Here is a 51,780-nt window from a genome sequence, read left to right as displayed (position 1 = left end):
GAGATCACGCCTTACCCTGAACAAACGAGTGGCTTACGCCTTCAACGCGGAGGTGAGGCCTTAACCGAACACGGATGATCGACCCACATACCCACGTCGCGGACATCCTCGCCCGCGGCGGCGTGAGCAACGAGCGGGCGCTGTACGACTGGCTGTTCAACGTCAAGAAGCCGACGATCTACGCCATGACGCCCGATGATCACGCCGTCGCGTCAGCACTGTTCGCCGCCGAAGCCCTCCGTGCGGGAATCACGACCTTCGTCGAATTCCCGGAGGTGTTTCTCATGTGGGATGACGAGTCCGAGGCCATTCTCGAAGCGAAATTGAACGAATACGACTCCGCTGGCCTCCGAAACATCTACGCACAGGCGTTTCGCGACAACGACGACGTTCCATCGAACCTGAGCGATTTCGTCGGTCACGTCACACGAAAGGAGCCGGCCGTCGAGCACGTTCCGATGGATGCCTCGTTAAGCGGGACCGACGCCGCCCTCGAACGGATCGGTGACGTCTACGACCGATACCACGACCCGTCGCCGGACAGTCGACAGCAGGTCTGGATCGCCCCGGAAAACGTGGTGACGGCGACGGACGACGGGCTGTCGGCGGCCTCCGAGTTCGCCGAACGACGGGAGACGATGACGACCACCCACGCCTCGGAGACGGTCCACGAGGAACACGGCGAACTGAGCCACGTGGAGTATCTCGACGCCGTCGATTATCTCGGCAAGCGCGCGGTGCTGGCCCACTGCGTTCACGTCGACGAACGGGATATTCGTCTGTGCGCAGCGACCGACACGAAGGTCGTCCACAATCCGCTCACGAACCTGATGCTCGGCTCCGGCGTCGCACCGGTTCCGACGATGACCAACTACGAGGTCACGGTCGGTCTCGGCACCGACAACCCGAGCGGGAACGATACCATCAACCCGCTGTCGGATATGCAGTACGCCGCCCTCATCCATCGAGCGGACCGTCGGGATGCAGGGGCCGTCACCGCCGAGAAAGCCCTGGAGATGGCCACCATCGACGGCGCTCGTACCATCGGACGGGCGGACGAACTCGGCTCAATCGAAGCGGGCAAGCGCGCCGACCTGACGCTCGTCGGTCTCGACTATCCGCATCTGACGCCGTCTCAGAACATCGCATCGACGCTGGCGTTCCAGACGCACGGCCACGAGATAGATACCGTCATCTGCGAGGGAGAGGTCGTCATGGACAACGGTGTGGTGCCAGACATCGACGAGCGCTACCCAGACCTGCTTGCGGAGTCGCAAAAACGTGCCGACGAGGTGCTCTCCCGTGCCGGACTGGATTCGATGACCGAGCGCGAGTGGACCAGTCGTTCCGACAAATAGCCCCGCAACGGGCCTCTCCCGATTCGGTAGTCCTTTCGATACGACGTCCCGCGATGAATCCACATGAATGATTGCAATATATAAATATACAGTACTGAAGACTGTAGTGCCCAGACGAAAATATATGTAGGCACACACTCACCTGTGCATTGTGATATCATGTCACAACAATCTGCAGACCACATCGAGTACGAACTAGACGACAAGCCACCGCTGCGCGAGGCGATACCGCTCGGTCTCCAGCACGTCTTCGCGATGTTCCTCGGCAACGTCGCGCCGCCGCTGATCATCGCGGGTGCGGTCGGACTCGCGACCGGCGAGACCACGTTCCTCGTCCAGATGGCGCTGCTCGTGGCTGGCGCGGCGACGCTCGTGCAGGTGTTCACCGTCGGTCCCGTCGGCTCGAACCTCCCGATTATGATGGGGACGAGCTTCGCGTTCGTCGGTCCGCTCGTCGCCATCAGCAGCCAGTTCGGTTTGGCGGCGGCCTTCGGGGCCTGTCTCGTCGGCGCGTTCGTCGAGGTCGGCATCGGCTTCTCGTACGACCACATCGACCGGTTCTTCCCGCCGTTGGTGAGCGGTATCGTGGTGATGCTCATCGGGCTGACGCTCATCCCGGTCGGGATGGACTACGCCGCCGGCGGGGCCGGCGCGGCCGATTACGGCTCGCTGATGAACATCGGTCTCGCCTCGCTCGTCTTCTTCGTCACGCTCGGGCTGAACCAGTTCTTCACGGGAGTGCTGCGCATCACGAGCGTGTTCATCGGCATTCTGGTCGGTTACATCGCCGCCATCGCCCTCGGCGTCGCCGACTTCTCGGCGGTCGCACAGGCCGGCTGGATAGCGGTTCCCACTCCCCTGAGGTTCGGCATCGCCTTCGAGCCGAGTGCCATCATCACCATCGCCTTCCTCTATGCCGTCACCGCGGTCGAGACCATCGGCGACATGACCGGTGTCGTGGCCGCGGCGAACCGGGAACCGACGCGTGACGAACTCCGCGGCGGGCTGCTCGCCGACGGCATCATGAGTGCCATTGCAGCCGTCTTCAGCGCCTTCCCGAACACCTCCTTTTCCCAGAACGTCGGCGTCGTCAACTTCACCGGCGTTCTCAGTCGGTACGTCGTCGCCATCGGCGGCGGGCTGTTGATAGTCGCGGGATTCGTCCCGAAGGTCGCCGCGCTCGTCACTGCGATGCCCGACGCCGTCCTCGGCGGCGGCGCGCTCATCCTGTTCGCGATGATCTTTTCGAGTGGCGTCGGCATCATCGACCGCGAGGTCGACCTCAACCACCGCAACACGACCATCCTCGCGGTCTCGGTCGCGCTCGGGCTGGCGGTCGAGGTTCGTCCCGATGCCATCGCGAACTTCCCCCAGATCGTGCAGACGGTCATCGGCTCCGGTCTCATCATGGGCGGCATCAGCGCACTCGTGCTCAACATCGTGATTCCCGAGGGCTCCAGTCGGACACCCGAAACCGAGATGAATGCCGAGACCGATACCCAGCTATCCGGGGACGGTCCCGTTGTGGACGAGGATTAGCGACGCCCAACAACCTTTTTGTTCGTCGACCGAGACGACTACTCCGTTATGTTGTTACGTGGCACTGTCGTTGCCGATGCACATACCGTCATCCGTGAGGGGGCAGTCGTCGTCGAGGACGACCGAATCGAAGCCGTCGGCGACGCGTCGTCGCTCGAAGAACGGTATCCCGGCCACGCGAGCGCCGACTACGACGTGCTCGCGCCGGGACTGGTCGGCGGTCACATCCATTCGGTCCAGAGTCTCGGACGGGGAATCGCCGACGACACGGCGCTGCTGGACTGGCTGTTCGAGTACATCCTCCCGATGGAGGCGAACCTCGACGCCGACGGGATGGAGGCGGCCGCGAAACTCGGCTATCTCGAATGCATCGAGAGCGGTACGACCACCTGTATCGACCACCTCTCGGTGGCTCACGCCGACCGTGCCTTCGAGGCCGCCGGCGAGATGGGTATTCGGGGGCGACTCGGGAAGGTCCTCATGGACCAGGAGTCACCCGACGGTCTCCTCGAAGAAACCGACGCGGGCCTCGCCGAGAGCGAGCGGCTCATTCGGGAGTACCACGGCGCATTCGATGACCGGATTCGCTACGCGGTGACGCCGCGGTTCGCGGTAAGCTGCACCGAAGAGTGTCTCCGCGGCGCGCGCGAGCTCGCCGACCGATACGACGGGGTGACCATCCACACGCACGCGAGCGAGAACCGCGACGAGGTGGCGACCGTCGAGCGCGAGACCGGCCACCGCAACATCCACTGGCTCGACGAGGTCGGGCTGACAGGCGAAGACGTCGTGCTCGCCCACTGCGTCCACACCGACGAGACCGAGCGCGAGGTGCTCGAAGAAACCGGCACGCACGTCACGTACTGTCCGTCATCGAACATGAAACTCGCCTCTGGCATCGCGCCGATTCCGGACTACCTCGACCGCGGCATCAACGTCGCGCTCGGCAACGACGGCCCGCCGTGCAACAACACGCTCGACCCGTTCACCGAGATGCGCCAGGCGAGTCTGCTCCAGAAGGTCGATGCGCTCGACCCGACGAGTACGCCCGCCGAGACGGTCTTCGAGATGGCGACGGTCAATGGAGCTGACGCCGCCGGCTTCGAGCGGGTGGGGGAGTTGAAAGAAGGCTGGAAGGCCGACATCATCGGACTCTCGACGGACCTGACGCGCGCGACGCCGCTGCACGACGTGCTCTCCCATCTCGTCTTTGCGGCTCACGGCGACGACGTGGCGTTCACGATGGTCGACGGCACCGTGCTCTACGAGGACGGCGAGTTCACCCACGTCGACGCGGCGGCCATCCGCCGGGAGGCGCGGAACGTGGACCTCGATATCGACGCGCTCGCCGCCGAAGCACCGTGACCACCGCAGTCGACACCGTGGTTCGCGGCACGCTGGTGAACGTTCATACAGGGAGGCTCGAAGCCGGTGCGGTCGCAATCGACGACGGCGAGATCGTCGCGCTCGCAGAGCGCCCGGCCGACCGGGAGATCGAGACCGGGTACGTCGCGCCCGGACTGATCGACGCCCACATGCACGTCGAGTCGTCGATGGTCACGCTCCCCCACTACGGCGCGGCGGTCGTGCCACGCGGCGTGACGGGCATCGTCTGGGACCCACACGAGATCGCGAACGTCTGCGGCGCGGCGGGTGTTCGCGCCGCAATCGATGACGCCGAGCAGACGCCGCTCAAAGCCCGCATCACCGTACCGTCGAGCGTTCCCGCGTCACATCTGCAAGACACCGGCGCGAGCCTCGACGCCGACGCCGTGGCGGACTTACTCGACGCACCCCGAACCGTGGCGCTCGGTGAGGTCATGAACGTCCCCGGCGTCGTCGCCGGCGATGGGACTGTGCACGCCAAGATCGACGCCGCCCGCGAGCGCGGACTGCCGGTCGACGGCCACATGCCACAGGTTCGGGGCGAGGACCTCCACGAGGCGGCGCGCCATCTCGACAGCGACCACGAGAGCATCACGCTCGACGAAGCGCGCGCGAAGGCCGACGTCGGTCTGCGGGTCTACCTCCGCGAGGGGTCGGCGAGCAAGAACCTGCTCGACCTGCTCGACCTCGTCGAAGCGGTCGACGGCCGGTGGCTCGGTCTCTGCACCGACGACCGTGACGTGACCGACCTCGTCGACCATGGAGGGGTCGATTTCGCCGTCGCCACGGCAATCGACGAAGGCATCGATCCCGTTACCGCGATCCAGCTGGCGACGATCAACGTCGCCGAGAGCTACGACCTTCCGTTCGGCCGGCTCAGCCCCGGCTCGCCCGCCGACCTCGTCCTCCTCGACGAACTCGACCCGTGGACCCCCACAGACGTGATGATCGACGGCGTGCTCGACCCGACCACCGACCGCCCGGAGCCGCCGTCTTCGACTGTGCCGACCGATACCGTCTCGTTCGAGTCGGTCGATGGGGACGACCTCGCCATCGAAGCGCCGGACGGTGATGGGCCGGTGGCAGTGTGGGCCATCGACGCCGTTGGCGGGCTCCAGACCGCACGGCTGGAGACCAGCGTTCCCCGGTCAGCGGGCATGCTCCAATCCGACACCGACGACGACGTCCTCTCGCTCGCGGTCATCGAGCGCCACGGCGGAAACGGCGGTATCGGTCGCGGGTTCGTTCACGGGCTCGGTCTCGACCGCGGTGCGGTCGGGAGTACCGTCGCCCACGATGCGCACAACGTCGTCGTCGCAGGCGTGTCCCACGGGGCGATGGCGAGAGTTGCGAACCATCTCCGCGATATCGGTGGCGGCGTCGCCGTCTACGACCCGGCAGCCACGGAAACCGAGGGCCTGACGGCGCTCGCGCTCCCGGTGGCGGGGCTGATGTCCGACGAGCCCCTTGAGACCGTCGCCGAGGGGTTCGCTGCGGTCGAGGACGCGGCCCGGGCGGTCGGTCTCGACCACGACGGCGGGCTCATGGAGCTGTCCTTTCTCTCGCTCGAAGTGATTCCCGAGCTTCGACTCACCAACAACGGGCTCGTCGACGTCACGGCGATGGAATACGTCGACACCGTCCGCGGCTGACTCGGCTCGGCCGGCTACATCGCGCCCTGGAGCATGCCGCTGGTGCGGACGAAGAAGTAGACGACGAACGCGGCGGCGATCAGCCACTGGCCCACGCCGATGTCCTCGAACTCGCCGACGGCGGTCTTCGCAATCGGGTAGGAAATCAGGCCGGCGGCGATGCCGTAGGCAATCGAGTAGGTCAGTGGCATGATGAGGATCGTCAACCCGGCCGGAATCGCGTGGGCGATGTTGCCCCACTCGATGTCGACGACGTTTCTGAGCATCAACAGCGCGACGACGACCAGCGCGATGTGCGAGGCGTACTGTGGGATGACGGCCGCAAAGGGGACGATGACCAGAGCGACGAGGAACAGCGCGGCGATGACCAGCGCCGTCATCCCTGTCCGCCCGCCCTCCTCGACGCCGGTGGCCGACTCGACGAAGGTAGTGATCGTCGAGGTGCCGAGTATTCCGCCGGCCGTGGTGCCGACCGCGTCGGCCATCAGCGGCTTGTCGATGTCCGGGAAGTTGCCGTCCTCGTCGAGGAACCCCCCGGCCTGCCCGACGCCGACGAGCGTGCCCGCGGTATCGAAGAAATCGACGAAGAAAAAGGTGAACACGATAAGCGCGAAGGCGAAACTGTCGACGTTGGTGAACCCGGCCAGGAAGGCCCCGATCAGCGGCGTGATGTCGTACTGGGCGCTCGGCAGCGTCGCCGGGAACAGGACACCGGGGTCGACGAGACCGGCGACGGTGGCGAGGTAGCCGAGCACCGTCGTGAGGACGATGCCGATGACGATAGAGCCACGAACGCCACGCGCGTACAGCGCGAGCGTCACGAACAGCCCCAACACCGCCAGCAGCGCAACGGGGTCCGACGCGACCGGCCCGAGCGCCACGAGCGTCGCCGGGTCATCGACGACGACCTGCATCGCCTGTAGCCCGATGATGGCGAGAAAGAGACCGATGCCGGTCCCGATGGCGTACTTCACCGGCGGCGGGAACAGCCTGATGATGTACGTGCGCGCGCCGACGGCCGTCAGCAGAATGAAAATCACGCCCTCGGTGAACACCGCCGCCAGCGCGGTCTGCCACGGGACGCCGAGCGCCCCGATGACCGTCAGCGCGAAGAAGGCGTTCAGCCCGAGTCCGGGTGCCAGACCGAACGGCCGGTTGGCATAAAACGCCATCACCAGCAACGCTATCACCGACGAGACGATGGTGACGACCGTCAACATCTGCTGGACCTCCGTCGGGGTGTAGCCCTGTAGCACGATGCCGGGCTTGTTCTCGCTCGGCACGCCCGTCAATATCGCTGGATTGACCACGATGATGTACGACATCGCGAGGAAGGTCGTGACCCCCGCGACGACCTCGGTCTGGAGGTCGGTGCCGCGCTCGGCGAAGCCGAAGTAGCTCGCGAGCGCCGACGTACCTGTCCCGCTCCCCCCGCCGTCGCTCGCCGACCGCCTGTCATCGTCTGCCATACTGTTTTCCCATACCACCGCCCCGCTTAATTGTTTGGGTCGTCCATGAGCAATATTATCACATGTCTGACTGGTTCTGCACACCACCGCAGTCCATCGAGTATGCCACCCATACCCAACATACAATCATTATAATGAACGATATTCGAGGTTGCGATTGGTTCATAAACGTTTGGGCACAACGATTATGTGTATCGAAACCACACCACAGTCAGACGTCCTCACGATGGGGACGCCGCCGAAACGGCGGCACAAACGACATAAACGACCATGACAGTAGAAATCGACCTCACGCTCAACGGCGAGGAACGGACCTTCGAGACCGAGCGCTCGGATTCGCTGCTCGACGTCCTCAGAAAGAACGGCTATACCGGCGCGAAGCGCGGCTGTGATACGGGCAACTGTGGGTTCTGTACCGTCACGGTCGACGGCGAGTCGGCGATGTCCTGTATCAAACCTGTGGGAACCATCGACGGCGCGACCGTCGAGACCATCGAGAGCCTCGGTACCCAAGGGGACCTCCACCCGGTGCAGTCGGCGTTCGTCGACAACGCCGCCCTCCAGTGTGGCTTCTGCATCCCCGGTATGATCATGCGCTCGCGGGATTTCCTCGCGGACAACCCCGACCCCGACAGGGAGGAGATTCGCACGGCACTCGGCGACAACCTCTGTCGCTGTACCGGTTACGAGAAGATACTCGACGCCGTCGAGGACGCGGCCGAGCGGATGGACGGCGGTGCGGTCGCCGCCGACGGCGGCCGGCCAGTCGATGGCTCGTGTTCGGACTGTGGTTGCGGGGGTGAGCGATGAGCAAACCCGACGAACCCGACAGCGGCGAGCGCGGCGTCGCCGCGGCCGAGCACGAACACCCGATGGAGGTCGAGGAAGCGCCGAACAACCGCAAGCCGGCGAGCGAACGCCAGACGATTTCCGAGCGCGCAGAGAAGGACGACGCGCGCAAGATCGTCACCGGGGAATCGAAATACACCGCCGACTACGCGCGCCAGTTCCCGGACCTCGCCGAGGCATCGGTCCTGCGCTCGGACATCGCCCACGGCCGCGTGACCGACATCGACACGAGCGACGCCGAGGAGATCGAGGGTGTGTATGCCGTCATCACGCCCGACTCCGAGGAGGTCCCCGAGGGACCGTACACCTCCGCTGGCCAGTCCTATCCCGAGCCGAGTCCGTGGGACCTGCACGTGCTCCGGGAGAAGGTACACTACGTCGGCGACCCGATAGCCGCCGTCGCCGCCGTCGACGCCGACACCGCCGACCGCGCGACGCGGGCCATCGACGTCAGCTACGAAGAAGAGGAGGCGGTCTTCGACACCGCGACGGCGACCGACCCCGACGCACCGCAGATTCACGACCCCGACGACATCGAGAACCATCAGCCCGGTGCGGACTACGAGCGCAACATCGAATCGCACATCGAGGGCGAGATCGGCGACGTCGACGTGGCGTTCGAGGCGGCGGCCGACAGCGACGACCGGGTCGTGACCGAGACCGAGTGGGAACTGCCCTACCAGTCTCACTGCGTGCCCGAACCGCACGCGACCATCGCCCACCGCGACGAGGACGACCGCTATCACCTCATCACGAGCACACAGGTGCCCTACCACACGCGCCGGCAGCTCGCACATCTGTTCGACGTGCCGGTTCGGGACATCCGGGTGAGCAAGCCCCGCATCGGTGCCGGCTTCGGTGCCAAGCAGTCGATGCTCATCGAGCCGATCACGGTCGCGTTGATGGAGACCACCGGCCGTCCGGTCAAACTCGAAACGACCCGCCGCGAGCAGTTCTACGCGCTGCGCTCGCGCCGGCCCGCTCGCGTCCGTATGCGCAGCGTCGTCACCGACGAGGGCGACATCGAGGCGCTCGACATGTCGGCGGTGACGAACTCCGGGGCGTACGGACCACACGGGATGACGGTCGGCAGTTCGGTCGGGTCGAAGCCGCTGCCGCTGTACACGCACGCGCCGAACATCCGCTTTTCGGCGACGGCGGTCCACACGAACCTCCCCGTTGCGGGTGCGATTCGCGGCTACGGCGCGCCACAGGGCCACTTCGCGCTCGAAGGCCACATGGACGAGGTCGCCCACGAACTCGGGATGCGTCCGCTCGAACTCCGCTCGCGCAACCGCATCGAGGAGGGCGACATCGACACGGCCTCGGGAGTGCTCTCGGGCGGCGAGCACACCCGCCGGATTCGCTCGTGTGGGCTCGACGAGTGTATCGCCCGCGGGAAGGCGGCCATCGGCTGGGACGAAACCGAACAGCCAGACGAGGAGCATCTCCACCGGGCCTGTGGCGTCGCGCTCACCGCCCAGAAAAGCGGCGTCGCCGGCGACGAGCTCGGCGGGGCACACATCAAGATGAACGAGGACGGTTCCTTTATCCTTCAGACCGGTGCCGTCGACATCGGTCCGGGTGCTGACACCGCGATGGCGCAAATAGCCGCCGAGGTGCTCGGGGCTCCGCCCGAGGACGTGCTCGTCCAGCCCTCGGACACGGACGTCTCGCCGTTCGATTACGGTGCCTACGCCTCCTCGACGACGTACGTCACCGGTCAGGCGGTGAAGAAAGCCGCCGAGAAGGCACGCACACAGTTGGTGGAGTTCGCCGCGAAGATGCTCGACGAGCCAGCAGAGACGCTCGAAACGCGCGACGGAGCGGTCCACGCCGAGCGCACCGGCGAGTCGGTCACGCTGGAGGAAGTCGGCTACGGCTCGATCTACGGCGACGACGAGCGCGCGCAGGTGATGGGCGAGGCGAGCCACAGCACCGACGAATCGCCGCCGCCCTTTGGCGCACAGTTCGTCGACGTGACCGTCGACGAGCGCACCGGCGAGTTCGAGATACACGACCTCGTCTACGCCGTCGACTGCGGCGTGGCCATCAATCCGGCCCTCGTCGAGGGACAGATCGAGGGCGCGCTGCACATGAGCTACGAACTCGCCGTCTCCTCTGGCCTCTCCTTCGACGAGGACGGCACGCCAGAGACCCTCGGCTTCCGGGACTACGGGATGCCGACGGCCGACGACCAGCCGCCCCTGGAGTCGATAATCGTCGAGACCCACGAGCCGACGGGACCGTTCGGCGCGAAGTCCGTCGCCGAAATCCCGGTCAACGGCGTGCCGCCGGCGCTGAGCAACGCCATCCGCAACGCCGTCGGCGTTCGTGTCAGCGATCTGCCGATAACCGCCGAGAAGATCGAAGCGAAACTCGACACGGCGGGCGAGACCGCCGACTGATATCGCCCGTCTCTTCACCCTCGTTCCGTTCGACGGCGACTTGACTATCGGACAGTAGCCCCGACGGCGTCCACACCGGCTGCCGCCGATGACTGTGATTTAGCGAATCCGCAGCGATTCGCTTGTGGGGTCCATCTCGACCTCGCCGCCGATGGGGAGCGGACACGTCGGATACGTGTGGCCGAACTCGCAATCGAAGACGAGGGGTGCGTCCGGGTTGTACGTCTCGAAGACGTCGGTGATGGCGTCGCGCTGGCGCTCTCGATAGTTCGTTCGCCATTCGGGCGGGTTGTCCTCGGCGTGTGAGCGTGCGGCGGCGCGCCCGACGAGAACGCCGTCGAACCGTTCGAGGAGACCGCGCTCGCCGAGCGCCCGGAGGTTCGCGCCGACGACGGCCGGGTCGGGAATCAGCTCGCTCGTCTCGACGGCGAGGACAGCGCCGTCGAGCGCGTCGAGGCCGGGCAGGTAGCGGTCGGCGAGGAACTGCTCGACAAGGACTTCATAGCAGCCGCCCCAGATTCGCCCCGAAACGGTCCCGTCGCCGCCACGCCAGAGACGACCATCGGCGGGTTCGATGTCACGTGTGGTGTCGACCGAATCGGGATTTTCCCAGTCCCCGGACTCGTCGGTGAACACCTCGGCCTCTTCCCACTCGCCGATGGAGTCATCGAAGAGCGCGCGACCGAGGTACTCCTCGGTGTAGTCGAACAGCGCGCCGTCCATCGCGTATTCGAGCAGCGTCGACCCGCCGTAGTACGAGACGATGCCCAGATTCCAGAGGAACAGGGCCAGATGTGTGTTGTCCGAGTAGCCGTAGAACCGCGTCGGGTGCTCGCGGAGGACATCGCCGTCGAGGTGCGGGAGCACCGTGATCTGGTCGTGGCCGCCGATGTTGGCGATTACGGCCGCAATGTCGGGGTCGCGGAAAGCGTCCATGACGTCCTCGGCACGCGCTTCGGGGTTGTCAGCGAGCCACTCCGGGTCGGCGGTCGCGGTCGGATACTCGACCGGTTCGAGGTCGAAGGTCTCGCGCATCCGTTCGAGACCGAGTTCGTAGACGAACCGAGCGGATGCGGGAGCGTTCGATGCCGGCGCGAGCACGGCGACCTGATCGCCGGGTTCGACGGCCGGCGGAGTGATGAACTCAGCCACGAGCGATACTCCGTCGGGGTGTTTGATAGTTCTTATCGCAGCGAACGTACGTTTCCGTCGATATCGCCGATGGCCTCCCGATGGCATTGTCAACAGGCATCGAGACGGAAGTATCCGCTCGTTCGTCGGAGTCGTCCCTATCGGTCGCCCTGCACGACCGGTTCGATGCGGTCGGCCGGCGTGGCGAGCGAGACGTCATCGAGACCGGCGACGGCATCGTGGAAACACGTCCGGTAGCTCGCGGGACCGGCGTATTCGCCGAAGTCGCCGGCGGCAGCTGCCTCGCCGGCCAGTCCGAACGCGAGCGTGCCGGCGAGCGCCGCTCGCTCGTCGTCGAATACGGCCGTGAACACCGCGAGCGTCATCCCGAGCATGCAGCCAGTCCCGACGACCTCGCCGAGTAACTCGTCGCCGCCATGCACCTCGAACGCCGTGTCGTCGGTCGCAACGATATCGACAGCGCCGGAGGCGACGACGACGCTGTCGGTTGCGCGTGCACAGGTGATGGCAGTCTCGGCGATGTCTCCGTACTCGCCGACCGATTCGACGCCGCGAACGGTCGCGTCCGCTCCCGCCAGCGCCGAGACTTCGCCGTAGTTCCCGCTGACGATGCTCACGTCGATGTCGGTGGTCAGGCGCTCGGCAACGCGATTCCGTGTCGATGTCGAGCCGACGCCCACCGGGTCGACCACGACGGGCGTTCCCGCCTCGTTTGCGGCCTCGCCGGCGGCCACCATCGCGCTCTCGCCGCGCTCGCTCACCGTCCCCATGTTGAGCAGGCAGGCGTCCGCGGCCGCGACCATCTCGCCGACCTCGCGCTCGTCGTCGGACATCACGGGCAGCCCGCCCCAGTGGAGGGCGACGTTCGCCACGTCGTTGACCGTCACGTCGTTGGTGAGCGCGTTCACGAGAGGTTGGGTGTCGGCGACCGCAGCCAAGCCGTCGGCGAGGTCGAGTCCGTCGAGCGCGCTCATTGGGCACCCTCCTCGATGCTCGCGGTAAGCCGTCGCGTCGCCGCCCCCGCGTCGTCGGCGGCGGTGATGGCGGAGATGACCGCGACGCCGTCCGCCCCGGCGGCGACGACCTCGCCGGCGTTGTCGGGTGTGATGCCGCCGATGCCGACGATGGGAATGTCGACGGCGTCGGCGACCTCGGCGACCGTTTCGACGCCGATTGCGGATTCGTCCGGCGAGACGTCCTTCGAGGTGGTGGCGAAGACCGCACCGACGCCCAGATAGTCCGCTCCGGCGCGCTCGGCGGCCCGTGCCCCCGAAACTGTGGAGACCGAGCGGCCGATACACCCCTCCGGGCCGAGCAGTTCGCGGGCAGCGGCGATAGGGAGGTCGTCGTCGCCCAGATGAACCCCGTCGGCGTCGACGGCGACCGCGAGGTCGACCCGGTCGTTGACGATGAAGGTGACGCCGGCCGCCCGCGTCCGCTCGCGGAGGTCCGTTGCGAGGTCGTAGCGCTCGCGGACGCTCGTGTGCTTTTCGCGCAGTTGGACGGTCCCCACCCCGGCGTCGATGGCACTCGCCGCAATTTCCCCCGTCGAACGGCCGCGCGAGTGACTCGCCTGCGTCACGAGGTACGTACCGGAGATATTCATGAGTGGTATGCTGGGGAGGGCGGCTCGCGTGAAATGTGTGTCGGTGAAACCATCGTATGCCTCGACTAAGGGTTCTACACCCTCGTTTCTCGATAGCACATCCGTCGAGTCGGCGATAGTCCGTAGCTACGCGCAATTGGCGATGGCCGGAGCAGCAGTCGCGGCGGTCGACACGCCTAACGGCTGACGATACCGATGCTTTCCATTGCTCCGTTCCTGTTGCGGCCCTCAGTCGTCGGCCGGTGTGTGCGCGGTCATCTCGACGGGGTCGGTCTCGACGCCGAGCTCGTCGATGGCGGCCTGTGCGGCGCGCTTGCCCGACAGCAACATTGCACCGAAGGTCGGTCCCATCCGCGGCAGACCGTACGTCGTGGCGGTCGCCATTCCCGTCACGATGAGACCGGGATGGACGAGGCCAGTGTGTTCGACGACCGCGTCCTCGCTCTGGCCGACCCACATCGAGTCGTGGCCCGGCGAATCGTGGCCGGGCGCACCATACGAGTCGTTACCGGTCCCGTCCATCCCGGTCGCACTTTCGGCGGCGTCGGCGATGCCGGGCGCGTCGAGCACGCCGCGCTCTTGGAGTTTCGAGACGGCCATCGCGTCGTGGCCGGTCGCGTCGATGACCAGTGTGCCCTCGATGGCGATGGGGTCGACGCAGGTGATCTCGCGGGGCAGCGCGTGGACGGGCGTCCAGTTCATGACGATGCCGCCCACGCGGTGGTCCTCGCGGATGACGATGTCCGTGAACTCGGTCATGTTCTGCATTTTCGCGCCCGCGTCACAGGCCGCCTTGATGAGGCCGGAACACGCCTCCGGACCGTTGGCGACGTACAATCCCTCGCTGTCCTGCGAGCGCTTGTAATCGACGTCGAGTTCGTCGAGCACCGACTGGGCGGGGTCCCTGACGGTGACCTTGTTCATCAGGAAGCCACCGAGCCAAAAGCCACCTCCCAGATAGTTGTTCTTCTCGACGACCATCGTTTTCACGCCGCGCTCGCCGAGTTCTTTGGCGGCCATCAGCCCCGATGGCCCGCCGCCGACGATGATGACATCGGAGTCCGAGAAGTCCATGAACTCCTCGGTCCACTCCTGGCCGATTGCGCGCGTTACGTCCGCTTCGCCGACGTCGCTGAACTGGTCGAAGGGTTCGTCCGTCATGCAACTCGGTGTTACTACCGTGTTATAATATATCTTTTCATCACGGTGATCCGTGAGTCAGCGTGGTGGCCACTGCTGCTTCGGTTCGTATCGTCGTCGCGACGCAGAAGTGCCGTCGGGCGATTCGGTACCGATGCGTTGGCTGCGTAGATCGGTTGTGCGGTTCGAGTGCTCAGAGCACGATGGTCTTCCGGCGGACGAACTGCTCGATGCTCACGCCGATACCCTCCCGGTTGATGCCTGATTTCCCGTTCCCGCCGAAGGGAACGTCGCCCAGACCATGGGATGGCGCGCCGTTGATGCGGACCGCACCGGCATCGAGACGTTCGGCCACGCCCATCGCGCGGTCGTGGTCGGCGGTGAAGACACAGCCATCGAGCGCGAGGTCGCTCTCGTTCGCCAGCGACACGGCGTCGTCGGCGTTTTCGACCCTCGTGACCGCGACGACGGGACCGAACTGCTCCTCGTGGACGATGCGCGCGTCGCGGGGAACGTTCGCGAGCAGCGTTGGCTCGAAGACCCGCCCCTCGCGCTCGCCGCCGCGAACGAGTTCGGCTCCCCTGTCGAGCGCGTCCGCGACGAGTTCCTCGACCCACTCGGCTTGGTCCTCGGAGATAAGTGGTCCGAGGGCAGTGTTGGGGTCGAAGAGGTCGCCGACCCGCCATTCGTCCATCGCGTCGTCGAGACGCTCAACCAGTTCGTCGTGAACTCCCTCGTGGGCGAGCACGCGCGAGACGGCCGAGCAACGCTGGCCGGCGTACTTGAGCGACCCCTTGGTGCAGGCGGCGGCCGCGGCGTCGAGGTCGGCATCGGCGAAGACGACGGCGGGGGCGTTGCCGCCGAGTTCCAGCAGGAGGTTCACCATGCCGCTCTCGCGGGCGACGTGTTCGCCCGCACTCGACGAACCGGTCATGGCGATAGCATCGATGGTATCGGAGCCGGCGAGCACGTCGCCGACTTCGCTCGCGCGGCCCGGCACGAAGTTGAATCCGCCGTCGGGAACGTCGGTGTCAGCGACGATGTCGGCGAGAATCGCGGCGCTCACGGGCGTCTTGCTCGCGGGTTTCAACACTATCGCGTTGCCGGCCGCGAGCGCGGGCGCGACCTGTAGCGCCGTCGTCGAGAGCGGGTAGTTGTACGGCGTGATGCACAGGACAGTACCGACGGGTTCGGGTTTCGTCACCGACTGCCAGCCCTCGTGGCCCGCCGTGGTTCCCGGTCGGTACTCGCCGGTGAGACCGCGCGCCTCCTCGACGGCGCGCTCGAAGCGCTCGGCGGCCGACTCGACCTCGCTGCGGGCGCTCGATATGGGTTTGCCCGCTTCACGCACGATGACGTCGGCGAGTTCGGCCTTGCGCTCGCGCAGGCCCGCAGCGATGGCTTCGAGCCACGCGACGCGTTCGGGTATCGTGCTCGCGCGCAGGTCTTTCTGTGCGCCCGCCGCCGCGTCGAGGGCGTTCTCTGCCTGCCCTGCGCTCGCGGCGCTCACCCGGGCGAACACGCCGCCGTCGGCGAGGTCGGTCACGTCAATCGTCCCCTCGCCGCCCGTCCACTCACCACCGATGTACGGGTCCCCGTCGTGTGTCGTCACTGCGGTGGTCATACAGTCACATGGTGCTCCCCGGCTAAAAGATTTACTACGTGCTGAATTAACACTGGGAGCAGCGCCGACCAGCATCCGAGGGTGCGTATCGGCACGGTATGCCCTAAAGCGCACGTTCGTCAGCCGAAGTGGGGATAGTCCTCCATCTCGACGAACTCGGTGCTTCCACAGGCGGTACATTCGTCGGGCGCGTCGTACCGGTGGTCGGTCGGACCGCCCGAGACGGTTCCGGCATACACGCTCTGGCAGTCAGTACAGACGTACAGTTCGGGTTGTTCTGGTGTGTGTGACATGGTGTTATAGTCCGAGGTAGCCCGAGGTCGGGACGAGTCCGGCGAGGTAGAGCACGCCGACGACGAACATCGCGACCGCGATGGCCATCGCCGGTGGGTCGACGTGCGTGCCCGAATGCGAGTAGAAGACGCGCTGGGTCGCCTCGCCGATGACTCCAGTGAGACCGCCGAAGAGAGCGGCTCCGAGGATGGCGACGACCGGTCCGCCGACCATCTCAGTGGCAACGATGGCACCGACCGACCCCAACAGCGTGATGTGGTGGGTGACGGGAATCTTCGCGACGCCGAGATTCAAAAACAGGAGGCTCATCGCCGAGAAGGCGTAGCCGAGGAACACGCTGCCGGTCTCGATCCAGATGTACCCACCGAGGATTCCACCGACGACGCCGATGGCCGCGACGCCGGACCACTTGTACTGGTGGCCGAGCCACGGTTCGGTCGCCAGCCGCATGCTCTCGGTGCCGCCGTCGGCCACCGCGCGCTGTTCCTCGCGCTCGAACGGCGACATGTCGAACAGCGAGGAGCCGGCCGGCGAACCGACCAGCGGGTAGCCGAAGGCGAGCCGGGCGAGCAGCGCCGTCAGGACCACCGACAGCGCGATGCCGTCGGTCGGAAACCCGATGCCGCTCGCGAGTTGGTTGATGAGCATTCCCACGAGACCGAAGACCGCCCCGACCGCGAGGATGTCGGGTTTCGTCCCGTAGGCCTCCGTGATGACCTTTCCCGGGTGGTAGTCCCACCCATCAGGCTCCATGTCGGGATACTTCTTGCCGGCGTACGCCGAGGCGGCCACGCCGGCCGCAAAGGAGATGTGCGGGCCGAAGACCATCCCGAAACCGATGGTGCCCGTCACGCCGGTGGCGATGGTGCCTTCGATACCGCCGGCTCCCGTGAGATTGCCCTCAAGGATGGCGAGTCCCTCACCGAGGAAGACGGCGAAGCCAGTGAAGACGAAGGCCGGCAGCGCGCCGAGGGCCGCCCCGAACGCGCCGCCCGCGAGGGCGGCAATCGCCAACAGGGCGAACTCCTCGATACCGAGTCCGATGACCGGAATCTGGAGCAGTGCGTGCATCTCAGGCCTCCCGCGCCCAGTCGCGCGAGCGCTCGACGGCCTCGCTCCAGCGCTCGTAGCGGCCGTCGACGTCGGTACTCCCGTCGGGCGTGAACTCGCGGTCGACCTGCCAGTTGTCGCGCAGTTCGTCGGGGTCGTCCCAGTAGCCGACGGCGAGACCGGCGGCGTAGGCAGAGCCAAGCGCCGTGGTCTCGTCGACCACCGGGCGCACGATGTCGGTGCCGACGATGTTCGCCTGCAGCTGACAGAGGAAGTTGTTCTTCACCGCACCGCCGTCGACTTTCAGACTACTGATGTCGATGTCGGCATCGGCTGCCATCGCCTCGGCGACGTCACGGGTCTGGAAGGCGATGGATTCGAGCGCCGCACGGACGATGTGTTCGCGTCTGGTGCCGCGGGTCATCCCGACGATGGTCCCGCGTGCGCGCCCGTCCCAGTGGGGAGCGCCGAGTCCCGTGAAGGCGGGTACGAGATAGACGCCATCCGTCGAATCGACGCTTCGAGCGACGGATTCCGATTCCATCGCGTCCTCCAGCAGTTCGACGTCTTCGAGCCACTCGATGGCCGCGCCCGTGACGAAGATCGACCCTTCGAGGGCGTATTGGACCGGTTCCCCCGAGCGCTGGAAGCCAATGGTGGTGAGCAGTCCGTGGTCGCTCTCGACAGCCTCCTCGCCGGTGTTGAGCAGGAAGAACGAACCCGTTCCGTAGGTGTTCTTCGCGTCGCCGGGGTCGAAACACGTCTGCCCGAAGAGCGCGGCCTGCTGGTCGCCGAGCGCACCCGCGACCGGCACCTCGGCACCGAGGAACCCATCAGCATCGGTCGTTCCGTATAGCTCCTCGTCGCTCGACGGACGCACTTCGGGGAGTGCCGCACGCGGTACCTGAAACTCCTTCAAGAGGTCGTCGTCCCAGTCCATCTCGTGGATGTTGAAGAGCATGGTCCGGGAGGCGTTCGTCACGTCCGTGATGTGATTACCCGTGAGGTTTGCGATGAGCCACGAGTCGATGGTACCGAAACGGACCTCGCCGTCGGCGGCGCGCTCGCGGACGTCCTGTGGACGCGAGCGCTGGAGTTTGATGGGGTCGGCGTTGTCGAGAATCCACTCGGCCTTCGTCGCCGAGAAGTACGCATCGGGTTCGAGACCGGTCTTCGCCTGAATCGATTCGGCCTTGCCGTTCGCTTCGAGGGCCTCGATGCGGTCGGTGGTCCGGCGGTCCTGCCAGACGACCGCACGCATCAGCGGCCGGCGGGTGTCGGCGTCCCAGAACAGCGTCGTCTCGCGCTGGTTGGTGACGCCGATGGCATCGAGCTGGGTCGCGTCGATGCCGGCGCTGTCGAGCGCATCGGCGATGACCGACTTCGTGTTCTCCCAGATTTCCGTCGGGTCGTGCTCGACCCAGCCCGGTTCGGGGTAGTACTGTTCGTGTTTCTCGTAGGCGCTGGCGACGACCCCGCCGCCGTGGTCGAACACCATAAACCGCGTGCCGGTGGTGCCCTGGTCGATGGCACCGACGTATGTTTCGATTTCTGACATAGTAGTTCTACGGTGAATACCGCGCGACTCGCGCCGGGCATCCACTCCTCCTGTATATTCTGCAACGAGAACATAATTGTTCCGGACGGGGAGAAACGAACCCGATTCGATATGTCCTCGGTGCGTGCGGCAGTTGCCGCGGCCGAACCCTCTCTCCGAGCACGCCCTCGGCGATAGAGTGATGTGCCAGCCAGTATAGCGTTCGCCATGGGCAGCGACACGGACGTGGTGGTCGTGGGTGGCGGCTCGACGGGTTGTGGCATCGTCCGTGACCTCGCGCTGCGCGGCGTCGACGCCACGCTGGTCGAGCGTGGCAACCTCACCCACGGGACGACGGGCCGGATGCACGGGCTGCTCCACAGCGGCGGGCGGTATGCCGTCTCCGACCAGGAAAGCGCCGCCGAGTGCATCGCCGAGAACCGGGTTCTCCGGGAGATCGCGAGCCACTGCGTCGAGATGACCGGCGGACTGTTCGTCCAACTCCCCGGCGACGCCGACGAGTACTTCGAGGAGAAACTCGCGGGCTGTCGGGCGTGTGGAATCCCCGCCGAGGTGCTCACCGGCGAGGAAGCACGCGAGATGGAGCCGTATCTCACGCGCGACGTCGAGCGCGCCATCCGCGTGCCCGACGGGGCCATCGACCCCTTCCGCCTCTGTGTGGCCAACGCCGCCGACGCCGAGGCACACGGCGCGCGCATCGAGACCCACGCCGAGGTCACGGACGTGCTCGTCGATGACGGCCGCGTGACCGGGGTCGAGGTGCACCACGAGAGCGGTCCCGGCAAGCGCTCACACCACGAACCGGGCGCGACCGAGCGCATCACCGCCGAGCACGTGGTGAACGCGACGGGCGCGTGGGCCGGACAGTTAGGGGCGATGGCGGGCGTCGAGGTCGAGGTTCGCCCCTCGAAGGGCGTGATGACGGTGATGAACACCCGACAGGTCGATACCGTCGTCAACCGCTGTCGGCCGAAGGGCGACGCCGACATCGTCGTCCCCCACGAGACGGCCTGCATCCTTGGCACGACCGACGAGGAGGTCGAGGACCCCGACGACTACCCCGAGGAGCAGTGGGAGGTCGACGCGATGATAGACACCCTCTCGGAACTCGTTCCCATCCTCACGGAGGCCCGCACCCTCCGCTCGTTTTGGGGCGTGCGCCCGCTCTACGAACCGCCCGACACCGGGACCACCGACCCGACGGACATCACGCGGCAGTTCTTCCTGCTCGACCACGCAGAGCGCGACAGTTTGGAGGGGATGACGTCCATCGTGGGTGGCAAGCTCACCACCTATCGGCTGATGGCCGAGGGGATAACGAACCACGTCTGTGAGAAACTCGGCATCGAGGGGAGCTGTCGTACCGCCGAGCAACCCCTTCCAGGGAGCGAGGATTTCTCGGTGCTTCGGGACTACATGGAGGAGTTCGGGCTGCGCTCGCCGGTCGGCCGCCGGAGCACCGAACGGCTGGGAAGCATGGCCGACGACGTACTGAAGACCGACGGCCCCAACCCCGTCATTTGTACGTGCGAGGCGGTCACGCGCGCGGAACTCGACCACGCAATCACGGATGCGGGCACCGATCTGAATGCGACGCGCATCCGCACCCGTGCCTCGATGGGTAACTGTCAGGGTGGCTTTTGCGCCCATCGGATGGCCGCGTTGCTCCACCCCGAGTACGACGAGGCGACGACGAGAACCGCCCTCGACGAACTGTACGAGGAGCGCTGGAAGGGCCAGCGCCACGCGCTCTGGGGCGAACAGCTCTCACAGGCGATGCTCACTCACGCGCTACATGCGACCACGATGAACCGCGACCGCGACCCGGCGGCGTCGGGAGAAGAAATCGAGTACGACCGTTTCGATGCGGGTCCGCCCACGCCGGAAGCGACGGCCGATGGCGGCCGTGCTGGTGCGCACGACGAAACCGGCAACGAGGAGGACGAGCGTGGCGATTGAGGACGACGTCTGTGTCATTGGCGGCGGTCTCGCGGGCATGACGGCCGCGCTTCGAGCGGCCCGCGAGGGCGCGCGGGTGCGGCTACTTTCCCACAAAAAGAGCACGCTCCGGCACGCGAGTGGTCTCGTCGATGTGCTGGGCTACGCCGACGGCGAACTCCTCGCCGAGCCGTTCGACGCGCTCGCGGCGCTCCCCGACAGTCACCCCTACCGGCGTGTCGGCAGCGATGCCGTGCGAGCGGGGCTTTCCCTGTTCGACGACGTGACCGGCGACGCCTATCGAGGGGCACACACCGACACGAACGCGCTCGTGCCGACCCACGGTGGCACCGTGAAGCCGACCGCGCGCTACCCGGCGAGCGTGGCTGCGGGAGTGGCGAGCGATTCGCGCGAAACGTTGTTGGTAGGTTTCGAGACGCTGACCGCCTTCGACGCGCCGCTCGCGGCCGACCACCTCGACGCCGCCGGCGTTCCCGGAGCGACGCGGGGCGTCACCGTCGAGTTCCCGGGCGATTTCCGGGCCGACTCGCGCGTGACGCGCTTCGCCCGCGCGCTCGACGATGACGAGACCGTCGAAACGCCGACCGGTCCGACACCGGTGCGGCGCGCGCTCACGCGAGCGGTCGAACCCCACCTCGGGGCTGCGGAGCGAGTCGGGTTTCCGGCGGTGCTCGGCGAGGATGGGCCACGGGAGGTCCGGAACGCGCTCGAATCGTATCTCGAAACCGACGTTTTCGAGGTGCCGATGGGACCGCCGAGCCTGCTCGGACTCCGGCTCGAAGCGCTGTTCCGAGGAGCGCTCGACGAGGCGGGTGTCCGCCGGACGACCGGCAACCCCGTCGTGGCGTTCGACGCGGACGACGGACGAATCCGAAGCGCGTCGACCGACCGCAACGGTCGACGAGTGCCCTTCCACGCCGACGAGTTCGTGCTCGCTACTGGTGGACTGGTCGGCAAAGGCATCGACTCGAATCGAGAGCGGGTCGTCGAGCCGGTCTTCGACTGTCACGTCCGCCATCCCGGCGACCGCTACGCGTGGTTCGCCGAGGAAGCCTTCGGCGAGCACTCCTTCGCCCGCTTCGGCCTCATGGTGGACGACGACTTGCGGCCGCTCGATGGTGATGGGACCGTCGAGTACGACAACCTCCGTGCTGCCGGGGGTGTCATCGGCGGTGCGGACTTCGCGGCGGAGAAATCGGGCAGCGGCATCTCGCTCGCGACCGGTCACGCGGCCGGCCGTGCGGCGGGCGAAGCGGCGAACCAGTGATACAGCATGAGTGATGCACCAACCCACGACGAGTTCGAGCCGGTGGATGTGTTCGAGACGACCGCAATGGACCTCCGTCCGGGCGCGGACGACTGCTACAAGTGTTCGACGTGTGATACGTCCTGCCCGGTCGCCGAAGTGGACGACGAGTTCCCCGGCCCGAAATTTCAGGGACCCGAACAGTGGCGGCTCAAGCGCAAGGAAGGGCACGATATCGACGATTCGATTACGTCGTGTTCGAACTGCATGCGCTGTGACGATGCCTGCCCCTCCTCGGTGCCGCTGAGTCAGATGCACAACACCGCCCGCGGCGAATATGTCGAGAGCCAGCGGTTCGGCCGGGAGGCGCTCTCGGCACTCGCCGACGGCAACCCGCGCGAGGCGCTCTCGATTGTCCGGGAGGGTCACGAGGGACTCATCGAACGATTGAGAAACCGTGTGCTCGCCAACTACCACACGTCGGCGTGGCTCGCCTCCCACGCGCCGAGGGTCGCGAATGTCGTCATGAACTTCGGGCCGGCGCGTTGGGCAATGGAGCAGACGATGGGTGTGACGGGCGAGCGCGAGTTTCCGGCATTCGCCGACCAGACCTTTCGGGAGTGGTGGGCCGCACGCGGCGGCGCACGGGTCGAAAATCCCGACAAGCGGGTGGCGTACTTCCACGGCTGTTACTCGAACTTCAACACGCCCGAGGTCGGGAAGGCGATGGTCAGAGTATACGAGAACTTCGGCTACGAGGTTCTCGTCCCGTCGCAGAAGTGTTCGGGGACGCCGATGTTCGCCAACGGGATGCTCGGCGATGCACGTCGCCATGCCGTGACCAACGTCGCAAATCTCGCCGACGCAATCGAAAGCGGGGCCGACGTCGTCGCCTCCTGTACCTCCTGTTCGATGGCGCTCGGCCAGGAGTACCCCGAACTGTTCGCCCTCGACGGCATCGAGGACGTGGCCGCCCACACCTACGAGGGCGTCGAGTACCTCCGCCTGCACGAGGACGTGGAGGGTGCGCTCGACGGGGCGTCCGTCGATGACGAATTCGCCTACCACGCGCCATGTCACGCCCGCAATCAGGGACTCGACACGCAGGCCGTCGAGCTGTTCGGCGACCTCGACGGCGTCACCATTGAGGACGTCGGCGACTCCTGTTCGGGCATCTCGGGGACCTACGGCTGGAAGGCAGAGAAATACGACTACTCGATGGCAATCGGCGCGGAGATGTTCGAACACATGGAAGCGGCCGCCGGCGAGACGGGGATGACCGAGTGTCCGACCTGCGCGATGCAGATGGAACACGGCACCGGCTACGATATTCGCCACCCGCTCGAACTCCTCGAAGCGGCGCTGGTCGAGGCTGCCGATTAGCGGCGCTCGATGCGTAGCTCGTGGGCCTCGACGTCCTCGAAGGCGGCGACCTGTCCGCCGACGACGACCTCATCCATGTCGGTCTCGACGGTGATGGTCGCCGTCCGATTGGTCGGGTCGGTGCTGACGTCGACGACCGCCCCCTGCACCGACCGGTGCTCGCCGGTTTCGACGTCCCGGCCCTCGACGATGGCCGCGAACTCGCCCTCGCTTTCGGCGAGGTCTGCCGTACACCGCCGCATCGAGGCGTAGCGCCGTGGAAACGCTCGCCCATCGCCGTCGTCGAGGAGCACGTCGGCGGTCGTCCAGAGCAGCGTCTCGAAGAAGCCCGACACGAGGAAGCCGAGTTCCGAGCGATTGAAGACGACGCCGTAGCGCTCGCTGTCGGCGGTGAGGGCGTCCTGTGTCGCGTAGACCGCGTGGGTGCCGTCGGCGACGGCGAGCACGGGAGTGGTGATGCCGCGGCGGGCGCGGACGGCGGTGGCCACAGTCGAATAGTCGTACTCGTTGGCCGGCGGGGCGTCGGCGGCGGGCGTGAGGAGGAGTTCGGTCGTGACGCCGGCCTCGCGGCGGGCGGCGAGGGAATCCTCGAACCGTTCGACGAGTGTGGGCGTCAGCGAGATGATGAGTTCGTACTCGGCCTCCTCGATGACCGTTTCGAGGTGGCGGAGGACGGTGGTGCGCGATTTGACCAGCGCGGCCGCCGTGGTGTCGCGCGCCGGCGCGGTATAGCGGGTCTTGAGACCGGCGACGAGCGCGTCGAGCGAGGCGTGGACGTCCTCGAAGGCCGTCTCGGGGTCGACCGCGAGCACCTCGATGGGGCGTGACTCGCGGAGTTCGACCAGCCCGCGCTCTTCGAGATTCCGAACGGTATCGTAGACGCGCGGTTGCGGGATATCGGTCCGGTCGGCGACCTTCGCCGCGGTCAGCCGGCCGTGTTCGAGCACGGCCAGATACGCATCGGTCTCGTACTCGCCGAGGTCGAAGCGGTGGCTCACGTGGGTGAGGGCGTCGGCGAGGTCCTCCGAAGGCATAGTTGTCCTACTCAGGGATGAGCCATTGAACGCTCCGGTTTCGATTGTCTCTCAACCCGATGCGGGCAACAACCGCCGCGCGAGGAGGGTGGCCAGCGAGCGCCGCTGGATGCAGACGAACCCGGCGACGATGGCGGCGAACCCGAGCGCCGTCAGCGGGTCGATGAGCTGGCCGAGGACGAGCCACGACAGCACCGTCGCGGCAGCGGGTTCGAGGTAGCCGATGAGGTTGACCTGCGCCGGGCCGAGCCGGTCGAGTAGCGTGAAGTAGATGAGAAAGGCACCGGCACCGGGGACGAGACCGAGATAGGCAAGCGAGAGGCTCGCCGTCGGCGTCCACCGAATCGCCGCGAGCGACTCGCCGCGTGCGCTCCCGGCGAGGAGGAGCAGCGCCGCCCCGATGAGCATCGCCCACGCCTGTACCGTGCGCATCGGCAGCATGGTCTCGATGGTACGCGTCAGCACGCCGCCGAGGGCGAACGCCGCGGCCGCGAAGAAGACCAACACGATGCCCGTCATGTCGCCGGCCAGCAACGCGCCCGGGTCGAGGGCCGCGAGCCGGTCGCCAAGGGGCAACGTGCTCCCCTCGGCGATGCCGGGTTGGGCGACCAGCATCACCCCGAGAAGGCCGAACCCGAACCCGAGACCGTCCATTGCCGAGAGATGCGTATCGAGGATGGCGACGGCGAACAGCGCCGTCAGGACGGGACCGAGGCTGACGACGATGGCCGCGACGGCACCGCTGACGTGCTGTTGGCCCAGATAGAGGAAGGCGTGATGGCCGCCGATGAGGAAGGCCCCCGCGACGCCCGCGAGCGCCCATTCCCGAGGGGCGCGTGGTCGCCAGCGCGACGTTGTCCGCCATGCGTAGCCGAGAACCACCACGCCGGCGAACAGAAATCGTAGGCCGGCGAACTGCAGCGGCGGAAAATAGGGCAGCCCGATGTCGATGGCGACGAACGAACTCCCCCAGAGCGTGCCGAGCGCGACGAACGCGGCCGCGAGCAGTCGCTGACTCATCGACACCGCCGCTCGGTCGAACGGTCGCTACAGCACGGCCGGAGAACCACACCACCTGCTATCGAATCGAATGCAATCATCTCATCGATAGCTAGGCAGTTGGGCTATTATATTGCTGTTGGTCTATTCGTTCGTGAATGATTGCGATAGTTCTTGTGACTGGTTCAAGACAACACCTCACACCCGGTCTTCGCCGGACGCTCGACCCACGTATCGGGGCGACGAGCGGCGAATGAACGCCGAGGACCGCTGTGTACGAACCGTTCGACGCTCTCTCGGCGCTGTTACCAGCTGTTTGAATCGTGTTTCGTGTGGTAGCATACGTTCTAGTTCAAAGAGGTGAGTCGGCACGGTAGACACTCGGAGAGTCCTAACCTGAGTTCGACGGGGTGCTGCGACGGTCAAATATACACCACACAGCAGAGCACGCTGTTCTCCAGCGCGATCATCAAGCAAATTTCTCTGCCGTCGCCTCAGTGAAATAAGGCATATGTCCGGCTGAATTCTCCACTGACGAACTGGAGCTAGCTCTGGCGGAGCGCCTCAATTGAGCGATCTTCCCCTACGGCGAACCCAAGCGTGAGTGCCCGCATAGAGTGGCTGCGTGGAATTTCCGCCACTGCTTACCGAGTGCGGTCGTGCGAGGTAGTTCTTGTCACCGTTTCCGGGCAAGGCCTGCACAAGCCGGCGTTCGATTACTCCAGTCGGAGGCCGGTACACCATTTTCGACCGTGCCTACACTCGCTTCAGACCGTACTCTGTAGGCTCGATCTTTTCGATGGCAGGGAGATGGCGTAACACCGGATGAATGACCCAATACAGCGTCACAAACAGAAAGCCGATACCAGTCACAGCGATGACGGCGGTACTCCCGACCCTCTCCCCTGCTACCCCGCCGAGCAGCGAGCCAAGTGGTTCCGCCATCGCAGAGCCGCTGATGATGACCGAAGTCACACGTCCCAGTAGCTTCTCGGGAACATATGTCTGAATCAACGACATGAAAACGACGTTCGTTGCCCCGATTGGGGTCCACGCGAGACAGAACAGCAGCGCCGTCGCGGGGAGCCACTGAACATAGATCGCCCCCAGCCACGTGATGCCACTCAGGAGAAACCCGATGGCCATCAGACGCTGTACTGAGACCCGTTTCAGTAGTGAGGCACTGAGCGCGCCGAGCAAGAGGCCAGCAGTTATCGCAGCGAGTAGTATTCCGTACGTTCTCGCACCACCACGAAGCGAGGCGAACGCGGGAAGCGTGGCCATCGTCGCACCGATGGCGAAATTGACAACTAGTGGCGGGACGAGCATCGATACAAAGATCGTCCCGCGTGTATATTCGATTCCCTCGCGGAGATTCCCCACATAGTTCGAGAGTGCCGACGCAACCTGATCCGTACTCTCCTCGGTCTCGCTGTCCTCGACAGCAGGGATTCTCGTCGTGGCGAAGACGAGTGCTGTCACAGCGAACGTCACTGAATCAATCAGATACAATGAAACTGCACCCACGAGCGCGACGAGGATTCCACCAAGCGATGAGAATGCCGTATCCACGCCCTGATAGGCGAACGAAAACGCCGAATTCGCATCGACCAGTTCCTCGTCGTCAACGATTCTGGGCAGAGCAGCACTCTGTGCTGGATAGACGAACTGGTTGAGCATTGCAACGACCGGCATCACGATCAGTACGAGTTCTACCGATAGCCACCCTTTCCATGCGGCGAACGGAATGATGAGTACGAACACGCCCTGAAGCACCTGCGTAGCGACGAGAAGTCGTCGAAGATCCCAACGGTCGACGAATGGTCCCGTGAGAAACTGCAACGCTTGTGGAACGAGAGTTAGAAATCCCGCGAGTCCAGTATAGATCGCCGAACCACTGAGGTCGTACGCGAGCCACATCGCGGCGATGTAGTAGAGACTGTCACCCGCGTTCGTAATTATCCGTCCAGCGAAGAGTCGCCTGAACGCCACGTTTCCGAAGAGTGCTCGCATCGAAGAGAGAAGGAGACATCGAGAGATAATAGTTAGCAGAACGCCATTTCTGTAAGCTGCCTACCCGAAGCCCATTTCTGTAAGACAGATTAGACGGGCGAGACGGAGAGGTCTTCATCGACCACTATTTCGAGGGAGTCCCCATCGAGTTCGAGGGTCGTTTCGATGCGCCACGGGTTCCGTGAGAGAACTATCAGGTTCTCCTCACGCAGCCACGGAAGCTCCCAGAGCGGCGTTTCGCCGAGATCGATACCGTGGTTGTGGTGGAAGGCGTAGACGGCCGGGTGTGAGAGAAGATAAATGCCAATCGAGGATACGGAGCTCTCGGTACACCGCTCACAACGATATTCGATACCAACCTCCTGTCCTTCGTAGAAATACTCGGAATCGTCAATTATCGAACCACACATGCGGCCAGCACAGTTTGGACAGAGTCCTCCAAATGCTGACACGGAATATGACCGAATCCGACTATGGAATGCGTGGACGAGTTCATCGCGGGAACGGTTCACGAACGCACCGGGTGGGAAACCAAACGTCGAAATCACCTGATTGCAGGCGGGGCAGCTGATAGTAACACGCTCGTGCTTGTATTCTGCCACTAGTGTCGACCCGCAAACAGAGCAGATCGAGTCAAGTTCGAACGAGAGCGATGCTCCGCGTTGGTTGAACGTTCCCGAAAAGATAGCCCCAATGACCCGTCGACCGGCGTAGGTCAATTCGTACTTGCTGTCTTCGGTATGACGTACGAAGCTACCGACGAGTTGATTGAGGTGATAGTTGAACTGGCCGCTATCATCCACGTTGGCGTAGCTCCGTAGTGTCGAAAAAGAGAGTGATTCCTCGCTGGCCTCGTTAAATGCCTGAATGATTCTGATGCGGTTTTCGTTTCCGAGCAGCGCGAAGGCGTTCTCCGGTGAACGCTTCTCCGTATCGGCCTGTTTGGTTGAATCGGGCATGCGATGAGGTTTCACCCGAGAAGGATAGTTCTATCCTCTATCTCATGAGGATCGGTTTTGAACACAACCATGCTTCCACTCGTCGTCTCGGCTTAAGCTAGAACATGTAGTGCGGCAGTGAGGCCCGCATCGGCTCCAGCGGGTTTCGAGAACGGTGGAGGGAGGGGAGGAAATGGGGATTCAGACGGTCACTCTCGGGCCTGCCGAACCGTGAGTACGGGCGCGTCGCCGGTTCTGACGACGCGTTCGGTCACGCTGCCGACGAGGTAGCGCTCGACGCCCGTGCGGCCGTGGGTACCCATCGTGACGAGGTCGATGCCCGCCTCGTCGACGTAGTCGGTGATGGCGCGGTAGGGCGTCCCCTGCACGACATCGGTAACGACCTCGACGTCGCGGGTCTCGGCCGCCTCGGCCACAGTCCCAACGGCGCGCTCGCAGTCGTCGGACCACGCATCGAGCACCGTCGAGATGCCGGGACCGGCGTCGTAGGAACCAACGAGCGAACTCAGATCGACGACCGACAGCGCGTGGACGGTGCCGCCGTAGCGCTCGGCGATGGCCAGCCCGTGTTCGACGGCGGCGTTCGCGGCGTCGCTACCATCGGTGGGAATCAGCACGTCGCCGTAGGAGGGGTCGCCGTCCGGTTCGCGCCGCGTCGTAAAGACGGGAACGTCGCTCGTCCGGCCGACACGTTCGGTCACGCTGCCGATGAGCACCCGCTGGAGACCCGTGCGGCCGTGGGTACCCATCGCGATGAGGTCGACATCGTGTGCGGCGGCGTCGTCGAGAATGGTCTCGTGGACCGTGCCGTGCTCGACTGCCGTCTCGTAGGGTACGTCAGCCTCGGCTGCGAGCGCGTCGAGCGCGTCGGTCGCCTCCTCGTCGAGTACCGTCTTCCGGTCGGTCAGCGAGTCGAGGTCGACGAGACCGCTGCTGTTCGCTTCGTCGACGACGCTCAGAAAGCGCACGCGACCCCCGAAGGCATCGGCGAGCGCCAGTCCGTGGCGTGCGGCCCCTCTTGCCCCGGCGCTGCCGTCGGTCGGAACGAGGATGGTCTCGTACATGGCTTCCCCCTCCATTCGACGGCGAGTGATAAAAAGCGGCGGTCGGCCGTCGGCGGGATGCGGTCAGCCCTCGACGAACCGCTCGGGGACGTATTCGGCCCCACCTCGGCGGGCACGAACCCGACCAAACGCTCGGTGACCTCGGGAACGCGCCGACGGACGAGCGCGTAGGCGACCGAGAGACAGAGCGCCGCCCCGACCAGCCAGCGCATCGCGGTGCCCGCGACGAGAAGCGCCGGGAGGGAAAACAGCGCCCCGAGCAGGGCGTCCTCTGGCGCGCCGTCATAGCGCACCTACCGCCGTGGGCGGTGCCAGCGGCCCGTATAGTGGTTGTACACCGCCCGCTCGGAAGTCGCCTCCCACGGTCGGAGTTCGAGACCGCCGCCGAAGGCGTCCATCGTCGAGTGTAGCGCCGCCGCGAGCAGAAAGCACGCGAGACCGACGGTCGCCGGTCCGGTCCCAATCGCCACAAGCACACCCCCGGCGAGAGCGAGCGGCCAGTAGTAAACGGGGAAATGCAGCGTCTTCCGGTGGCCGACATAGAGGTCGAGGTCGGGGAACAACCCGCCGACGAACCCCGCTGGAAGCGCCACGCCCGCCTGCTCGGAGGCGACGAGTGCGGCGAGTGCCACGCCGGCTAGCGCGTGCGTCGTCGCCATCATCGTCCGTGTGTCGGCGACCGTCGACCAAAACGATGCCGTCCGGGCCGTCAGCGATGCCGACCGGCGGAGCAGAGGTCGGCTAGGTGAATTTCTCATGCACGACCGAATCAGAAATTTAGATTGCGAACAGATACCGCGACTACAGTCCCCCCCCCCTGATTAAAACATTAGAAGAAGCATCCATGGCAGGCCAGACAACGACGATGCCATGGGTTTCTGCTCCTTGCCCTCAGCCATATGGCCTCATCAGGCTACCCATCAACCCATCGCAGGTCCAACACTGGGGAAAGACTTCTGATTAGGGAACGCTGAACACAAGAGTTTTGCAGCTTTTTTCGTTTAAGCGTTGTGAATTTGAGGTCGCTGGTAAACGATGAGTTCACGTCTCCTACAGATTATTTATATATTTGTCAATAACAGTGTTTAAATATACTCTATCCTATATATACTAGGGATTAGATTTATGGATTATTTACCGTATGACCAGATGTATTTCAATTCGATTGATTGACCACTCATTTCCTGCCAACCCCCATTTGACAGGATATTGGGAAATTTAGATGTCGAGTAGCGAAATCGATTTATCGATCCCACCCGAAAAGGCCGTGTACTCGGGCTTCGTCCGTCCTTTCTTCGTTTGCCCATCGGTTCGCCACCAGAGCGGGGGCGTCCTCCGATGGCACTGCTCTGAGATGCGCCGTGCCGGATGCCGACCCGTTTTGGTGGACGCTGGGTATCCCTGACGGGGCTGGGCACGGACCGCTACATACCCATGATGAATGAAACAGACCTCCCCTGCTCGGACTGTGGAGCAGAGCTTGATGAACACATCGTCCCCACGTGCGAGCTTCCGGTGTCGACCATCCCGCGTAGCTACATTACTGTCGCCGAATGTCCTTCCTGTAAAGCACGATATTATCCGCAAGAGGCGATTTCTCAGCTGTCCAGCCTCTCAGACGACTCGCATCCACAAGGGGTGGATGAGTGCCGATGAACGATACTGTCGGATCTGCCCGTGATCACGAGGTGTTGCAGGTTGATGCTTTTAAGAAGCAGAGCTCGTTGAAGAGAATGTCTCTATCCTCAATGCCCGAATGACCGCCGGCTTGTGAGCAGCGGCACTGTTCAGCGGGCGTTTATTTCATACCTTGACTGCCCGGTTCCGAGATGTTGATCCGAGATTGATCAGCGGCTGTTTATGACACTACGAAAATAGCCGGTACGAACGCCCTATCCGCGCATTGATCAGCTACCTAGCCGACATCAGAAGAACGAAGTCACCGGCCGGGGACTGCCATACCGACACACGAACCGGGCGAATCCGCTCGACGGCGAAGCACCACGGTCGCTCGGCGCGTGCGGTCATTCCATCGACCACACCCATGACAAACGTCACCGCAGAACTCGTTCGGACGCTCGAACGGCTCGACGTCGAATACCTCTTCGGCTATCCCGGCGGGCGAGCCATCGAACTCCTCGAAGCGCTCGCCACATCGGACATCGAGGTCGTTCGCCCGCGCGACGAGCGCGAGGCGAGCGTGATGGCCGAGATCTACGGCCGACTCCATCGCAAACCGGGTGTGCTCACCGGTCAGGGACCGTGGATCGGCTCCATCGGTGCCATCGGCCAGATGGAAGCCAGATTGGGTTCCTCGCCGATGGTGGTGCTCACCGAGGCCTCCGAACGCGGCGAATACTCGACGCTTGCGCCCTACCAGCAGGCCCGTGGTGACTACGGGGGATTCGCGCTGCCGAAGATTTTGGATGGTATCACCAAGGAGTGGTGGTTCCCGCGGACGGCAAAGGAGACCCTCAGAACCACCCAACTCGCGTTCAAACACGCCACTGCCGGCCGCCCCGGACCCACGGCGGTGATTCTCGACGGCGATGCCGTCACCGCCGAGGTTTCCGACGAGGGTCCGCCCGCGCTCTGGTCGCCCGAGACACAGGTCAAAAACTGGGAATCGCGCCCGACTGACGACGACATCGAGCGCGCAGCCGCACACCTCGCCGCGGCCGAGCGGCCGGTGATTATCGCGGGCAACGGCGTCCACGCCGCGGGAGCGTACGACGAACTCGAAGCCGTCGCCGACACATTTGAGACCGTGGTGACGACCTCCTATCTCGGCAAGTCGGCCATCGCCGAAACGCACGACCTCGCGGCGGGCGTCATCGGCTCGTTCGGCCACGAGGGGGCGAACCGGGCCGTGAGCGAGGCCGACACGCTGCTCGTCGTGGGCTGTCGTCTGAACCCGATGGATACCAACTGGGGGGCCGAATCGTTCATCCGACCCGACGAGCAGACCATCCTCCACGCCGACGTCGACACCCGCAACGCGGGCTGGGTCTATCCCGCCGATGTGGGACTCATCGGCGACGCGAAGCAGAGTTTGAGCGCGCTCGACCAAGCCGCCGAGGCGGTCACACCGGGCAACGACTGGGCACACGAGCGCGCCCGGGAGGCACGCGAGTCGTTCCACGTCCCCGAATGCGACTCGGATGCCGAACCCATTCTGCCCCAGCGTGCGGTCGCCGCAATCGACGGAATTGTGGACGAAGACACGCTCGTGACCGCCGACTCGGGTAACAACCGGTTTTGGTTGCTCAACTACCTCCAGACGCCCGCCCGGCGCACCTACTTCGGCAGCGGCGGCGTCGGCGGAATGGGCTGGGCCGGTCCCGCCGCCGTCTCGGCGGCCATCACCACCGACAGGGACGTACTCGCCGTTGCGGGCGACGGTGGCTTCGCGATGACGATGACCTGCGTCGAGACCGCAGTGGAGTACGGCGTCGCGCCGACGTTCGTCGTGCTCAACGACACGAGTCTCGGGATGGTCCGCCAGATGGACGCGTCGATTCCGGGCGTGGAGTTCCACGACACGGATTTCCTCACGGTCGCCGCGGGGTTCGGGGCGGAGGGAACCCGCATCCGTTCGCCCGCAAACCTCGATGAGGAACTCGCCGCGGCGACGGCGGCCGACGTTCCCACGGTGGTCGACGTGCGCATCGACCCCGATGAGGGGATGGCCGAACGGCTCCAGTCGTCGTTCTACGAAGAGGTCGGCGGTCTCCACGAGTAATCATCGGCGGCGCAACGTTTTTTGTGAACTCGCGTGAGTGTCGAGTCGATGGTAGCCAACGAAACCGTCCTCGTCACCGGTGGTACCGGGTTCATCGGCTCGTACGTTGCGAAGGAGTTCCTCGAAGACGGCCACGAGGTGGTCGCCTACGACCTGTCGACGGACGACCGGATTCTCAGAAAACTCGAGGTCGCCGACGATGTTACGATTCGCCGTGGCGACGTGAGCGACCCCACTGATGTGGTGAACGCGGTCGCCGAGACCGGCGCGACTCACATCGTCCACCTCGCCGCACTGTTGACGAACACGGCCGAATCGAACCCTCGGGCAGCCCTCGACGTCAACGTGCAGGGCACGAGTAACGTCTTCGAGGCGGCGCGCACCCTCGACCACGTCGAGCGCGTCGCGTGGGCCTCCTCGGCGGCCATCTACGCTCCACCACACAACTACGACGACGGCGGTGACTGGTGGGTCACCGAGGACGACCTCGTGTACCCGGACACGCTCTACGGGGCGACGAAAAGCTACAACGAACAGCAGGCCCGCGTCTATCACGAGGAGTACGGCGTCGACCACGTGGCGATTCGGCCCACGGTTGCCTATGGCCCCTACCGCGAAACCGGCGGGTCGGCGTTTCTCGCGGACATCATCGAAAAACCCGCCCTCGGCGAGTCTTTCTCGGTGGGGTACGGCGACCAGGAAATCGACTGGCAGCACGTCGAGGACATCGCCCAAGCGTTTCGGCTGGCGGCGTTCACGCCCGAATCGGACCTCTCCCAGCGCGTTTATAATGTCCGGGGCGAACTCGCAACTGTCCGGGAGGCCGCTGACACGGTTCGAGAGATCGTGCCCGATGCCGACATCGAGGTGAGCGACGAGGGCGAACTGCCGTGGACCCAGCGCCTCGACATGACTGCCTTTCAGGAAGACACGGGCTATGACGTCGAATACGGCCTCGAAACGGGATTTCACAAGTATATCGACGTACTCCGCGAGGAGAACGGTCTCGACCCGCTCTGAGGCCCCACAAGCTCAACTCGTCTGACTGTACTCGTCGACCCACTCCTTGAGGGAGATGCCCATCGCGGACTGGGTGATGGCGTTCGACGAGGCCGAGTTCGCGCTCTTGACCAGCTCGGCCTCCAGCGTGCGTTCAGGTACCTCGCCGAGGAAATGCGGAATCGCGCGCTGAACAGTGATGGGAACGCCGACCTCGTGGGCGAGCGCGTAGCCCGACAACGAGTGGGGGATTTCCTCGGTTGCGTAGCGCTCGCGGTCGGTTCCCGCGAGCAGTTCGGCGTCGACATGGTCGACGTACTCGTAGCATTTGCCGACGTCGTGGAGCAGACACGCCGCGACGACGACGTCGATGTCGGGGTCGGCGTCGTGAAAATCGCGCTGAATGTTTGCCGATTCGAGGGCGATTTTCGTCACACCGCGGACGTGCTCGACGTTCGTGATGTCGTGGATGTTCCACGCATACGGGATGTCCGCGATGTCCTGCCAGCCGCCGCGGTCGAGACCCAACGCCCACGCCTCGACCACGCGCTCGCGGAGGTCGTCGCTGTCGATGCGGTCGAGTTCGGGATAGGCCTCCCGAACCTGTGTCTCGTAATCCGCGTCGGCCATCTCAGTAACCCTCGACATCGCCGACCTCGTCCTTCCAGACCTTCTCTTCGCCGATGAACCGTGGCCGCTGGTCGACATCGAGGAAGTTGTTCACGTCCTCGCGGGCCTCCGCTGCGACCTCGCGGGTGGGGTCGTAATCCCGACTTCCTTCGCTACCGAGCGCTTCGTGCAGGTCGTCGAGCGTCTCGAAGTAGAGTTCGGCGACGCCATCGAACTCGGCGTTGTCGGGGTCGATGGGATAGACAGTCTGGTAGCGGACGACACCCTCGATATCCGTCGCCAGCGGGGAGTGATTGGTTTCCCAATATTCACGAAACTCTTCGTGGCTCATCCCGTCCTGTCGGACGAGGAATGCCGAATGTTTGTAGAGTCCGTCGGTATCGCCCCCGACCTCGTCCTTCCAGACTCTTTCCTCGCCGATGAATCGGGGGCGTCGGTCGACATCGAGGAAATTGTCGACGTCCTCGCGGGCCTCCGCTGCGACTTCGCGGGTGGGGTCGTAATCTCGGCTTCCTTCGCTGCCGAGGGCCTCGTGCAAATCGTCGAGCGTCTCGAAATAGAGTTCCGCAACCCCGTCGAACTCGGCGTTGTCGGGGTCGATGGGATAGACAGTCTGGTAGCGGACGACACCCTCGATATCCGTCGCCAGTGGGGAGTGGGTTTCCTCCCAGTATTCGCGGAACCCCTCGTGGCTCAGTTCGTCTTTGCGGACGAGCAGCGCGACGTGCTTGTACATACTTGCTCGGTTCGATAGCTTGTCGGATAAAATCACGGGGGCGTCGAAATCGCCGGAGCGATCTCCCGAAAACGGCGGGATTTATCCATCGGGTGGGAGAGTGTGCGAACCATGTACGAGCGCGATTTCATGGAGGGGACGCGGGGAACCCAAGCGGTCGATTGGGAGGAGCGCATCGACGTCACACGGCTGCGCGAGGAGCGCTACGAGAGAGCGCTGGAGCGACTCCGCGATTCGGACCTCGGGTCGATGTTGCTGGTCTCGGACCCCAACATCCGGTACGTCACTGGCCTCGCCATGACCGGCGGCAGCGGGGCGGACCACTATACTCTACTGACTGAGAACGGCGACGTTGTCCACTGGGACACCGCCGACCACGCCGCGAACCAGCGGTTCAACTGCCCGTGGCTCGACGACATCCGCTACGCCGCACCGGGGCTTGGCAACGTCCCCCGCGCATCGGGCCGCGATTCGGCGCGCGAGTTTCTCACCGGGAAGATGGCCGAACTCGTCTGCGAGGCGATGGCCGAGTACGGCGTTGCAACGGAACCGATGGGTCTCGACGTCGGCAACACGGGACTCGTCGAGGCCTTCGGGGCGAACGATGTCGAGGTCCGAACGAAGGAGTGCGTGGACCTGATGCACGACGCGCGAAAGGTGAAAACGAGGGACGAAATCGAGTGTCTTCGCCAAGTGGCGGCCATCTGCGAGGCGGGCTTTCAGAAAATCACCGAGTCCGCCCGGCCCGGCAAGCGTGAATCGGAAGTCTGGGGCGACGCCGTGGGCGAACTCTGGCGACACGGCGCGACCGCACAGGGAGGCTACGTGACCAGCGGGCCGAACACGTGGCCGAAACATCAGGCCAACACCACAGATAGAATGATTCGACCGGGCGACATCGTCTATGCCGACTTCTACAACATCGGCTATCTCGGCTATCGGTCGTGTTACTATCGGACCTTCTCGATGGGCGAACCAACACAGGCCCAGAAAGACGCCTACGAGACCGCCCGTGACAACCTCTACGACGTCCTCTCGCGCATCGAACCCGGCGTGACCACCGACGACATCTGTCAGGGGTTCCCGGACATGGCGGGCGAGCACGCCGACTGGTACGACGCCGACGAACACTGGCAGCTGACGACCAACCACTGGGCGCACGGGCTGGGTCTCCAGCTCTACGAGGTACCCCTCATCTGGCGCGGTCTCTCACCCGACCACCCCATCGAAATCGAGGAGGGGATGACGATGGCCGTCGAGACGATGGAGCCGGCCGACCGTCAGGGCGTGCGCGTCGAGGAGATGGTCGTCGTCCGCGAGAACGGCGTCGAAATCCTCTCACAGTGGCCCGTTGAGGAAATCACTCGTATCGACTACTGAATCGGGCGGCGAACTCCCACGCTATCCATCGACACCGGCGTCGTCGATGGCGCTTGTGGGATAGGGTTTTCATATCGGGTACCGCAGACGAGGTATGGAGCTCGGCACCGGACTGTTCACCGGCCAGCGGCGACCAGACGACGACCGCTCGATGGGCGATATCTACGACGAGGTGCTCACGCTCGGACGGGCCATCGACGACGCCGGGCTGGACAGCGCATGGGTCTCCGAACACCACTTCACCGAGGACGGGTATCTCTCGGGGACGATGCCCGCGCTGGGTGCGCTCGCGGCCCAGACCTCGGAAATCGAAATCGGGACGTGCATCGCGCTCGCGCCGCTATACGATGGCGTCCGGCTGGCCGAGGACGCCGCAACCGTCGACCTGCTTTCGGATGGTCGTGCCACGCTCGGACTCGCCATCGGGTCAAATCCCGACGAGTTCGCGGCCTTCGGCGTCCCGCACGAGGAGCGCGCCGAACGACTCGAAGACCAGGTGAACCTCCTCCGGGCGGCGTGGTCGGATGGCCCACTCGACTACGATGCGACCTTCCACGACGTCACACCCAAGGTGAGCGTGACGCCGAAACCGGACGGGGACGTGCCGGTGATGCTCGGCGGGGCGGCAAAACCGGCCGTCCGCCGCGCCGCCCGGACCGCCGACGCGTGGTGTGCGCCCTCGAAGCTCTCGCTGTCAGGTATCGAAAAACGTGTCGAGGACATCCATACCGTGCGCGAGCAGGCGGGCATCGACGGCGAGTTCACGGTGTACGCGCTCGTCCACGGTTGGGTCGGCGGCTCCCGTGAGGAGGCGTGGGAGACGATGAAACCCGGCTACTTCTACCTCCAGCGCCGCTATGCGGAGATTTTCTCCGGCGAGTCGGTCGAGGAACTCACTGCCGAGCGCAAACGGGAGCTGAAAGAGCAAGCCATCTTCGGCACGCCCGAGCAGGTCGCCGCGGAACTCGACCGCTACCGCGCGGCCGCCGGCGACGATGTTCATATCGTTTTCAGGACTTATCATCCCGGCGTCGGCACCGATGCGATGGTCGAATGCATCGACCGGCTCGGCAGCGAGGTCGCGCCGAAGCTTCGGTGAGTCGATACCGACCGAGACCCGTCCGCACCGTCAGAGCCGACGCGAGCGCCGCAGCGAGCGCCGCGAGACGGGACCGTAGTAGTCGTTGACGAACTTCCGTCGCCACCACTCGCCCGTCTCGCGGCGCTCCTCGACGGTGGTGTATTCGTAGCGATAGCGCCGGACGCGGATGTATGTCGGCGGTTCGTCGGGAAACGGGTCCTCGGCGAGCAATCGGCGAACGTCCTCGTTTCCCGCGAGCAGTCGCTCGACGAACCGCGGGAACCACTCGCGGCGCGGCTGCGGCGTCATCGCCGCGAACCAGAGCTGCCAGTCCAGCCGAAGATGATACGGTGCCCATTGCGGCGGCTTGCGGCCCGTATCGGTCGGTTTACCCTTGAACTCGTAGGTCCGCCACTCGGTCTCGTCGGTAGGTTCCTCGTCGTGCGTCCCTTCGATGACGAGTTCGTATCGTTCCTTGGTAATCGACCCGAATGCCCCGTAGGTGTTGACGAGATGCAACGGGTCGAAACTCCGATTCATCGCCTGCCCCGACGAGACGAGGTTCCGCACTGGCCAGTAGCTCAGTATGACGACGACGGCCAGCAGGCCATAGACCGCGACCTGAAGCGGCATGCCGATTGCCATCGTCGTCGGCGGTGCGATATCGGACAGCGCGCTCAACAACGTGTCGCTGAAAGTGCTGATTGCGAGGACGATGGTGAGCGCGTTCAGCCACGCGAAGTTGCCGCTGACCATCAGCCAACCCTGATAGACGATAGTCAGCAGGCCGGCAATCGCGGCAATCGGCTGGGGCGCGAAATAGAAAAACGGCACCGCGAGTTCGATGACGTGATGGACGCCGATGCTCGCCTTGTGTACCCACGCGGGGAGCTTGTCGAAATACCAGCTCAGCGGGTTCGGCATCGGCTGGGTCTCGTAGTGATAGAACAGGCAGGTGAAATCGCGCCAGCACTCGTCACCGCGGAGTTTGATGAGACCCGCGCCGAACATCACGCGAAAGAGCACCCACCGCAGCAGCCAGATGACGATATCGGGCGGGGTCGTGCCCATCCCGCCGAGGAAGATGGCCAGAAAGCCCGTCTCTAATAGGAGGGTCTCCCACCCGAAACCGTAGAACGTTCGCCCGACGTTGACGAAAGAGAGATAGAGCGCCCAGAGACCACCCCAGACGAGTATCGAGGGAAGGGTCCCGAAGGCATCCGATAGGCCCGTGACGGCGAGCACGGAGAGACCGACCCCGGCCCACGCACACGCGGCGATGGCGCTATCGCTCGCGACGAAATAGAAGAGGCTCGGGGCGTTGCGGACATCGATGCGGTCGGTGAACTCGTCGATGGGGAAAATCCCGCTCTCCCCGTGTAGCCCTCGGTACTGATCGGCCGCGACGAGAAACGCGGTGAGGTAGACGACGGCGAGCGCGCGGCGGAAAAGAAACCGGACGAGCCAGTAGCCGGCGATGTCGACCATCGGTGGGCGACCGCTTGCGTCTCGACGCACAAAGGCATCGGTATCTCGGCGCGTGGCCCGCTGCAAGCCCGCCATTTAGGACGGTCACGGGCGACCATCGGGACATGCCGTTCGAGGCGACCATCACGTCCATTCATCGGATGACACCGCGAGTCAAACAGTTCGTCATCGAAGCCGACGACGAGTTCGATTTCGAACCCGGCCAGCACACGACCGTGCGATTCGAACGCGACGACCCCGACGAGGGCGAAGACGAACAGGTCGTCCGGCCGTACACGGCGACCAACACTCCGGGCGGCGAGAGGATTACCCTCGCCATCAAGCGCTACGATGGGGGCACCGCCTCGGTCTACATGCACGAGCGCGAGACCGGCGACACGATAACGCTCGGCGACCTCGGCGGTAATCTCACGCTCCAAAACACCGACGAGGACGTCGTCTTCGTCTCCACCGGAACCGGCATCACGCCGATGATGGCGATGTTGAAGCAGTACCTCGAAGCCGGGACTGGCGAGACCCAGTTCTTCTACGGCGAGAAGAACCAGGAAGACATCATGTACCGTGAGACCCTCGACCAACTCGCCACCGAACACGAGACGCTCTCGGTGGTGTATTCGCTCTCGGAGGAAGACTGGGACGGGCCGACCGGCCACGTCCAAGACCACATCGAGGGGTATCTCGACGACCTCGACAGGGATTTCTACGTCTGTGGCGTCCCGCAGATGGTCGTCGACACCAAAGACCGCCTCGACGGCCTCGGCGTCCCCGACGACCGCGTGTTCTCCGAGGGATGGGAGGACGGCGAAGTCGAGGACTGAGCGCGGTACCTGATTCTGCTGACGGAAAACTGTCCGACAGTCCAGTCGAGACCGGCGAGCCGTGAACGTATTTACCGACGCCACCCTATTGGAGCCAATGACCGAAAGCCCGGGCGCAGCGGAGTCGATTGACGGCGATGGACGGGGCGAGACCACCGTCCGGTTCGCCGTCCCGGAGATGGACTGCCCATCCTGTGCGCAGAAAGTCAACAAGGGCCTCCAGCGCGTCGAGGGAGTCGGCGACACCAGCCTCCAGCCCACGACCGGAACGGCCGCGGTGAGCTACGACGCCGACCGCACCACCGAGACAGACGTGATTGCAGCCATCGAGGGGGCGGGTTACGAGGTCCCCGGAAGGGTGGACGGAACCGATGAAGGAAACAGGGATATCGCGCCGGCGACGGAGCTGTGGACGAGTTCGCGCGCCATCAAAACGTGGCTCGGGGCGGGCGTGCTCGCGGTCGGCCTGTTCGTCGAGTTCCTCCTTACAGGACAGAATCCCGAGGTTGTGACCCTCCTCGGCTATTCGCTCACGCTCGCGGACGGACTGTTCGTCCTCGCCACCGTCGCCAGCGGCGTGCCCGTCGTCCGCGGGGGCTACTACTCGGCGAAGAATGCAAGCCTCGACATCGACCTCCTGATGGGCACGGCAATCGTCGCCGCCACCGCCATCGGCTATTTCGTCGAGGCCGCGACGCTCGCGGTCCTGTTCAGCATCGCCGAACTGCTCGAAGACTATTCGATGAGCCGGGCACGGAACTCGCTGCGCGAACTCATGGAACTCTCGCCCGAGGAGGCCACGGTCCGCCGGAACGGCGAGGAAGTGACTGTGCCGGCCGCCGAGGTGGCGGTCGGCGAGACGGTCGTGATTCGTCCCGGCGAGAAGGTACCCCTCGACGGGGTGGTCACCGAGGGCGAGAGCGCGGTCGACGAGTCGCCCATCACCGGCGAGAGCGTACCCGCCGACAAATCGCCGGGCGACGAAGTGTATGCCGGCACCATCGCCGCCGAGGGCTACCTCGAAATCGAGACCACCGCGACGGCCGAGGAGTCGACGCTCTCACAGATCATCGAACTGGTGCAGGGCGCACAGGAGCAACGGACCGAGACGGAGCGCTTCGTTGACCGGTTTGCGGGCTACTACACGCCGCTGGTGGTCGTGCTGGCGATACTGACCGCCGCCGTACCGCCGCTGGCGCTCGGCTGGCCGTGGGAGACGTGGTTCATCCGCGGGCTGACACTGCTGGTCATCGCCTGTCCCTGCGCGTTCGTCATCTCGACACCCGTCTCGGTCGTCTCGGCAGTCACGAGCGCGGCGAAAAACGGCGTGCTCGTCAAGGGCGGCAACCACCTCGAAGCGATGGGTGCGGTCGATGTCGTGGCGCTCGACAAGACCGGCACGCTCACGCGGGGCGAACTCGCCGTGACCGACGTCGTCGCACTCGGCGACCACGACGAAAGCGCCGTCCTCCGGTACGCTGGCGGTCTCGAACGGCGGAGCGAACACCCGATTGCGGCGGCGGTGCTCGCCCACGCCGACGACGCGGGTATCGACGACCTCCCGGAGCCGACCGGCTTCGAGAGCCTCACAGGAAAAGGTATCCGCGGCGACATCGATGGGAAGACGCACTATGCCGGCAAACCGGGACTGTTCGCGGAACTCGGTTTCGACCTCTCTCACCATGCCACCGACGGCGGGACCGTAATGACGGACCACCCATCAGCCGACGCTGGCGACGCACTCGCCGAACTCGAACGCGACGGGAAGACCGTCGTGGTCGTCGGCACGGGGACGGAGCTGCTCGGCATCGTCGCCATCGCCGACGAGGTGCGCCCCGGTGTACAGGAGACCGTCGAGCGCCTGCACGAGCGCGGCGTCGAGCACGTGGTGATGCTGACCGGCGACAACGACGGCACCGCGCGGGCCATCGCGGGAGCGGTCGGTGTCGCCGACTACCGCGCGGAACTGCTGCCCGACGAAAAGGTGGCGGCAATCGAGGAACTCCGTGCGGAATACGGCAGCGTCGGCATGGTCGGCGACGGCATCAACGACGCGCCGGCGCTCGCGGCCGCCGACGTGGGCATTGCAATGGGTGCGGCCGGGACCGACACCGCACTCGAAACCGCCGACATCGCGCTGATGGGCGACGACATCGGCAAACTCCCCTATCTCTACCGGCTCTCACGGACGGCCAACGGGGTGATTCGACAGAACGTCTGGACGAGCCTCGGCGTGAAGGCGCTGCTGGCCGTCGGCGTGCCGCTTGGCTACGTCAGCGTCGCGGTCGCGGTCGTGGTCGGCGACATGGGGATGAGCCTCGGTGTGACGGGCAACGCGATGCGGCTCTCACGGCTGCAACCTGATGACTACCGCGAGTGAGACGACCACCGGCGGAACGCCCAGTGACGAGCACCATCACAGCGGAGTCCTCAATGATAGATAATTATCTGAGAGGAATCGAGGAAAGAAACCTATATAACCACCCAGCGTATAGTTTTCGAAGTTGAAATTTCGTGCGTCAAACCCCGTTCGATTAGTCGTACTGTACATTGGCCGTCTGCTCGTTCGTGCCGGATTGCTCGAACCCGAGCGAGCACGTCGCACCACGGACCTCGCGTGGCCACGCATCATCACCGGCATCGCCCGGATGTCGAAAAACGCCGTCGACATCGCCATGATCGGCATCGCGCTCGGCTCGACGGCCATCGCCGGCGTCGGCTTCGCCAGTCCCTACTGGGGCTTCGCCTTCGCCATCGGCGGCGGTATCGCCGCCGGCACCATCGCGCTGGTCTCCCAGCGCTACGGAGCCAAACGCCTCGGCGACATCGACCGGGCCGTGCGGTCGAGCGTCGCCGTCGTGGTCGCGCTCACGCTGCCGGTCGTCGCCGTGCTCTGGTTCTTTCCGACACCGCTGGTCTCGCTGGTCGGCGACGACCCCGCGGCCATCGCCTTCGGCGCGAACTATCTTCAGGTGGTCGCGCTCGGCATCCCCTTCGCGGCACTGAACCTCATCGGCAGCCGTGTGTTCATCGGCGTCGACGACGCCCGGACGCCGATGGTCTTGCGTACTGCCGGCGCGCTCACGAACATCGCTCTCAACGCCGTGTTGATATTCGGGTTCGGTCTCGGCGTCGTCGGCGCGGCACTTGGCACAGTCATATCGAGTGCGGTCGTGACCGGCGTCTTCGCGGTCGGTCTCGTCCGCGGTCGCCTGCCCGGTCTCGGGACGCTGCCCGTCCACATCGACCCGCGCGGGAGCTATCTCGGCGTCGACGTCCGGAACGTCGTCTCCATCGGCACGCCCGTCATCGGCCGCCAGCTCGTCTTCACCGTAGCCGAGTTCCCGATGCTCGTCATCGTCGCGCTGTTCGGCAGCGAGGTCGTCGCCGCCTACGTCATCGCGCGGCGGGTCTGGGGCTTGATGAACACGCCCGGCTGGGGCTTCGGTCTCGCCTCCTCCAGTCTCGTCGGTCAGGAACTCGGGAGCGGCCACGAGGAGGTCGCCGAGGCCTACGGCCGCGAGATCGTCCGCTTTGCGGTCGCGGTCTATCTGGTGTCGGCGGGGCTGGTCTTCGTCTTCGTCGACGAGATCGTCGCCGCGTTCGTCGGCGACCCCACCTCGCCGGTGGTACCGGTCGCGGTCTCGCTGGTCTCGGCGGCCTGCGTCGCCATCGTGCTCCGGGGCGTCTCGGGTGCGGCTGCCGGTCCCCTCGATGCGAGCGGTGACACCAACTGGACGTTCTACAGCCAACTGCTCGGTCTCTTTGGGGTGGCCATCCCGGTCGCCTATCTCGGCGCAACGACCTCGCTCGGTCTCACCGGTCTCTCGCTGGCCTTCCTCGCCGAGACGACCGTACCCGCGGTGCTCAACTACTACCGCTTCAGCAGCGAGAAGTGGAAGCAGGTGAGTCGGGGTTACAGAGCGGACACGTCGGCCTGAAGCGCTTCCGTGATGGTATACTGTCGGTTTTGTTGGAGGCAATCACTGTTTGCGGTCCACCAGTCGCTTCGCTGTCTCTCGATTCGACGCTTGGAGGACGGACGCACTCCCAACCGGCAGTATATCGGTCGCCGAAAGCGGTCGTCTTCCGAAGACCGTTCGTCTCGTAGCGGGCGCGAATCCATCATCGACAGAAGTTCGAAACCCCTCATACAGCTTGTGCTGAAGCGAAAGTTCGTACCGGTTTAGACAATCTTAATAGGCGAAAGCCACAATTCGTCTTCGATGAGAAGATCCAACCAGGACTGGTGGCCCGACCGATTGGATTTGGATATCCTCAACCAGAACGTTCACGGGTTCGACCCGCGGGACGAGGAGTTCGATTACGGCGAGGCGTTCGAGTCACTCGACCTCGACGAGGTGAAGGCGGACATCGAGGAGGTACTGACGACCTCCCAGGACTGGTGGCCGGCGGACTACGGTCACTACGGCCCGCTCATGATTCGGATGGCGTGGCACAGCGCCGGTACCTATCGTGTGAGCGACGGCCGCGGCGGTGCGAACCGTGCCGGCCAGCGCTTCGCGCCCCTGAACAGCTGGCCCGACAACGCGAACCTCGACAAGGCACGCCGGCTGCTCTGGCCGGTCAAGGAGAAGTACGGCCGAAACCTCTCGTGGGCCGACCTGATCGTCCTCACGGGGAACGTGGCCCTCGAATCGATGGGCTTCGAGACCTTCGGCTTCGGCGGCGGGCGCGAGGACGCCTTCGAACCCGACGAGGCCGTCGACTGGGGTCCCGAGGACGAGATGGACGTCACCTCCCCCGAGCGTTTCGACGAGGACGGTGCCCTCAGGAACCCGCTTGGCAACACCGTCATGGGGCTTATCTACGTGAACCCCGAAGGACCATACGGCGAGCCGGACCTCGAAGGGTCGGCGAAGAACATCCGCGAGACGTTCAGCGGGATGGCGATGAACGACGAGGAGACGGCCGCGCTCATCGCCGGCGGCCACACGTTTGGGAAGGTCCACGGCGCTGACGACCCAGACTATCTCGGACCCGAACCCGAAGCGGCCCCAATCGAACAACAGGGTCTCGGCTGGGAAAGCGACTACGAATCAGGCAAAGGGGCCGACACGATCACCGGTGGCATCGAGGGCCCGTGGAACGGCACGCCGACCATGTGGGACATGGGCTACGTCGACAACCTGCTCGACTACGAGTGGGAGGCCCACAAGGGTCCCGGCGGTGCGTGGCAGTGGCGGCCGGTCGACGAGGAGCTTCGGGACACCGTGTCCGATGCCCACGACTCCTCGGCAACGGTCGACCCCATGATGCTGACGACGGACGTCGCCCTGAAGCACGATGAGGACTACCGGGAGGCGCTCGAACGCTTCCAGGAGGACCCCGAGAAATTCCAGGAGGCGTTCTCGAAGGCGTGGTACAAGCTGATTCACCGGGACATGGGCCCGCCGGAGCGGCTCCGCGGCCCGGAGGTCCCCGACGAGGAGATGATTTGGCAGGACCCCATCCCCGACGCCGACTACAGCCCGATTGGCGAGGAGGACGTCGATGCACTCAAACAGGAACTCCTCGATTCGGAACTGTCGACCTCACAACTCGTACGGACCGCGTGGGCGGCGGCGTCGACCTACCGCGACAGCGACAAGCGTGGCGGCGCGAACGGCGCTCGACTCCGCCTCCGACCGCAGCGTGACTGGGAGGTCAACAACCCCGGAGAACTGACGACCGTCCTCGACACGCTCGAAGAGGTCAAAACGGAGTTCAACGACTCGCGTTCCGACGGAACGCAGGTGTCGCTTGCGGACCTCATAGTTTTGGGCGGCAACGCGGCCGTCGAGCAGGCGGCGGCCGATGCCGGCTACGATATCCATGTGCCGTTCGAACCGGGCCGGACCGACGCCAGCCAGGAGTGGACCGACGTCGAGTCCTTCGAGGCGCTCAAGCCCGAAGCCGACGGGTTCCGCAACTACTTCAACGACGACCGCGACTTCGACATGTCGCCCGAGGAATCGTTGGTCGACAGAGCAGAGCTGATGAACCTGACGGCCCCCGAGATGACGGTACTGGTCGGCGGCATGCGCGCACTCGACGCCAACTACGACGGCTCCGACCTCGGTGTCCTCACCGACCAGCCGGGGACGCTGACGAACGACTTCTTCGCCAACCTGCTCGGCATGGACACCGAGTGGGAGCCGGCTTCCGAGGACAGGCAGGTCTTCGAGGGCCACGACCGCGAAACGGGCGAGCACAGATGGAGGGGTTCGCGCGTGGACCTCGTCTTCGGGTCACACGACCAGCTTCGGTCCATCGCGGAAGTCTACGGGGCCGACGACGGCGAGGAGAAGTTCGTCGACGACTTCGTGGACGCGTGGCATAAGGTGATGACCCTCGACCGCTTCGACCTCGAATAACCCCCCCCCCCCGGCCGAACCCGGGATAGCGGTTCGCTGCTCGAACGATTCTCCGAGCCGCACCGTCACGCAGCGCGATTCACAGCCCGGTCGGACAGTCGATGAACGTCGTTTCGATTCCCCACTCCTCGGCGAGTGACTGAAGCGAGCGCACCCCGAAGGTCTCTGTCGCGTAGTGACCCGCCAAGAAGACGTTGACGCCGGCTTCGCGCGCCTCGTGGTAGAGTTTCTGCTTTCCCTCACCCGTAATGAACGCGTCGGCACCCCGCTCGACGGCCTCGTCGAGCCAGTCGGCGGCGGCCCCGGTGGCGATGGCGACCTCTTCGATCTCTTCGGGACCAAAGTCGAGCATCGCCACGCCGTTTTCGGGGCCACATTCGGCCGCGAGGCGCTCGCGGAGTTCCTCCGGTGAAATGCTCGCAGCGCGCCCCGACTGGCCGATGTGTTCGTCCCCGAGCGTGCCGAACGGCTCGCGCCCGTCGAGGTCGAGCGCGTCGGCAATCCCGGCGGCGTTGCCGAGGTCGCCATGCCCGTCGAGCGGGAGGTGCGAGACGTACAGCGCCATGTCGTGCTCGAAAAACGGCGCGAGGCGCTCGTGGATGCGGCCGGTGGCGCGCTCGAACTCGCCCCAGAACAGCCCGTGGTGGACAACGAGTGCGTCCGCACCCGCATTGGCGGCGCGTTCGGCGGTCGCGACGGCGGCATCGACCGCGAACGCGGCACGGTCGATTTCGTCCGGGCCGGCGACCTGCAGCCCGTTGGCGCTCGCATCGAGGGCGGCGTAGGCGTCGGTGCGGAGGCGCTCGTCGAGGCGCTCGCAGAAGGTTGCGGTGTCCATGACCAGTGTTCGCTCGCCGGTGACAAGAACGCTTGCGTCTATCCCGACTCGGGCGATTCGGGTGCGAGCCGGTCGACCCACGACAGCGCTTTCTCGATGTCGGTCTGGGGTGGCGAACAGGTGAACGCACGGCAGACGTACGCCGTCGGCTCGCCCTCGACCCACGTTCGGTCGGCCCATATCGGCGGCACTTCGTCGAGTGCGAGCCTGTCGAGCCACTCGTCGAGTGCCTCGTCGTTCGGTGGCCGGTGTGCGAGCAGCCGTTTGGGAAGATACGTGCGTCCGATGCGCTCGCGCCACTCTCTGGGGAGTTCGTCGGCGACCACAGTTGTTTCGAGCGAGCCGGAACCGTGGCGGTCGGCCGCGAGCGCGAGCGATGCGCGCCGCAGCGGGCTGGATTCGATGGTCTCGGCGTGGGTTTCGAGCACCGTTTCGGCGATATCCGCGAACTCCTCGTCGGGCGCGAAGTGCGAGAGCGCAAGCAGGGTATCGACGGCCACCCCAGTGCTGGAGGGCGTCGACTGGTCGTCGAGTTCCTGTGGGCGCGCGACGAGCGACTCGCCGCTCTGTGGGGTGAAATATAGTGTCCCCTCCTCGGCGTCGAAGAACTCCCCCACGATGGCGCGCCCGAGGTCGAGCGCGAATTCGAGATGCCTGACGTCGCCGGTGGTCTCGTAGCAGTTGTACGCGCCGCGGGCGAGGAAGGCGTAGTCTTCGAGATACCCCTCGATTTTCACCTCTCCATCCTTGTATCGCCGCGCGAGTCGGTTTTTCTCCTCGTCCCAGAGCTGCTTGCGGACGAACTCAAGGGCCGCGACGGCCGTCTCGCCGTAGGTCGCATCGAGCGCAAGCCCCGCCTCGGCGAAGGCCGAAATCATCAACCCGTTCCACCCAGCCAGTGTCTTCTCGTCGCGGGCCGGCCGGTCGCGCTCGGCCCGTGCCGCGAAGACTGCCTCGCGGGCGCGTTCGAGTTCCGCCTCGATTTCCTCCGTCGTCGTTTCGTGCTCGTCGGCCAGTTCGTCGATGGCGGCGCTGAGCGTCAACACCGTCTTTCCGTCCTCGAAGTTGCCCGTTTCAGTTATTCCGTGGCGCTCACAGAAGAGGTCGGCGGCGAACTCGTCGTCCACGGCGTCGTGAATCTCATCCGGTGTCCAGACGTAGAATGCACCCTCCTCGCGTTCACCCGATTCGTCCTCGCTCTGGGCGTCGAGCGTGCTGAAGAAGCCGCCGTCGGGATGGCACAGCTCGCGCTCGACGAAGCCGAGCGTCTCGCAGACGATTTCCGCATAGCGGCGTTCGCCGGTGAGACGATAGCCCGCAAGGTAGGTGCGCGCGAGTTCGGCGTTGTCGTACAGCATCTTCTCGAAGTGGGGCACCGTCCACTCACGGTCGGTCACATATCTGTGGAAGCCACCGCCAACGTGGTCGCGCAGTCCGCCGTTGGCCATCGCGTCGAGCGCCTCGACCGCAACCTCGCGGAAGGCGTCCCTCCCTGTGCGCTCGTGGGCTTGCATGAGGAGGTGGAGCCGCCCGGTCTGGGGGAATTTCTGCCCACGGCCAAACCCACCATGTTCGCGGTCGGCGTCGCTAACTGCGTGCTGGGCGGCGGTTTCGAGGATGCTCTGCGGCACGTCGCCCGGAGTCTCGGGCGTGTCCTCCAACTCGCCGGCCATCGCCTCGGCCCACTGGTCGGCGCGCTTTTCGATGTCCTCGCGGTCGTCTTCCCACGACTCGGCGATGGAGTCGATGAGGTCGAGAAAGCCCGGCTGGCCACGTTTCGCTTCTCTGGGGAAGTACGTTCCCACGTAGAAGGGTCGGCCATCGGGCGTGAGCCAGACCGACAGCGGCCAGCCGCCCCGGCCGGTGACCATTCCGCACACGGTTTGGTAGAGCCGGTCGAGGTCGGGCCGCTCCTCCCTATCGACCTTGATGGGAACGAAGTCCTCGTTGAGCCGCTCGGCCACCGCCCCGTCCGCGAAGCTCTCGTCGGCCATGACGTGACACCAGTGACACGCCGAGTAGCCAATCGAGAGGAAGATGGGGACATCGCGCTCGCGGGCGGCTTCGAGCGCGTCGTCGTCCCACGGCTGCCAATGCACGGGGTTGTCGGCGTGCTGGCGGAGGTACGGACTCTCCTCGTCGTCGAGCCTGTTTCGCTCGGTGGCGCTCATGGCCTGCCGTACGCGCCCATCACGGGTAAAGTCCCTGACGCGCTGTCTTTCTCAGACTTCGAGTTCGAGCGTGAGGTCATCGATATGGACCATCTCGTCGTCTTCGAGCAGCTGCACAATCGTCCGATTCCCGGTCGGCTGTGCCCTGAGTTCGGTGATCGAGACCCGATAGCCGGCGTCGAGCGCGCCCTCGAAGAACGCGAACGCGGTTCTCGCATCGAGATTCCGGAGATCGACCGTCAGCGTCTCGCCCGCTTCGCGGTCGGCGCTCGATTCGTCCAACTGGTCGGCAGCGTCTTCGAGCGAGCGCTCGCCCATGTCAAGCGTGATGTCCGCCATACCGTACCGTTTCGGCGGATAGTGATAAATAGCGGGGAATCCCTCAGTTGACTTCGTTGTGCATCGCGTCGATGACTTCCTCCAAATCGGGTTCGCCGCCGCCGGGTTGCTCGCCGTAGGAGAACTCACCGTTGCCGTCGATGGATTCGCCCTGCGTCCAGCGCTTTCCGGGGTCCGGTCGGTCCTCGACGTGCGTGGACATGAACTCGTAGTTGTGGTCCTGGTTCTCCTTTTCCTGTGGGAAGCTGTTCGGCACAGGAATGTGGTCGTCCATCGTTTCGAGCGCGGCGTGCCACTGGTTCTGGTGCATCGTGTCCCGGGCGACGAGATACGACAGCATGTCCTTCATGCCGGGGTCGTCGGTGATCTCGTAGAGTCGGGTGGCGAGCAATCGGCCTGTGGATTCGGCCATCACGTTGGCGTACATGTCGGCAGCGAGGTTCCCGCTGGCGACGACGTAGCCGCCGGAGAAGGGTGCGCCGTTCGAGTCGACGGGCATCGCGTGCAGGCCGGCCGACAGCGCCTGTCGGGGCTGGCCGCTGTCCATCATCTCGGCGATGACCGAATCCTCGCGGGCGGCCTCGCGCTGCTCCTCGGAGGCTCCCTGGAGGTTCTTCGCCACCGCGGTGGCGAGCATCTCGATGTGGCCGAGTTCCTCGGTCGCGGTCTCCATCAGTAGCTGGCGGTACTCGCTCTTCTCGGCCGGCACTGCAAACGCCTGAAACATGTACTGGAGCGCGACCCGCATCTCGCCTTCGGCCCCGCCGATTGCCTGCTGGAGCATCTTCGCGAAGCGCGGGTTCGGTTCCTCGACCTCGACTTCGTACTGGAGTTCGTCGTCGTGGTAGAACATCGGTTCTTGCCTCGTTCCATCGTGGGTGCGAAGGGACATAGGCGTGGTACTTGCAAGCGCGGGCAGCCGTCGTGGCGTTCGAGCGCATGGTCCGCTCGGCCGCCTCGCCGTGGATACGCTATGGTTTCGAATCGCCTGCCGCGTCGGATTCGTCCGCCACGACGGAATCGAGAGTGCCCCGTTCGTCGACCACGGCGATACGCTGGCCCTCGTCGGCCGGTTCGTTCCCCATGTCGAGCGTCGAATCGTCCGTTTCGGCGTCGATCTTCTCGGTGATGACGTCCGTCGTCCGGTCGAGAGCTGCCGTCCCGCTGTCGAGGACGGACCGGAGTTCGTCGATGTCGACCGAGACGCTGATTTCGTCCGTATCGATTGTGCCCTCGACGACCCCCTGTTCGCTGATGGTCGACAACCCGCGGTCGGTCGCTGCGTCGAACTCCTCGGCGAGGATAGTGTCGATGTCGCCGGAATCCATCGCCTGCTCGACGGCAGTCAGTTTTGCCTCGACGCGAGATTGGAGGCGCTGGACGTCGACGTCCCTGTCGAGTTCGTCGTCGTTGATGGCGGCGTCGAGAGTTTCCATGTC

General features: G+C 65.0%; 41 protein-coding genes (1 of these 41 cut by a window edge). 17 read left to right on the top strand and 24 right to left on the bottom strand.

Going from position 1 to position 51,780, the window contains the following annotated elements; genetic code table 11:
• Positions 1-74: 74 nt before the first annotated feature.
• The 4 genes from ACQUQO_RS05155 to ACQUQO_RS05140 all read left to right on the top strand — a co-directional run bounded on the left by ACQUQO_RS05155 (position 75) and on the right by ACQUQO_RS05140 (position 5,935).
• Entirely contained in the window at positions 75-1,358 is a 1,284-nt protein-coding gene (locus tag ACQUQO_RS05155) for an amidohydrolase family protein (protein WP_435076885.1), read from the top strand.
• 159 nt (positions 1,359-1,517) lie between these two features.
• Positions 1,518-2,897 carry a uracil-xanthine permease family protein gene (locus ACQUQO_RS05150; protein WP_435076884.1) on the top strand — a complete coding sequence of 460 codons (1,380 nt, stop codon included), beginning with the start codon at positions 1,518-1,520 and terminating at the stop codon, positions 2,895-2,897.
• Between the two features lie 48 nt (positions 2,898-2,945).
• Positions 2,946-4,262 (top strand): 5'-deoxyadenosine deaminase, encoded by a 1,317-nt coding sequence (locus ACQUQO_RS05145; RefSeq protein WP_435076883.1) that lies wholly within the window; start codon positions 2,946-2,948, stop codon positions 4,260-4,262.
• A complete protein-coding gene (locus tag ACQUQO_RS05140) occupies positions 4,259-5,935 on the top strand; it encodes an adenine deaminase (protein WP_435076882.1) in 1,677 nt (558 codons plus the stop codon). Before ACQUQO_RS05145 ends, ACQUQO_RS05140 begins: the two co-directional genes overlap by 4 nt.
• A gap of 14 nt (positions 5,936-5,949) precedes the next feature.
• Here ACQUQO_RS05140 and ACQUQO_RS05135 read toward each other — a convergent pair whose 3' ends face one another.
• Positions 5,950-7,404: an NCS2 family permease gene (locus ACQUQO_RS05135; RefSeq protein ID WP_435076881.1), complete on the bottom strand. Its 1,455-nt coding sequence runs from the start codon at positions 7,402-7,404 to the stop codon at positions 5,950-5,952.
• 270 nt (positions 7,405-7,674) lie between these two features.
• On the opposite strand from ACQUQO_RS05135, the gene ACQUQO_RS05130 reads away from it, so the two are divergent.
• Complete coding sequence (locus ACQUQO_RS05130; protein WP_435076880.1) at positions 7,675-8,214, top strand: (2Fe-2S)-binding protein; 540 nt, start codon at positions 7,675-7,677, stop codon at positions 8,212-8,214.
• Complete coding sequence (locus ACQUQO_RS05125) at positions 8,211-10,661, top strand: xanthine dehydrogenase family protein molybdopterin-binding subunit (protein ID WP_435076879.1); 2,451 nt, start codon at positions 8,211-8,213, stop codon at positions 10,659-10,661. Before ACQUQO_RS05130 ends, ACQUQO_RS05125 begins: the two co-directional genes overlap by 4 nt.
• A 99-nt stretch (positions 10,662-10,760) precedes the next feature.
• Here the strand turns inward: ACQUQO_RS05125 and ACQUQO_RS05120 are convergent, their stop codons facing one another.
• From ACQUQO_RS05120 to glpK, 8 genes are all read right to left on the bottom strand, one after another.
• Positions 10,761-11,813: a S66 family peptidase gene (locus tag ACQUQO_RS05120; RefSeq protein ID WP_435076878.1), complete on the bottom strand. Its 1,053-nt coding sequence runs from the start codon at positions 11,811-11,813 to the stop codon at positions 10,761-10,763.
• A 137-nt stretch (positions 11,814-11,950) separates the two neighbouring features.
• Positions 11,951-12,787: a hydroxyethylthiazole kinase gene (gene thiM / locus ACQUQO_RS05115; RefSeq protein WP_435076877.1), complete on the bottom strand. Its 837-nt coding sequence runs from the start codon at positions 12,785-12,787 to the stop codon at positions 11,951-11,953.
• Positions 12,784-13,419: a thiamine phosphate synthase gene (gene thiE, locus ACQUQO_RS05110; protein ID WP_435076876.1), complete on the bottom strand. Its 636-nt coding sequence runs from the start codon at positions 13,417-13,419 to the stop codon at positions 12,784-12,786. Before thiE ends, thiM begins: the two co-directional genes overlap by 4 nt.
• 228 nt (positions 13,420-13,647) lie before the next feature.
• Positions 13,648-14,580 (bottom strand): sulfide-dependent adenosine diphosphate thiazole synthase, encoded by a 933-nt coding sequence (locus ACQUQO_RS05105; protein ID WP_435076875.1) that lies wholly within the window; start codon positions 14,578-14,580, stop codon positions 13,648-13,650.
• 172 nt (positions 14,581-14,752) lie between these two features.
• Positions 14,753-16,183, bottom strand: a complete 1,431-nt coding sequence (locus tag ACQUQO_RS05100) for an aldehyde dehydrogenase family protein (RefSeq protein ID WP_435076874.1) — start codon at positions 16,181-16,183, stop codon at positions 14,753-14,755.
• A gap of 119 nt (positions 16,184-16,302) precedes the next feature.
• A complete protein-coding gene (locus ACQUQO_RS05095) occupies positions 16,303-16,476 on the bottom strand; it encodes a hypothetical protein (protein WP_435076873.1) in 174 nt (57 codons plus the stop codon).
• A 4-nt stretch (positions 16,477-16,480) separates the two neighbouring features.
• The gene (locus ACQUQO_RS05090; RefSeq protein WP_435076872.1) at positions 16,481-17,548 is read right to left on the bottom strand and encodes a hypothetical protein; all 1,068 of its coding nucleotides are present in this window, start codon (positions 17,546-17,548) and stop codon (positions 16,481-16,483) included.
• A 1-nt stretch (position 17,549) separates the two neighbouring features.
• The gene (gene glpK, locus ACQUQO_RS05085; protein WP_435076871.1) at positions 17,550-19,085 is read right to left on the bottom strand and encodes a glycerol kinase GlpK; all 1,536 of its coding nucleotides are present in this window, start codon (positions 19,083-19,085) and stop codon (positions 17,550-17,552) included.
• Positions 19,086-19,292: 207 nt separating this feature from the next.
• Between glpK and glpA the strand changes: the two genes are divergently transcribed.
• From glpA to ACQUQO_RS05070, 3 genes are read left to right on the top strand one after another with little or no spacing between them, the layout of a single operon-like run.
• Positions 19,293-21,044, top strand: coding sequence for an anaerobic glycerol-3-phosphate dehydrogenase subunit GlpA (gene glpA / locus ACQUQO_RS05080; RefSeq protein WP_435076870.1), 1,752 nt, complete (start codon positions 19,293-19,295; stop codon positions 21,042-21,044).
• Positions 21,034-22,311: a glycerol-3-phosphate dehydrogenase subunit GlpB gene (gene glpB / locus ACQUQO_RS05075; protein ID WP_435076869.1), complete on the top strand. Its 1,278-nt coding sequence runs from the start codon at positions 21,034-21,036 to the stop codon at positions 22,309-22,311. The genes glpA and glpB overlap by 11 nt, the downstream gene beginning before the upstream one ends.
• 6 nt (positions 22,312-22,317) lie before the next feature.
• A complete protein-coding gene (locus tag ACQUQO_RS05070; RefSeq protein ID WP_435076868.1) occupies positions 22,318-23,673 on the top strand; it encodes an anaerobic glycerol-3-phosphate dehydrogenase subunit C in 1,356 nt (451 codons plus the stop codon).
• Here the strand turns inward: ACQUQO_RS05070 and trmB are convergent.
• The 7 genes from trmB to ACQUQO_RS05035 form a co-directional block, all read right to left on the bottom strand.
• Positions 23,670-24,707 (bottom strand): HTH-type sugar sensing transcriptional regulator TrmB, encoded by a 1,038-nt coding sequence (gene trmB / locus ACQUQO_RS05065; RefSeq protein ID WP_435076867.1) that lies wholly within the window; start codon positions 24,705-24,707, stop codon positions 23,670-23,672. The two genes, ACQUQO_RS05070 and trmB, sit on opposite strands and share 4 nt — an antisense overlap.
• A 51-nt stretch (positions 24,708-24,758) precedes the next feature.
• Positions 24,759-25,727 (bottom strand): DMT family transporter, encoded by a 969-nt coding sequence (locus ACQUQO_RS05060; RefSeq protein WP_435076866.1) that lies wholly within the window; start codon positions 25,725-25,727, stop codon positions 24,759-24,761.
• Between the two features lie 735 nt (positions 25,728-26,462).
• Positions 26,463-27,719 (bottom strand): MFS transporter, encoded by a 1,257-nt coding sequence (locus ACQUQO_RS05055; RefSeq protein ID WP_435076865.1) that lies wholly within the window; start codon positions 27,717-27,719, stop codon positions 26,463-26,465.
• Between the two features lie 89 nt (positions 27,720-27,808).
• Positions 27,809-28,678 carry a DUF7351 domain-containing protein gene (locus ACQUQO_RS05050; protein ID WP_435076864.1) on the bottom strand — a complete coding sequence of 290 codons (870 nt, stop codon included), beginning with the start codon at positions 28,676-28,678 and terminating at the stop codon, positions 27,809-27,811.
• A gap of 188 nt (positions 28,679-28,866) precedes the next feature.
• Positions 28,867-29,742: a universal stress protein gene (locus ACQUQO_RS05045; protein ID WP_435076863.1), complete on the bottom strand. Its 876-nt coding sequence runs from the start codon at positions 29,740-29,742 to the stop codon at positions 28,867-28,869.
• A complete protein-coding gene (locus tag ACQUQO_RS05040; protein ID WP_435076862.1) occupies positions 29,634-30,035 on the bottom strand; it encodes a hypothetical protein in 402 nt (133 codons plus the stop codon). Before ACQUQO_RS05040 ends, ACQUQO_RS05045 begins: the two co-directional genes overlap by 109 nt.
• Entirely contained in the window at positions 30,036-30,401 is a 366-nt protein-coding gene (locus tag ACQUQO_RS05035) for a hypothetical protein (RefSeq protein ID WP_435076861.1), read from the bottom strand.
• A gap of 1,385 nt (positions 30,402-31,786) precedes the next feature.
• Here ACQUQO_RS05035 and ACQUQO_RS05030 point away from each other — a divergent pair.
• Both ACQUQO_RS05030 and ACQUQO_RS05025 read left to right on the top strand, forming a co-directional pair.
• Positions 31,787-33,484, top strand: a complete 1,698-nt coding sequence (locus ACQUQO_RS05030) for a thiamine pyrophosphate-binding protein (protein ID WP_435076860.1) — start codon at positions 31,787-31,789, stop codon at positions 33,482-33,484.
• A gap of 48 nt (positions 33,485-33,532) precedes the next feature.
• Positions 33,533-34,504, top strand: a complete 972-nt coding sequence (locus ACQUQO_RS05025; RefSeq protein WP_435076859.1) for an NAD-dependent epimerase/dehydratase family protein — start codon at positions 33,533-33,535, stop codon at positions 34,502-34,504.
• Positions 34,505-34,516: 12 nt separating this feature from the next.
• Here ACQUQO_RS05025 and ACQUQO_RS05020 read toward each other — a convergent pair whose 3' ends face one another.
• Both ACQUQO_RS05020 and ACQUQO_RS05015 read right to left on the bottom strand, forming a co-directional pair.
• Entirely contained in the window at positions 34,517-35,113 is a 597-nt protein-coding gene (locus ACQUQO_RS05020) for an HD domain-containing protein (protein WP_435076858.1), read from the bottom strand.
• A gap of 1 nt (position 35,114) precedes the next feature.
• Positions 35,115-35,849: an EthD domain-containing protein gene (locus tag ACQUQO_RS05015; RefSeq protein ID WP_435076857.1), complete on the bottom strand. Its 735-nt coding sequence runs from the start codon at positions 35,847-35,849 to the stop codon at positions 35,115-35,117.
• A gap of 111 nt (positions 35,850-35,960) precedes the next feature.
• Here ACQUQO_RS05015 and ACQUQO_RS05010 point away from each other — a divergent pair, with 111 nt between their 5' ends.
• Positions 35,961-37,229: a M24 family metallopeptidase gene (locus ACQUQO_RS05010; RefSeq protein ID WP_435076856.1), complete on the top strand. Its 1,269-nt coding sequence runs from the start codon at positions 35,961-35,963 to the stop codon at positions 37,227-37,229.
• Positions 37,230-37,323: 94 nt separating this feature from the next.
• The gene (locus ACQUQO_RS05005) at positions 37,324-38,328 is read left to right on the top strand and encodes an LLM class flavin-dependent oxidoreductase (RefSeq protein ID WP_435076855.1); all 1,005 of its coding nucleotides are present in this window, start codon (positions 37,324-37,326) and stop codon (positions 38,326-38,328) included.
• 30 nt (positions 38,329-38,358) lie between these two features.
• Here the strand turns inward: ACQUQO_RS05005 and ACQUQO_RS05000 are convergent, their stop codons facing one another.
• Entirely contained in the window at positions 38,359-39,798 is a 1,440-nt protein-coding gene (locus ACQUQO_RS05000) for a lipase maturation factor family protein (protein ID WP_435076854.1), read from the bottom strand.
• Positions 39,799-39,902: 104 nt separating this feature from the next.
• On the opposite strand from ACQUQO_RS05000, the gene ACQUQO_RS04995 reads away from it, so the two are divergent.
• The 4 genes from ACQUQO_RS04995 (at position 39,903) to katG (ending at position 46,993) form a co-directional block, all read left to right on the top strand.
• Positions 39,903-40,616: a ferredoxin--NADP reductase gene (locus ACQUQO_RS04995; RefSeq protein WP_435076893.1), complete on the top strand. Its 714-nt coding sequence runs from the start codon at positions 39,903-39,905 to the stop codon at positions 40,614-40,616.
• Positions 40,617-40,713: 97 nt separating this feature from the next.
• Complete coding sequence (locus tag ACQUQO_RS04990) at positions 40,714-42,996, top strand: heavy metal translocating P-type ATPase (protein WP_435076853.1); 2,283 nt, start codon at positions 40,714-40,716, stop codon at positions 42,994-42,996.
• 124 nt (positions 42,997-43,120) lie between these two features.
• Positions 43,121-44,557, top strand: a complete 1,437-nt coding sequence (locus tag ACQUQO_RS04985; RefSeq protein WP_435076852.1) for an MATE family efflux transporter — start codon at positions 43,121-43,123, stop codon at positions 44,555-44,557.
• A 258-nt stretch (positions 44,558-44,815) separates the two neighbouring features.
• The gene (gene katG / locus ACQUQO_RS04980) at positions 44,816-46,993 is read left to right on the top strand and encodes a catalase/peroxidase HPI (RefSeq protein WP_435076892.1); all 2,178 of its coding nucleotides are present in this window, start codon (positions 44,816-44,818) and stop codon (positions 46,991-46,993) included.
• Positions 46,994-47,072: 79 nt separating this feature from the next.
• Here katG and ACQUQO_RS04975 read toward each other — a convergent pair whose 3' ends face one another.
• The 5 genes from ACQUQO_RS04975 to ACQUQO_RS04955 all read right to left on the bottom strand — a co-directional run.
• Entirely contained in the window at positions 47,073-47,831 is a 759-nt protein-coding gene (locus ACQUQO_RS04975; protein ID WP_435076851.1) for a Nif3-like dinuclear metal center hexameric protein, read from the bottom strand.
• Positions 47,832-47,869: 38 nt separating this feature from the next.
• On the bottom strand, positions 47,870-50,002 hold the full coding sequence (locus tag ACQUQO_RS04970) for a thioredoxin domain-containing protein (RefSeq protein WP_435076850.1): 2,133 nt from the start codon (positions 50,000-50,002) through the stop codon (positions 47,870-47,872).
• Between the two features lie 51 nt (positions 50,003-50,053).
• Entirely contained in the window at positions 50,054-50,341 is a 288-nt protein-coding gene (locus ACQUQO_RS04965; RefSeq protein ID WP_435076849.1) for a hypothetical protein, read from the bottom strand.
• Between the two features lie 43 nt (positions 50,342-50,384).
• On the bottom strand, positions 50,385-51,194 hold the full coding sequence (locus tag ACQUQO_RS04960; protein WP_435076848.1) for a manganese catalase family protein: 810 nt from the start codon (positions 51,192-51,194) through the stop codon (positions 50,385-50,387).
• 118 nt (positions 51,195-51,312) lie between these two features.
• On the bottom strand, positions 51,313-51,780 hold the 3' portion of the coding sequence (locus ACQUQO_RS04955) for a hypothetical protein (protein WP_435076847.1). Its footprint extends 279 nt past the window's final position; the window shows 468 of its 747 coding nt (coding positions 280-747); its start codon lies off the right edge, out of view — the gene reads right to left on this strand; the stop codon is at positions 51,313-51,315.

It is taken from the genome of Halococcus sp. AFM35 (assembly GCF_051195015.1).
Lineage (GTDB): Archaea > Halobacteriota > Halobacteria > Halobacteriales > Halococcaceae > Halococcus.
The sequence above is the reverse complement of the archived record's forward strand: the minus strand, read 5'-3'. Positions and strand labels throughout refer to the sequence as shown.

Excerpts from the sequence above, each read along its gene's own strand:
- ACQUQO_RS05155 (WP_435076885.1), top strand. The coding sequence starts at position 75 with ATGATCGACCCACATACCCACGTCGCGGACATCCTCGCCCGCGGCGGC.
- ACQUQO_RS05150 (WP_435076884.1), top strand. The coding sequence starts at position 1,518 with ATGTCACAACAATCTGCAGACCACATCGAGTACGAACTAGACGACAAG.
- ACQUQO_RS05145 (WP_435076883.1), top strand. The coding sequence starts at position 2,946 with ATGTTGTTACGTGGCACTGTCGTTGCCGATGCACATACCGTCATCCGT.
- ACQUQO_RS05135 (WP_435076881.1), bottom strand. The coding sequence starts at position 7,404 with ATGGCAGACGATGACAGGCGGTCGGCGAGCGACGGCGGGGGGAGCGGG.
- ACQUQO_RS05130 (WP_435076880.1), top strand. The coding sequence starts at position 7,675 with ATGACAGTAGAAATCGACCTCACGCTCAACGGCGAGGAACGGACCTTC.
- ACQUQO_RS05125 (WP_435076879.1), top strand. The coding sequence starts at position 8,211 with ATGAGCAAACCCGACGAACCCGACAGCGGCGAGCGCGGCGTCGCCGCG.
- thiM (WP_435076877.1), bottom strand. The coding sequence starts at position 12,787 with ATGAGCGCGCTCGACGGACTCGACCTCGCCGACGGCTTGGCTGCGGTC.
- thiE (WP_435076876.1), bottom strand. The coding sequence starts at position 13,419 with ATGAATATCTCCGGTACGTACCTCGTGACGCAGGCGAGTCACTCGCGC.
- ACQUQO_RS05105 (WP_435076875.1), bottom strand. The coding sequence starts at position 14,580 with ATGACGGACGAACCCTTCGACCAGTTCAGCGACGTCGGCGAAGCGGAC.
- ACQUQO_RS05100 (WP_435076874.1), bottom strand. The coding sequence starts at position 16,183 with ATGACCACCGCAGTGACGACACACGACGGGGACCCGTACATCGGTGGT.
- ACQUQO_RS05095 (WP_435076873.1), bottom strand. The coding sequence starts at position 16,476 with ATGTCACACACACCAGAACAACCCGAACTGTACGTCTGTACTGACTGC.
- ACQUQO_RS05090 (WP_435076872.1), bottom strand. The coding sequence starts at position 17,548 with ATGCACGCACTGCTCCAGATTCCGGTCATCGGACTCGGTATCGAGGAG.
- glpK (WP_435076871.1), bottom strand. The coding sequence starts at position 19,085 with ATGTCAGAAATCGAAACATACGTCGGTGCCATCGACCAGGGCACCACC.
- glpA (WP_435076870.1), top strand. The coding sequence starts at position 19,293 with ATGGGCAGCGACACGGACGTGGTGGTCGTGGGTGGCGGCTCGACGGGT.
- ACQUQO_RS05070 (WP_435076868.1), top strand. The coding sequence starts at position 22,318 with ATGAGTGATGCACCAACCCACGACGAGTTCGAGCCGGTGGATGTGTTC.
- trmB (WP_435076867.1), bottom strand. The coding sequence starts at position 24,707 with ATGCCTTCGGAGGACCTCGCCGACGCCCTCACCCACGTGAGCCACCGC.
- ACQUQO_RS05060 (WP_435076866.1), bottom strand. The coding sequence starts at position 25,727 with ATGAGTCAGCGACTGCTCGCGGCCGCGTTCGTCGCGCTCGGCACGCTC.
- ACQUQO_RS05055 (WP_435076865.1), bottom strand. The coding sequence starts at position 27,719 with ATGCGAGCACTCTTCGGAAACGTGGCGTTCAGGCGACTCTTCGCTGGA.
- ACQUQO_RS05050 (WP_435076864.1), bottom strand. The coding sequence starts at position 28,678 with ATGCCCGATTCAACCAAACAGGCCGATACGGAGAAGCGTTCACCGGAG.
- ACQUQO_RS05045 (WP_435076863.1), bottom strand. The coding sequence starts at position 29,742 with ATGTACGAGACCATCCTCGTTCCGACCGACGGCAGCGCCGGGGCAAGA.
- ACQUQO_RS05035 (WP_435076861.1), bottom strand. The coding sequence starts at position 30,401 with ATGGCGACGACGCACGCGCTAGCCGGCGTGGCACTCGCCGCACTCGTC.
- ACQUQO_RS05030 (WP_435076860.1), top strand. The coding sequence starts at position 31,787 with ATGACAAACGTCACCGCAGAACTCGTTCGGACGCTCGAACGGCTCGAC.
- ACQUQO_RS05025 (WP_435076859.1), top strand. The coding sequence starts at position 33,533 with ATGGTAGCCAACGAAACCGTCCTCGTCACCGGTGGTACCGGGTTCATC.
- ACQUQO_RS05020 (WP_435076858.1), bottom strand. The coding sequence starts at position 35,113 with ATGGCCGACGCGGATTACGAGACACAGGTTCGGGAGGCCTATCCCGAA.
- ACQUQO_RS05015 (WP_435076857.1), bottom strand. The coding sequence starts at position 35,849 with ATGTACAAGCACGTCGCGCTGCTCGTCCGCAAAGACGAACTGAGCCAC.
- ACQUQO_RS05010 (WP_435076856.1), top strand. The coding sequence starts at position 35,961 with ATGTACGAGCGCGATTTCATGGAGGGGACGCGGGGAACCCAAGCGGTC.
- ACQUQO_RS05005 (WP_435076855.1), top strand. The coding sequence starts at position 37,324 with ATGGAGCTCGGCACCGGACTGTTCACCGGCCAGCGGCGACCAGACGAC.
- ACQUQO_RS05000 (WP_435076854.1), bottom strand. The coding sequence starts at position 39,798 with ATGGTCGACATCGCCGGCTACTGGCTCGTCCGGTTTCTTTTCCGCCGC.
- ACQUQO_RS04995 (WP_435076893.1), top strand. The coding sequence starts at position 39,903 with ATGCCGTTCGAGGCGACCATCACGTCCATTCATCGGATGACACCGCGA.
- ACQUQO_RS04990 (WP_435076853.1), top strand. The coding sequence starts at position 40,714 with ATGACCGAAAGCCCGGGCGCAGCGGAGTCGATTGACGGCGATGGACGG.
- ACQUQO_RS04975 (WP_435076851.1), bottom strand. The coding sequence starts at position 47,831 with ATGGACACCGCAACCTTCTGCGAGCGCCTCGACGAGCGCCTCCGCACC.
- ACQUQO_RS04970 (WP_435076850.1), bottom strand. The coding sequence starts at position 50,002 with ATGAGCGCCACCGAGCGAAACAGGCTCGACGACGAGGAGAGTCCGTAC.
- ACQUQO_RS04965 (WP_435076849.1), bottom strand. The coding sequence starts at position 50,341 with ATGGCGGACATCACGCTTGACATGGGCGAGCGCTCGCTCGAAGACGCT.
- ACQUQO_RS04960 (WP_435076848.1), bottom strand. The coding sequence starts at position 51,194 with ATGTTCTACCACGACGACGAACTCCAGTACGAAGTCGAGGTCGAGGAA.